The sequence below is a fragment of the Verrucomicrobiia bacterium genome, assembly GCA_035629175.1.
Lineage (GTDB): Bacteria > Verrucomicrobiota > Verrucomicrobiia > Limisphaerales > DASXHY01 > DASXHY01.
Genome location: DASPIL010000107.1, coordinates 230686 through 288356 on the forward strand (window position 1 = coordinate 230686; position 57671 = coordinate 288356).

General features: G+C 58.2%; 44 protein-coding genes (1 of these 44 running past the window's edge). 14 read left to right on the forward strand and 30 right to left on the reverse strand.

The features are described from left to right. Positions 1-696 carry the 3' portion of an indole-3-glycerol phosphate synthase TrpC gene (trpC, locus tag VEH04_20690; GenBank protein HYG25194.1) on the forward strand. It extends 108 nt beyond the left edge of the window, so the window shows 696 of its 804 coding nt (coding positions 109-804); the start codon falls outside the window, past its left edge; it ends in the stop codon at positions 694-696. Positions 697-720: 24 nt separating this feature from the next. On the opposite strand, the gene VEH04_20695 is transcribed toward trpC, so the two are convergent. Beyond that, the gene (locus VEH04_20695) at positions 721-2622 is read right to left on the reverse strand and encodes a GreA/GreB family elongation factor (protein ID HYG25195.1); all 1902 of its coding nucleotides are present in this window, start codon (positions 2620-2622) and stop codon (positions 721-723) included. A 53-nt stretch (positions 2623-2675) separates the two neighbouring features. On the opposite strand from VEH04_20695, the gene rsmB reads away from it, so the two are divergent. Further along, a complete protein-coding gene (gene rsmB, locus VEH04_20700; protein ID HYG25196.1) occupies positions 2676-4052 on the forward strand; it encodes a 16S rRNA (cytosine(967)-C(5))-methyltransferase RsmB in 1377 nt (458 codons plus the stop codon). Positions 4053-4100: 48 nt separating this feature from the next. Here rsmB and VEH04_20705 read toward each other — a convergent pair whose 3' ends face one another. The 4 genes from VEH04_20705 to VEH04_20720 all read right to left on the reverse strand — a co-directional run bounded on the left by VEH04_20705 (position 4101) and on the right by VEH04_20720 (position 6921). After that, positions 4101-4949, reverse strand: coding sequence for a prepilin-type N-terminal cleavage/methylation domain-containing protein (locus tag VEH04_20705; protein HYG25197.1), 849 nt, complete (start codon positions 4947-4949; stop codon positions 4101-4103). A gap of 129 nt (positions 4950-5078) precedes the next feature. After that, positions 5079-5279: a hypothetical protein gene (locus VEH04_20710; protein HYG25198.1), complete on the reverse strand. Its 201-nt coding sequence runs from the start codon at positions 5277-5279 to the stop codon at positions 5079-5081. A gap of 104 nt (positions 5280-5383) precedes the next feature. After that, entirely contained in the window at positions 5384-5965 is a 582-nt protein-coding gene (locus VEH04_20715; GenBank protein ID HYG25199.1) for a hypothetical protein, read from the reverse strand. A gap of 2 nt (positions 5966-5967) precedes the next feature. Next, a complete protein-coding gene (locus VEH04_20720; GenBank protein ID HYG25200.1) occupies positions 5968-6921 on the reverse strand; it encodes an SDR family NAD(P)-dependent oxidoreductase in 954 nt (317 codons plus the stop codon). 175 nt (positions 6922-7096) lie between these two features. Between VEH04_20720 and VEH04_20725 the strand changes: the two genes are divergently transcribed. Together VEH04_20725 and VEH04_20730 are read left to right on the forward strand one after the other, a co-directional pair. Further along, positions 7097-7987, forward strand: coding sequence for a phosphoribosylaminoimidazolesuccinocarboxamide synthase (locus VEH04_20725; GenBank protein ID HYG25201.1), 891 nt, complete (start codon positions 7097-7099; stop codon positions 7985-7987). Positions 7988-8081: 94 nt separating this feature from the next. Beyond that, complete coding sequence (locus VEH04_20730; protein HYG25202.1) at positions 8082-9002, forward strand: tyrosine recombinase; 921 nt, start codon at positions 8082-8084, stop codon at positions 9000-9002. Positions 9003-9024: 22 nt separating this feature from the next. Here VEH04_20730 and VEH04_20735 read toward each other — a convergent pair whose 3' ends face one another. The 3 genes from VEH04_20735 to VEH04_20745 form a co-directional block, all read right to left on the reverse strand. Further along, positions 9025-10914 carry an Ig-like domain-containing protein gene (locus tag VEH04_20735; GenBank protein ID HYG25203.1) on the reverse strand — a complete coding sequence of 630 codons (1890 nt, stop codon included), beginning with the start codon at positions 10912-10914 and terminating at the stop codon, positions 9025-9027. Positions 10915-10950: 36 nt separating this feature from the next. Beyond that, the gene (locus VEH04_20740; GenBank protein HYG25204.1) at positions 10951-12975 is read right to left on the reverse strand and encodes a TonB-dependent receptor; all 2025 of its coding nucleotides are present in this window, start codon (positions 12973-12975) and stop codon (positions 10951-10953) included. Between the two features lie 394 nt (positions 12976-13369). Next, the gene (locus VEH04_20745) at positions 13370-13669 is read right to left on the reverse strand and encodes a Dabb family protein (GenBank protein HYG25205.1); all 300 of its coding nucleotides are present in this window, start codon (positions 13667-13669) and stop codon (positions 13370-13372) included. A 125-nt stretch (positions 13670-13794) separates the two neighbouring features. Here VEH04_20745 and fabD point away from each other — a divergent pair, with 125 nt between their 5' ends. The 4 genes from fabD (at position 13795) to fabF (ending at position 17222) form a co-directional block, all read left to right on the forward strand. Beyond that, complete coding sequence (gene fabD / locus VEH04_20750; protein HYG25206.1) at positions 13795-14724, forward strand: ACP S-malonyltransferase; 930 nt, start codon at positions 13795-13797, stop codon at positions 14722-14724. 33 nt (positions 14725-14757) lie between these two features. Next, complete coding sequence (gene fabG / locus VEH04_20755; GenBank protein HYG25207.1) at positions 14758-15501, forward strand: 3-oxoacyl-[acyl-carrier-protein] reductase; 744 nt, start codon at positions 14758-14760, stop codon at positions 15499-15501. Between the two features lie 145 nt (positions 15502-15646). After that, a complete protein-coding gene (gene acpP, locus VEH04_20760) occupies positions 15647-15892 on the forward strand; it encodes an acyl carrier protein (GenBank protein HYG25208.1) in 246 nt (81 codons plus the stop codon). A gap of 70 nt (positions 15893-15962) precedes the next feature. Continuing rightward, entirely contained in the window at positions 15963-17222 is a 1260-nt protein-coding gene (gene fabF, locus VEH04_20765) for a beta-ketoacyl-ACP synthase II (protein ID HYG25209.1), read from the forward strand. Positions 17223-17377: 155 nt separating this feature from the next. Here fabF and VEH04_20770 read toward each other — a convergent pair whose 3' ends face one another. The 11 genes from VEH04_20770 to VEH04_20820 form a co-directional block, all read right to left on the reverse strand. After that, the gene (locus VEH04_20770; GenBank protein ID HYG25210.1) at positions 17378-20503 is read right to left on the reverse strand and encodes an efflux RND transporter permease subunit; all 3126 of its coding nucleotides are present in this window, start codon (positions 20501-20503) and stop codon (positions 17378-17380) included. 28 nt (positions 20504-20531) lie between these two features. Next, entirely contained in the window at positions 20532-21656 is a 1125-nt protein-coding gene (locus tag VEH04_20775; GenBank protein ID HYG25211.1) for an efflux RND transporter periplasmic adaptor subunit, read from the reverse strand. Between the two features lie 27 nt (positions 21657-21683). Then, positions 21684-22298, reverse strand: a complete 615-nt coding sequence (locus VEH04_20780; protein ID HYG25212.1) for a TetR/AcrR family transcriptional regulator — start codon at positions 22296-22298, stop codon at positions 21684-21686. A gap of 99 nt (positions 22299-22397) precedes the next feature. Beyond that, positions 22398-22697 (reverse strand): hypothetical protein, encoded by a 300-nt coding sequence (locus tag VEH04_20785; protein ID HYG25213.1) that lies wholly within the window; start codon positions 22695-22697, stop codon positions 22398-22400. Next, positions 22687-23202 carry an NUDIX domain-containing protein gene (locus VEH04_20790; protein HYG25214.1) on the reverse strand — a complete coding sequence of 172 codons (516 nt, stop codon included), beginning with the start codon at positions 23200-23202 and terminating at the stop codon, positions 22687-22689. Before VEH04_20790 ends, VEH04_20785 begins: the two co-directional genes overlap by 11 nt. 52 nt (positions 23203-23254) lie before the next feature. After that, on the reverse strand, positions 23255-24139 hold the full coding sequence (rsmA, locus tag VEH04_20795; protein HYG25215.1) for a 16S rRNA (adenine(1518)-N(6)/adenine(1519)-N(6))-dimethyltransferase RsmA: 885 nt from the start codon (positions 24137-24139) through the stop codon (positions 23255-23257). Next, positions 24136-25434, reverse strand: coding sequence for an aspartate aminotransferase family protein (locus tag VEH04_20800; GenBank protein ID HYG25216.1), 1299 nt, complete (start codon positions 25432-25434; stop codon positions 24136-24138). The genes rsmA and VEH04_20800 overlap by 4 nt, the downstream gene beginning before the upstream one ends. Before the next feature lie 3 nt (positions 25435-25437). Then, on the reverse strand, positions 25438-26181 hold the full coding sequence (locus tag VEH04_20805) for a 7-carboxy-7-deazaguanine synthase (GenBank protein ID HYG25217.1): 744 nt from the start codon (positions 26179-26181) through the stop codon (positions 25438-25440). 54 nt (positions 26182-26235) lie between these two features. Further along, on the reverse strand, positions 26236-27309 hold the full coding sequence (locus VEH04_20810) for a 3-deoxy-7-phosphoheptulonate synthase (GenBank protein ID HYG25218.1): 1074 nt from the start codon (positions 27307-27309) through the stop codon (positions 26236-26238). Positions 27310-27355: 46 nt separating this feature from the next. Next, entirely contained in the window at positions 27356-27529 is a 174-nt protein-coding gene (locus VEH04_20815) for a hypothetical protein (GenBank protein HYG25219.1), read from the reverse strand. Positions 27530-27537: 8 nt separating this feature from the next. Then, positions 27538-33429: an MG2 domain-containing protein gene (locus VEH04_20820; protein HYG25220.1), complete on the reverse strand. Its 5892-nt coding sequence runs from the start codon at positions 33427-33429 to the stop codon at positions 27538-27540. A 178-nt stretch (positions 33430-33607) separates the two neighbouring features. Between VEH04_20820 and mutS the strand changes: the two genes are divergently transcribed. Together mutS and VEH04_20830 are read left to right on the forward strand one after the other, a co-directional pair. After that, positions 33608-36235, forward strand: coding sequence for a DNA mismatch repair protein MutS (mutS, locus tag VEH04_20825; protein ID HYG25221.1), 2628 nt, complete (start codon positions 33608-33610; stop codon positions 36233-36235). Between the two features lie 43 nt (positions 36236-36278). Then, positions 36279-37763, forward strand: coding sequence for an MFS transporter (locus VEH04_20830; GenBank protein HYG25222.1), 1485 nt, complete (start codon positions 36279-36281; stop codon positions 37761-37763). A 17-nt stretch (positions 37764-37780) separates the two neighbouring features. Here VEH04_20830 and VEH04_20835 read toward each other — a convergent pair whose 3' ends face one another. The 9 genes from VEH04_20835 to VEH04_20875 all read right to left on the reverse strand — a co-directional run bounded on the left by VEH04_20835 (position 37781) and on the right by VEH04_20875 (position 50185). Next, a complete protein-coding gene (locus VEH04_20835) occupies positions 37781-39193 on the reverse strand; it encodes an NCS2 family permease (GenBank protein ID HYG25223.1) in 1413 nt (470 codons plus the stop codon). A 151-nt stretch (positions 39194-39344) separates the two neighbouring features. Next, positions 39345-40355: a hypothetical protein gene (locus VEH04_20840; protein HYG25224.1), complete on the reverse strand. Its 1011-nt coding sequence runs from the start codon at positions 40353-40355 to the stop codon at positions 39345-39347. Further along, positions 40352-43252 carry an SNF2-related protein gene (locus VEH04_20845; GenBank protein ID HYG25225.1) on the reverse strand — a complete coding sequence of 967 codons (2901 nt, stop codon included), beginning with the start codon at positions 43250-43252 and terminating at the stop codon, positions 40352-40354. The genes VEH04_20840 and VEH04_20845 overlap by 4 nt, the downstream gene beginning before the upstream one ends. A gap of 84 nt (positions 43253-43336) precedes the next feature. Beyond that, complete coding sequence (locus VEH04_20850) at positions 43337-44911, reverse strand: S8 family peptidase (protein ID HYG25226.1); 1575 nt, start codon at positions 44909-44911, stop codon at positions 43337-43339. 74 nt (positions 44912-44985) lie between these two features. Then, positions 44986-45465, reverse strand: a complete 480-nt coding sequence (ribH, locus tag VEH04_20855; GenBank protein HYG25227.1) for a 6,7-dimethyl-8-ribityllumazine synthase — start codon at positions 45463-45465, stop codon at positions 44986-44988. A 195-nt stretch (positions 45466-45660) separates the two neighbouring features. Next, complete coding sequence (locus VEH04_20860) at positions 45661-46860, reverse strand: bifunctional 3,4-dihydroxy-2-butanone-4-phosphate synthase/GTP cyclohydrolase II (protein ID HYG25228.1); 1200 nt, start codon at positions 46858-46860, stop codon at positions 45661-45663. A gap of 77 nt (positions 46861-46937) precedes the next feature. After that, entirely contained in the window at positions 46938-48314 is a 1377-nt protein-coding gene (gene larC, locus VEH04_20865) for a nickel pincer cofactor biosynthesis protein LarC (protein ID HYG25229.1), read from the reverse strand. Next, positions 48311-49069 (reverse strand): nickel pincer cofactor biosynthesis protein LarB, encoded by a 759-nt coding sequence (gene larB / locus VEH04_20870; GenBank protein ID HYG25230.1) that lies wholly within the window; start codon positions 49067-49069, stop codon positions 48311-48313. The genes larC and larB overlap by 4 nt, the downstream gene beginning before the upstream one ends. A gap of 219 nt (positions 49070-49288) precedes the next feature. Then, the gene (locus VEH04_20875; GenBank protein HYG25231.1) at positions 49289-50185 is read right to left on the reverse strand and encodes a sugar phosphate nucleotidyltransferase; all 897 of its coding nucleotides are present in this window, start codon (positions 50183-50185) and stop codon (positions 49289-49291) included. 252 nt (positions 50186-50437) lie between these two features. On the opposite strand from VEH04_20875, the gene dnaK reads away from it, so the two are divergent. The 4 genes from dnaK to VEH04_20895 all read left to right on the forward strand — a co-directional run bounded on the left by dnaK (position 50438) and on the right by VEH04_20895 (position 55332). Next, entirely contained in the window at positions 50438-52378 is a 1941-nt protein-coding gene (gene dnaK / locus VEH04_20880; GenBank protein ID HYG25232.1) for a molecular chaperone DnaK, read from the forward strand. Between the two features lie 121 nt (positions 52379-52499). Beyond that, a complete protein-coding gene (gene groES / locus VEH04_20885) occupies positions 52500-52793 on the forward strand; it encodes a co-chaperone GroES (GenBank protein ID HYG25233.1) in 294 nt (97 codons plus the stop codon). A 35-nt stretch (positions 52794-52828) separates the two neighbouring features. Beyond that, positions 52829-54466, forward strand: a complete 1638-nt coding sequence (groL, locus tag VEH04_20890) for a chaperonin GroEL (GenBank protein HYG25234.1) — start codon at positions 52829-52831, stop codon at positions 54464-54466. A 110-nt stretch (positions 54467-54576) separates the two neighbouring features. Beyond that, positions 54577-55332, forward strand: coding sequence for a class I SAM-dependent methyltransferase (locus tag VEH04_20895; protein ID HYG25235.1), 756 nt, complete (start codon positions 54577-54579; stop codon positions 55330-55332). 24 nt (positions 55333-55356) lie between these two features. Here the strand turns inward: VEH04_20895 and VEH04_20900 are convergent, their stop codons facing one another. After that, positions 55357-56349, reverse strand: coding sequence for a GDP-mannose 4,6-dehydratase (locus tag VEH04_20900; protein HYG25236.1), 993 nt, complete (start codon positions 56347-56349; stop codon positions 55357-55359). Further along, positions 56346-57344, reverse strand: a complete 999-nt coding sequence (gene gmd, locus VEH04_20905) for a GDP-mannose 4,6-dehydratase (GenBank protein HYG25237.1) — start codon at positions 57342-57344, stop codon at positions 56346-56348. Before gmd ends, VEH04_20900 begins: the two co-directional genes overlap by 4 nt. Positions 57345-57671: the final 327 nt, after the last annotated feature.

The following is a 57671-nucleotide window of genomic DNA, read 5'->3' on the forward strand; positions in this document are numbered from 1 at the left end:
CGCGGCGAGGGAAGGGATTTTCTTTCGGCCTTGCGCCGGAGAAAGGGCAGGGGAGTCGCTCTCATTGCCGAGGTGAAAAAAGCGTCCCCCTCGGCGGGCGTGATCTGCCAGGACTTTGATCCCATACGAATTGCAAAAGCCTACGAAGCTGCTGGCGCGGATTGCTTGTCGGTGCTGACCGATGAGAAATTTTTCCAAGGCTCCCTGGAGTATTTGCGACAGATTCGGGCGGCAGTGAAACTGCCGTTGTTGCGCAAGGATTTCATCATCGACGAGCGTCAGATTCTGGAAGCCATTGAATGGGGCGCGGACGCGATCCTGCTGATTGCCGCTATTCTGGATGACGGGCAACTGAAAAGGTTTCACAGCATGGCCGTCGACAGCGGGCTTGCAGCGCTTGTGGAGGTGCATGACGAGGCGGAAATGGATCGGGCGATTGCGCTGGGGGCGCCGCTGATTGGCGTAAACAATAGAAATCTTAAGACCTTCAAGGTGGATCTCGCCACCACTGAACAACTCGGCGCCAGGCTGAAAGCTGGAGAAGAGGGTTCACCATTGCTGGTTGCCGAGAGCGGCATTCACTCCAGGGAAGACGTGAAGCGACTCACCAAGTCTGGTGCAGGCGCAATCCTCGTTGGCGAATCCCTGGTCAGGCACGGCGACATTCCAGCCAAAGTCAAGGAACTGATCGGCTGAGGAGAGCAGTGGGGCTGCTACCCTTCAGACCTGCGGACTCGGTTCTGTCGCGGTTTCGGGCTGAGCAGATGCTGGCGCCGGCAAGCCGGAATTGGAGGGCGCAGGAACCGGTGCCTTGTAAGGTTCGATGGATTCAATGCGGTGTTTGTGGCGCGCACCGTAAATCTCAAATTCAACGTCGTCGCCGACCTTGTGATTCATCAATCCTTGAGCAACCGGCGACAGATAGCTAATCACTCCCTTGTCGGGATCTGAATCCCAGGCTCCCAGAACAACGAATCGCTCGCGCTGGTTTGTTGATAAATCGGTTGAATGCACAATGGTGCCAATGCCAACGACGTCCGTGCGCGCATTCTGGAAATCGGTTCCGCGGGCTCTGACCATTTGATTTTCCAGTTCATCCTTCTGCCGCATCAAAACTTTTTGCATCTCCTTCGCAGCCTTGTATTCGTGGTTTTCACGAAGGTCGCCATAACTCCGGGCGATCGCGATCTCCTTTGAGTTCGCTGGAATTTTCTTATGCACCAGTTCGGCGTATTCAGTCTTTTTGCGCTCAAGGCTTTCCCACGACACCACCAGGGATGTGTCCTGGCGGGTTTCCGCGCCGCTGATGAGCGATTGCACCGCAGGATGACTCTTTACAATGCGAGCCAGCAGCGAGCGCTTGTCCATGTCGTCAAAGACCGGGGACAGTTGCAGGGCGCGGGTCAGGTCCTTAATCACATCCAATTCCGCTGCTGCCGTCAGTTCGGGCAGCAGGTCCTGGTCGGACAAGATGTAATCACGGAGCCGGTTCGAACGTTTTTCGTTGAACTGATCGCGCTCCATCGCGGTAAGCATGGCGCGAAACACTTCCGGTCCCAGGATGTCAGCAAACGCGTCACTCCGTTCCTTGGCGAGCCATAAGAGCAACTCGCTGTTTGCAGTGTGCTGGCTTACCAGTCGAGCGAGCGTTTCCTTCAACTCGCTGATCTTCCCCGCTTCGACCAAGACGTTCGCGAATTCCTTGCAAAGTTTCGCAGACACGCCGTTCATTGAAAGGCGCAGGACCTCGTGCCAATTCTCAGGATTCGTTGTCTTGAATGACTCTGCTGCCCGGCGATGTTTGATCGCCGGCAGTTGTTCGATCAAAGGACCAATGCGATTCTCCTGCCCCCAGATCGACACTGCTTTCAACTCACCGTCAACTTCGGGAAGTCCGCCCATTTCGCGGATATCGTCGCGAAGGAAAATGGCCTCAAGGGCGACAGCAGGCTGGGTGCGCTGATAGCTCGGGATTTCAGCGTTGAAAGCGGTTACGATCTCGTTCGCAGCCGCAGCCTTATCCGTGAGATCGGCAGCATTCTTGAGCAACTCGGTGGCAACCACGATGCGCGCCTTGAGACCCTTTGCGGACCGGAATTCCGCAAGCAAACGATCCTGCAAAGTCACCTCACGCGCCTGGTAAACGACGGGCTCGGTCTTCTTCAACGGAACCTGGAAATGCCCATCCTTTTTCAGCTCGCGCTTCGCCGCTTCCCACCATTTTTTCCAGTCGTCGCGGATGACCTCCGGAACCAGGGTTTGCTGGATCTGGTCCACCGTCGCCTTGCCGCCGTTGCTGGCCAAGACGATTTTCACCAGTTCGAGATGGTTCGTGGCTGCGAGTTGCCGAAGGGTTTCCAGGTCAGACGCCTTGCGAGCCAGGATATGATCCTTTGCAATGGGCTTGAGCGATTCGGCAGCAAACGCGAGGTCCATCGTGTGCCCGGGTTTGTTTGTGAAATCGATCGTGAAACGCGCGAAGACGGTGTCGACCGTTGTGATGCGGCCGAATCCCCAACTGCGGTGCATGCAAAATCCGCTGGTGGTTAGGACCACCAGGGGTTCCACGTGGCGCGCCTCAATTTTCCCGGCAGCCGCCAGTTTTTCAAATTCCTCTCGCATAAAAGATCAGGTAGCTCTCGCTTCCCGGAAGCGAACTGGTGATATTAAAAGTGGTGAACGAACAAAAACCAAGAGAAATTGCGGGGCAGGTCCTTCTGCGATGGTCGGCAGGCACGGAATATGTAGAAAATCTGTTGGAGCAGTCACTGTCATCCTCCCGCCTGTCAGGTCCTGATCGCGGACTCTGCCAGGAATTGGTTTATGGGGTGGCGCGATGGCATACAACTCTCGATTGGCTGATCGACCTAAAAGCGCCGGATCGCCAGCAAAAACCCATGCTGCAGGTCCTCCTGCGAATGGGCCTGTATCAGATCTTCTGGCTCGATCGAATTCCAAATCATGCCGCCGTCAACGAGACGGTGGAACACGCGAAGCGAGCCGGTTTTGGGCCTCAAGCGGGATTCATCAACGCGGTCCTGCGCAATTTTCTTAGGGAGTTTGATGAAACCAAGGCGTCACTTGAGGAGTTGAAAACATCCCAACCGCACCTGGGCCATGCCCATCCGGAATGGCTGGTCAAGCGATGGACGGAGCGGTATGGCGCGGCCAACGCAGCGCGCCTGATGGAATGGAACAACACGCCGGCCAGAGTATTTGCGCGAATCAACACGTTGATGTTCGCAGGCCGCAGCGGGGCAACCCTTCCGCCTGGCAGCATGGGACACGGTGTGCGGCGCCCATTTGTTGATCGGACGTTCAAGGATGCCGGAGACGTCCTGCTGCAATGGCGGGACGAGGGAGTGGAGTATGACTTCGTGCGACGTGATTGGATTGAAGACAACCTTGTTTTTGAATTCAAGTCGCACCCGCCGATCAGCAAGCTGGCGAGTTTTCAACTGGGCCTCTTTTACATTCAGGATCCCAGCACGCTTGCAGCGGTGGCGGAGCTTGATCCGCAGCCGGGCGAAACGGTCCTCGACCTGTGCGCCGCGCCTGGTGGCAAGACCACATTTATCGCGCAGTTGATGGAGAACCGAGGCCGTGTTCTTGCGCACGATCCGTCGCCTGAACGATTGAAGCTGGTTCAGGAGAATTGTGCTCGATTGGGAGTCACCTGCGTGGAAATTGTTCGCAGCATGCAGTCGCTTGATCCCGCTCTCAAATTTGATCGGATCCTGCTGGACGCGCCTTGCTCGAATACAGGGGTGATGCGACGACGCGTGGATTTACGATGGAGAATTCAACCCGCGGAACTCACACGATTGAGGACAACTCAAATGGATCTGCTGCAGAAAGCGGGGCGCTCGTTAAAACCGGGCGGAACCCTGATTTACAGCACGTGCAGCCTCGAACCTGAAGAGAACGGCACTTTGATTGAAGAGTTTCTGGCCAGGGAACCCCGTTTTACATGTGACTATCAAAGGGAATTACAGCCGTTTCGCGATGGATGTGACGGCGCGTATGTTGCCAGCCTTGCACTCCAAGGGTGACCTTGGCGTTGTAAATTGAACGGCAACAGGGGAGTCGCCTTCGCCAGGCTACGGCCACCACCAAAGGATGTTTTCGCCGCGGCCGGCGGTCGGCACCGCGAAACCCTTGCGCGATCCCGCATTGCCGCCGTTGTCGCCTCGCGTGGCCGCCGTGCCTGCGTGGGCCCAGAACTCGCGGAGAGGCATGCGATGCGCGCTCCCGCCGAGCAGACCTACGACCGCGCCTTTGCCGTGGCGCGCGGATAATCCTTCGTCAGGAAAATTTGCGAGGTCGTTCCACTGGCCATTCCGGCCGTTCAACGAAGTCTTGGTTTCATCGTTTTCCCACTGGAGAATGAAGGTGATCTTCAGGTTGGGATCCGAGAGTTTCACCGTCCGCACCCGCGTTCCCGATGTGGTGTACTTAACTACCGCGCCATTCCACGTGTAGCTCGTCAGGTATTGTTGACGCGCATAGTACTGGTTGTTCCGAACTGTGTCCTGGGGACACAGGAGCACCTTGTGGGTTCTGAGAAACGGATACAGCAATCCTCGTTGGAAGAAACGCAATTGTCCGTTCCCGGGATTTTCCATGATGTTCCGAACAGAGGTTTCGCCGCCTGCGCCTGCGGCGGTGTAAGGCATTCCCCCGGCTGCGGCCCAGGAGTCGAATTGAGTTTGCCATCCTGGATCCGGCAGATGATCTGAAGCTTCCGAGGCGTACATGTGCGTCGCGATCATGACCTGCTTGTGGTTGCTGAGGTCGTTTGCCATTTGCGCGCGGTTCTTGGCATTGCTCAATGCTGGCAACAGCATGGCTGCGAGAATTGCAATAATGGCGATCACCACGAGCAATTCTATCAATGTGAAAGCTGAGGAACTCCGGCACCGAGGAACCTTGGGCGTATAGCTCATCATGGCTCTGGAACATACCAGCAGTTCCGGAATGTGTATGCCCCCAATACGGGTGAATTTTTCACGACAAAAAGGCTTGGCGGTCGAGGGGAAGAGCGACTGCCCGCCTGCCAGTCCCGGCGCAGAGACATTTCAGTCGCCCAGCAATTTCTTCAGCGCGTTTCTTGCCTGGCTCTCGCGCGCTGTGCCGAAGGCATCCACCTTGCGAACGTATTCACGGCGTGCCATTTCGAAGTATTCGCAGAAGTTTGCCGCGCCCTTTTCCTCGACGGGTTCGGCCCTGCGGTCCCTGCACTGGTAAGCCGCCCGGGCGTCGTAATGGACGCAATTCATGCAAGTCTTCAGATCTGCACCACAGTTATCGCAGGTTTCCGAGCGGCCAGGCGAACCCGACAAGGTGTATTCCGTTCCGCATTTCCAGCAGTGGCGGGTCAGGTTCATGGCGCTCGCTGCCCGGGAAGCTTGCTCCAGCTATGAAGCAGCCGAAGCGCGTAATGCTCGTACGAGGTAAGCACACGGCCGTGCGCCAGGATTTCGTGAACAGCCCGCAAGGTCATGGAAAAATCGAGATCATGAAGCGGTCTGTCCCGCACCAAGCGCTTCTTCCAACGGGCTTCATCGGCCGTTTCCTCCAACTCCACGGGCTGCCCCGGATAAAAGGACATCAGCCAGTCATCCCTTCGCTGAAACCCATCGCGCTCCTCTTTTCCTTCGAACCATGAATCACAGAGCATCATGCAGACGGATTGATTTCGGCAGGAGCCAACGCGGTAAAATACAATCCGGGCTTCGAAATCCGAAAAATAGTTGAACGCGATTCGCTCGGCCCCGGGCGGAAGCGGAGTCAGCGCACGCTGAAAAGCGATTTGCGTGTCCCCGGTTTCAGCGCGCTCAAAAATCAGATTCTCGTCAAATATCCAGATGACGTCCGCAGGCAGGTTGCGCCCGGTGAGAATGCGCTCCCATTCAGTCAGAGCGGCTTCAAAGGTCGGACGGGTGAAAGGCGGCAGAGTTGGCATAATTAAACTGCTGTTTTTCGAAACCATTCCACAAACATAGGGATACCCTCTTCGACCTTCACCTTCGGATGATAGCCAAGTCGATCCCGAGCTTTGGCGATGTCTGCAAAGGTAATCGGCACGTCGCCCGGCTGCAATGGCTGACGCTCGATGATGGCTTTTTTGCCTACGGCCGACTCGATGACCTCAATTAAGCGTCGAAGGGTGATGGTTTGAGATTCGCCGAGGTTGAAAATCTCAAACCCGAATTCCCGGGTTGTGCATGCCATCACGCCATCGACGATATCGGCAATGTATGTATGATCCCGCGCGCTTGAACCATCGCCAAATACCGGGATGGGTTTGCCCTGGGAGATGAGGGCGGTGAACTTGCGGATTGCGAGATCGGGGCGTTGCCGCGGCCCATAAACCGTGAAAAATCTCAGCATGGCAATGTCCATCCCGTATGTGTGGTGATAGACGTGGCCGAGTGCTTCACACGCGAGCTTGCTGGCGGCATACGGGGAAATCGCGCTAAATATGGCGTCGCCTTCAGAGAAGGGGACCTTTGAGTTCACGCCGTAAACGGAAGACGAAGACGCGAGGATCAGTTTTTTGACGCCAGCACGACGGGCCGATTCGAGGATATTGACGGTTCCCTCTACGTTGACACGCTGATAAAGCGCCGGTTTCTCCAGGCTGGGCCGTACTCCGGCGCGGGCCGCGAGATGGATCACCTGGTCAAAACGCGTTTCGGAAAACACTCGATCCACCGCGCACCGGTCTGTCACATCGGCTTGGATCAGCGCGAAAGGTTTCGCCAGGCGTTCCAGATCCCGAACGTTTCCTTTCTTCAGCTCTGGACTATAGAAGTCGTTGAGATCGTCCAACGCCGATACAGCATGTCCGGACAGCAGCAGGCGCTCGCAAACGTGCGAGCCAATGAATCCAGCGCCACCCGTAACAAGAAAATTCACGGGTCGAAAGCTACGGGGAAAAGCACAAGGCGGAAAGGGGGAATTGCTGGCGGACAAAATCGTGGACAAGGATTGCGTCCCCGCCAGCCGTTGGCGTCGGACAGGTCACGCGGCACGTCAGCAGTCCATAACAAAAACCCTTGGCACTGGGTCTTCCGTGCCTATATTTCGGCCCATGCCAAACCCAACAGTTCTACAGCTCGATTTGCCGGGATTCAAAAAGGTGAAAAGCGGCAAGGTTCGCGAGATTTTCGACCTCGGCGATCGCCTCCTGCTCGTTGCAACGGACAGGATCTCCGCTTTCGATGTCGTGATGCCCAATGGAATCCCTCGCAAGGGCGAAGTCCTCACCCAGATTTCCCATTTCTGGTTTGATCGTTTTTCGTCGCTCGTCCCGAATCATCTGCTCGCGCGTGCTGACGATCCGCTGCCGGCAAACCTGCAGCCGTTTGCTGACACTGTCACACGGCGCAGCATGATCGTGAAGAAAGCGACGCCGCTGGCCATCGAATGCATTGTTCGAGGATACCTTTCCGGTTCAGGTCTCAAGGAATATCGGAAGTCGCAAACTGTTTGCGGTATCCAGTTGCCGGCTGGCCTCACCGAATCCGCCGAGTTACCCGAACCCATTTTCACGCCTTCCACCAAGGCTGAGGCAGGCCACGACGAAAACATTTCATTTCAACAGGCAGAACAGATTGTGGGCCAGGACATCGCGGCGCGGGCGAGGGATCTCAGCCTGAAGATCTACAAGGCGGGACGCGATTACGCCCGCGAACGGGGAATTATCATTGCCGACACCAAATTCGAATTCGGAATGTTTAATGGCGAATTGATACTCATCGACGAGGTTCTGACGCCTGACTCGTCGCGGTTCTGGCCAGCCGACCAATACACGCCAGGCAAGGGCCAGCCGAGCTTCGATAAACAATTCGTCCGTGATTACCTGGAAACGCTGGCGTGGGACAAGACGCCGCCGGGTCCGCGATTGCCGGACGACGTCGTAGCCAAGACAAGCGCAAAGTACGTGGATGCGTATCAGCGGTTGACTGGGCGGGCGTTGTAGCCTCACATCGGGATCAGCGGGAAAGCGGCTCGGTTGGGCAGCGAAGTTACAGCAGGTGTTGTCGTCATTGCCGCTGCGGCGGCCAATCCAACGTGTGAACGAGCTTGTTGAAGATTTTCTGCAGTACCTGCGTCACGAACGCGGGCAGTCGGCGAACACCGCGAAGACGTACGCAGCCCTGCTGGGAAACTTCGTGAGGTGGGCGCAACGGCAGCAAATTGCATCCTGGGAAGGCGTGACCCTGAACCATTTGATGGCCTTTCTCCAAAACGAGCGGGAACGGCCGGTGGAGACCGAGGAAAAAGGATCCGCCCGGCGGCTCAGCAGTGAAAGCGTTTATCTTGCGATCGCAGCGTTGCGGGCCTTCTATCGATTTGCCGAAAACGAAAAAATGCTGCCCTCAAATGTCGCAGAAAACCTTTCGTTGCCGCGCCGGTGGAAAAGATTGCCCAAAGGGCTGACCCCCGCCGAAATTGAGAAGGTTCTCGCGAAGGAAGAGCCAGCAACACCGCAATCACTTTGCGATCATGCTGTCCTTGAGCTCGCCTACGCTTCAGGCCTGCGCCTGAGCGAACTTAAAAATCTGAGACTGGAACAGTTGCACCTGGATGCAGGTTTTATCAACGTCATCGGGAAGGGCAACAAGGAGCGGGTCGTCCCGGTGGGCAAGAAAGCGGCAGAGGCATTGAACCGTTATCTGCAATCCGGCCGACCCAGGCTCGTGACGCCAAGATCCCCTGCGACAGTTTTCCTGACGAACCGCGGGAGTGGTTTTGCAGCGGTGACATTGTGGAAGCGAATCAAGCGTCGCGTTGCTCGCAGCGGCGTTTCCCGCAACATCACCCCTCACATGCTGAGGCACAGCTTTGCAACCGATCTGCTGGAACACGGGGCGGACTTGCGAGTGATTCAGGAATTACTCGGCCATGCGAACATCAGCACCACCGAGATTTACACGCACGTGAGTGGGAACCGGCTGAGGGATATTCATCGACGCTTCCACCCGCGTGCGTGACCCGCGCGATGCAGGAGCCGCACTATTGCGTGACGGTCTGGTAGAACCGACGGACCCTATTTGTGGTGGATTGGTCCAGGATTTCAGCGACGCCCGTTAGGGACGTGTTTGTCGCGATCGGCTCCCAATGACTGAGGTTTGTGGAAGCAAGGATCACATAGCTCCTGCCGATCGGAACCGACATCTGAAGCTTGAACCCCTCTGGGGTCAGTCCGCTCCCAGTGAATTTCGGCACTGGATCGTTGACGATGAGCGAAACCGTTGCGATGGAGCCCGGCGCAATTCCGTCAGAGCCGCGGTACGAGAATGAATCGATTCCATGAAAGTTTCCTGCCGGCGTGTAGGTGAAGCTTCCATCAGCGCTGAGGACCAACGTTCCATCTGTCACGTCGGTAACAAGGACTGCCCGCAAATCCGCTGGTTCATTATCAACGTCGGTGTCGTTTGCGAGAAGCCCGTTCGCCGGGATGCTCAATGGCACATTAATCGTCGTGCTGTACGAATCGTCCTGGGCAACAGGCGCGTCATTCACTGGAACGACAGTCACCGTCGCAGATCCGGCAACCTGGTTGGTTCCATCGGAAACTGTGTACGTTACCAGGGCGCTGCCATGAAAATTCGCCGCCGGGGTGAATAAGATGGCTCCTTCATCCACAACAGCGCTGCCGTTTTCTGCGGATATGGCGAGCAAGGTCAGCGGGGTGCCATCAGGATCGAAATCGTTATCAAGGACACCGATCACCACGCTCGTATCTTCCAACGTGTTGGTTTCCTCATTGGTGACCACGGGCGGATCGTTAATCGCGGCCACCTGTATGGTGACAGTTGCAGGGCTGGAAATCGTGCTGCCAAATACCTGAAACCAGATGTCCACGCCCTGGTTTGTCGAGTGTTTGTAGTAACTGCCGCGGCTGTAATTGTTGGCACCCTTTTCCAGGAAGAATTCTTTTCCATTCGACGCGCCGCATTCGAGATTCAGGTAGTATGTCGTGCCTGAAACAAACGGACCAACAGGTTCATCGAAAGCGATTTCGTAGGTTTGAAAGGAGCTTCCAGCGGTGGTGTTCGTCACGCTGGAGGAGTCGATTGCCACCGTGCTTCCACCGATGGCGCCGCCGTTGATTGATGTGCCGATACTGAAAATCAGGTCAGAATTGGGGGCGCTGGACTCTCGGGAGAGACGCAGCACGACTTTTGAAATCATGTAATTCGGTTGGCCGGTGTCGCCATGACGAAACGATTGCGATCCCTCCTGGCCCTGCTTGATGCCTTCCTTGCTGCCCCCGATCGCTGATTGCTCGAGCGCCAGCAGCGCCGAACTCGCTGCGCGGTATTTGAATGACGCAGTGCCGCTGAAACCTGCTGGTGGGGTGTATTCGAATGAACCATTCGAATTCAGAACCACAGATCCGTTGCTGACGTCGCTCAGTATGGCTGCCAGCAATGGCTCGTTGCGCGGCTCGAGATCATTCGCAAGGACGCCCGCGACAGGGACTTGGAGGATTTGATTTTCCACTGTGGTGAAGCCATCCGGATTGGCGACTGGTGAATCGATGCCGACGACGGCGAGACTGGCTGGCTGACTGTCCACGGTTCCACTTCCGTTCTTTACCTCGACCCAGTAGTTCGCTGCGTCATTTGCGCTCACGTCGTTCAGAATGAGGATGCTTGAATTTGCACCCCCAATCCGCTGGGCACCCTTGTACCATTTGTATTGAAGGGACGTGGCGCTCAAGGCTACGACCGAAAACACCGCGGTGCCTCCAATTTGGACACGGATGGCTAAAGGTTGGACAACGACGATTGGGGGCGGACCGAACTGCGCGAGCCCTTTTGGCACCATTGCGGCGAAGAAAACCAACAGCAGAACCCCTCTTGAGGCAAGGTTTCGAAGGTGTGTCATGTTCTTCATAGGGTGCGCCGTTTCAGGAGCGAATATTGTGCCGCATCAGAACCGATACGTGAGCTTTAACCTGAAACTCCTGCCATCCTGTTCGATCAAATCCTGCCGATGAAACCGGCTGGCCGGGTCGTTGTACTTCCGGTCCAAGAGGTTATAAATGCTGGCTGATGCTTCGAGGTTCTCGATCAGGTTTTGACTGAACAACGTGAAGTTAACGATTCCATAACCGGCAGCGTCCCGGCCAACGGTTGATTCACCCGGGGCTGTCCCGGTGAAGATGGAGTGGCGTGCCGATTGATAGTGAAATTCCAAGGCAGCAAAGAGCTTCTCCCGCACGAGGGGAATGCTCAGGGCGCATTTGACCAAGTGATTCGGTGAATCCGGCAGGTGGCTGCCATTTGCCCGATCCTCGGCATTCTGCAATGTGTAGCTCAACCGCGTGCGGATTCCGTTGGTCCAGGCGCCATCCATTGCGAGTTCAACTCCCTGCGCGCGCGCGTCGAAATTGCGAAACTCCCCGGCCTGAAACGAAATCAGGTCATCCATTTCGTTCCAGAACCCGGAAATCGAAGAACGCAGGGTTCGGGTGATTTCCTGTTCAAAGATGAGCTCATATGCGCTGATTGTTTCTGGCTGGAGGTCACGGAAATTGGGATCGCTCAGCTCGCGAAAGTTCGGCGCGCGAAATGCCGTGCCGTATACCGCCTTGAAGGAGGAACCTTCCCATGCGTTGTAAATAGCCGCCAGCCGCGGGTTTACCGCCCCGTCCGTGTCACCGTACTTGTCGTAGCGCACCCCGCCGCTCAGATGCAGGTTCTTCTGTATTTCAAAATCGGTCTGCGCGTAAAATCCGTAGCTGCGGCGGTCGAGCGAAATCTGCGTGCCGCCCGGAACCAGCACCGCCTTTTCCTGCCTGAAATCATCCCGGTACTCAGCGCCGAGGCTGACCATGTGGCGATCCCACAACTTCTTGCTTACCTGGATCTCAGTCCCCCACCACTCGCCTGCCTGCCGTTCACGGGTCACGTTTGTGGACGTGGCGGCTACGAGAGGGTACCCAATTGAAAAATCATTTCGGTCGTAATACAGCCGCGCGGTCAGCGCCAGGCCGTCATCGAACTGATGGCTATAACGCAGGGCCGTGTAGGCGCGTTCGTCGACCGTTCGCAGCCCTGCCTGGTTAAACGCCGAGAGGAACTGTGCCGTGGGATTCTCCTTCTCCCGTCGGATATAGCTCCCTTCCAAGGTGAAGTCCCCGAAAGCAATGGATCCAAATAAGCTTCCGAATTGATCGCTGTCGAGGTCTTCAGCAATGCCGCGGTTCTGGCCGGGTGTGTTGAATTGCGGATAAAAAAGCCGATCGTCTCCGCTGCTTTCGTAAAATGTTCCAGAGAGGAGCATCCGGAATCCGTTCGAGAATTCCTTCCCAAAGCTCACACGCGCCTTCCACGTTTCGAAACCGCCGTAATCGGCGGAGACCTCGGTTCCGTTCAGCTGGGCAGGTTGCCGGGTGATGACATTCACCACGCCGAAAAATGCGTTGTTGCCGTACAGAACGGAACCCGGTCCCCGAATGATTTCCACCCGCTCGATCAGGTCAACGTCGAGGATAAACGCAGTGTCGATGAACGCGCCATCCGTCAGGTTGTTGTTCACCCGATGGCCGTTGATCAGCAGGAGGATGCGGCTGTTGAAGTCGCCGAGGCTGACGCCGCGGACTCCGACGATTGCATAGTTTCGATCATACGAAACATGAAATCCCTGGACGCTTTCGAGCACATCTCCGAGGGTGCGATGACCGTAGCGCCGAATCTCGTCGGCGGTAATCACGGAAATGGACGAGGGCGCGGCCGTGACTTTCTGTTCAAACTTGGAAGCACCGAACACCGTTGGCACCTCAATCTCCATCAACACTTCCAAGGGCAAATCACTCAGGTCCTGGCTTTCCACAGCCGGAGCCGTCCCGCTGGTCGCTCCCATCAGAAGAATGCAAACGGAGCGGAATCCAGGGAATGCGCGCAAGCGGGTGAACGCCCGCCTGAACATCATTGGCACGATGGATTGGTTCATCTCATCCGCCTAAAGATGTCCGCGCCCGGCATTTGCCGGGCCAGCGAGGTTCGCTCTCGGCCATCACTCGGTGCAGAGTTGGGCTCCGATCTGTCATTTTTGATTGATGGGCACTCGATCGCGATCATGTTGCGTGTCGAAGTTCCCCAGTTCGTATCGAGCCGGTCCGCTGTTCCTAGCGTCTTTTGCTGTGCTGGACTAAGCCATTCTTGGCCGGCTCAAGGTCCATCGGCAGATCGCGTGCATTCCTGAGGTGAAACCGGAGAAAGAGTGTGTTTTGTCCGCAAAATGCGTGGAACTTGAGTCCACCCTGGAGGAGGACACACCGCAGCGGCGGTAAAGATTTATGCCGCGGGTTTGGCTGGGGAACGTATGCCGCTGGAATGGCGGCGGGTTAGGCGAAGTCGTAAACCACCACGCGTTTGACCACGCGCTTTACCACTTTTTCGACAAACTCGATGTGCAGCGGATGCACCTGGTAGTCGTCCTGCGTTTTTTTATCGGGAAAAACGATGTTCAAACCGACCTGATACGTTTGGTCGACGACCGGTCGATGGCTTCCTGCCATTTTGCCGACATGAAAATGGAGCGCGCCCGGCACAGGCCGCAAATACTTTTCTGCGCCCGCAATCACTTCATCCGCTGCCGAGGCCTGCTCAGGATCCGTCCAAAAGATGACAACGTGTGAAAACATGGGCGCGAGCGTATGTAAACAGCAGCCCCTTGTCAGTTGTTTGTTCCTTGAAGCATTAACCACGGCATTGATTTCGAGGTTTCCGCTTTTCGCTGTGCGCCTTTTGTGCTTATGTCCCGGCCTTTATGAGCAAGACAGCTTTATTGTTCGCCGGCCAGGGGGCGCAGACCGTTGGCATGGGAAAGGACTTCTTCGCGCAATCAGCCGCGGGACAATGGTGGTTTGAGCGAGCCAACACCGCGGTCGGATTTGACCTGGCTTCCGTCTGCTTCGAAGGGCCGGAGGCGGAACTCACGAAAACGGAGAATGCGCAGCCTGGAATTTTCCTGGTGAGCTGGGTTGCGTTTCAGCTGCTGAAGGAGCGGGTGCCAGGGCTTCGCTTCCAAGCTACAGCAGGCTTGTCATTGGGCGAGTTCACAGCCCTGACAGCAGCGGAATCGATGACCTTTGAAGATGCGCTTCGGATCGTGAGGCAACGCGGACGTTTTATGCAGGAGGCCTGCGAGGCCACGCGCGGCGGAATGGCCGCAATTATCGGGCTGGATGAAACCCCGACGCGCGAAGTTTGCAGGGACGCCGGGGTCGAACTTGCCAACTTGAACTGCCCCGGCCAACTAGTGATTTCAGGTGAGGCCGATCGCATTCAGAATGCATGCGAACTGGCAAAGGCAAAAGGCGCACGACGCGCCCTCCCTCTGGCGGTCGCAGGCGCGTATCACTCGCCCTTGATGGCCAGTGCCCAGCCAAAGCTGCGGGCGGAACTCGCGTCCGCGCGGATATCCCCGCCATTGGTGCCCGTCATTTCAAATGTGACAGCCCAGCCGCATTCGGAGCCCATTTCCATCAGCAGTCGGCTGGTCGAACAGGTCACCGCCTCTGTGCGATGGGAAGAATCCATGCGATACCTGCTGGGCCAGGGATTCACACGTTTCATCGAACTCGGCCCTGGCACCGCGCTCAGCGGGTTTATGAAACGCATCGACAAATCCGCGCAAATGCTGAACGTGGCGGATGTTGCGAGTCTCGACGCAACGGCGGCGGCTTTGGGAACTTGATCCCATTCCATGCATCACGTATCACGTAGCGCCATGAGTCAACTTGCCAATCAGATCGCGGTGGTGACGGGTGCGGGCCGTGGGATCGGCCGCGCGGTCGCACTTAAGTTCGCCGCCGAAGGGGCGGATGTCGTTTGCGTCTCGCGAACGCAGGAGAACTCAGACAAGGTTGCGGCCGAAATCCGGGCTCTGGGCCGGTCGTCGTGGGCTCATTCCGTCGATGTTTCAGACGGGGCGGCGGTCGCCAGTGCTGCCGAAAAGATCCTGGCCGAATGCGGGAAGGTCGACATCCTTGTGAACAACGCCGGGGTCACGCGCGATGGGTTGCTGATGCGGATGAGTGAGGCGGATTGGGATACGGTTTTGAACACGAACCTCAAGGGCGCCTTCCTGTTCACAAAAGCCTTTGCACGCCAATTTGCCAAACAGCGTTCTGGCCGTATTATCAATGTCGCTTCGGTGATCGGTTTGATCGGGAATGCGGGACAGGCCAACTACGCTGCGAGCAAGGCCGGTTTGATCGGCTTCACGCAATCGGTCGCGCGCGAACTTGCCGGCCGTTCCGTGACTTGCAATGCACTCGCACCCGGATTCATTGAGACGGACATGACTTCAGCTCTGAATGCCGAACTGAAAGCGGAACTGCTGAAGCGGATCCCGCTCGGGAGCTTTGGCCGGGCGGATGACATTGCAAGCGCCGCGTTGTATCTGGCGAGTCCCGGGGCTCGTTACGTCACCGGGCAAGTGCTCACCGTTGATGGTGGAATGGTAATGTAACTGCGGCTTGAACAGCAGATTTGGACAGCAAAATTGCGTCAGAAAAACACGATAATTTGCGCGGGAAGAAAATGTGAATCGGGGCTTGACGCCCCCTTCACCGTGGCATAGACACACTGCAAATAACGAAGAACCGGAGAAAACCATGGCTGAAAAAACTATTGAACAGCGAGTAAAGGATATCATTGTCGAGCAGTTGGGGGTGAATGCAGACCAGGTCACGCCCGAAGCGAAGTTCATTGAGGACCTCGGCGCTGACTCGCTCGATACCGTCGAATTGGTCATGGCTCTCGAAGAAGAGTTTGGCAGCGAGATCCCTGATGAACAGGCCGAGAAACTGCAGAGCGTCGGGGACGTGATCAAGTACGTCGAAGAGACCCAGCAAAAGTAATTGTCACCGCGGATTTTCCGGGGCAGCTTGAGCTGCGTGCCAGCCTAAGCTGCCCCTTTCGTTTTACTCTATGGCCACGAATTGGATCGATCGCCGGGTTGTTGTGACCGGGATTGGACTTGTTACTCCGCTCGGAAACGAGGTTGAAGGGTTTTGGAACAATCTCACCAGTGGCCAGTGCGGAATCGATAAGATCACTGCTTTTGATGCCGCTCCGTTTGCAACCCAGATCGCCGGGCAGGTCAAAGAGTTCGATCCTATTCCGGCGTTTCCATCTCCCAAGGAAGCACGCCGCACGGACCGTTACTCGCAGTTTGGAATTTTCGCAGGCTGGAAGGCCCTGAAGGATTCAGGTCTCGATCTCAGCAAGACAAACCCCGATGAAATCGGCGTCTTCATTGGCTCGGGAATTGGCGGCCTGGAAACCACGGGCGACCAGATGAAGGTGTTGTTGGAGCGGGGTCCGGGACGGCTTTCGCCCTTCATGATTCCGATGCTGATCTCGAACATGGCATCCGGGCTGGTCTCGATGTATTACAATTTGCGGGGTCCAAACTTCGCGACCTGTTCCGCATGCGCCACCGCCAACCACGCGCTGGGCGAAGCCTGGCGAACCATCAAAATGGGCGATGCCAAGGCCATTCTGGCTGGGGGTGCGGAAGCGGCGATCGTGCCCATCGGCATCGGCGGTTTTTGCGCCATGAAAGCGATGAGCACGCGCAACAACGACCCCAAACGCGCATCGCGGCCTTTCGACAAGGATCGCGACGGCTTTGTGATGGGAGAAGGCGCGGGTGTTGTGATGCTCGAGGAGCTGGAGCACGCCAAAGCGCGCGGCGCCCGGATCTACGCCGAACTCGCCGGCTACGGCAACACCGCCGATGCGCATCACCTTACGGCGCCCTCCCCGGGCGGCGAAGGCGCGGGTCGCTGCATGAAGATGGCCTTGCGCAGCGCCGGGCTGAACACGACCGACGTGTCCTATATCAATGCGCATGGCACATCGACTCCGCAGGGGGACATTGCAGAAACCCAGGCGATCAAGACCGTGTTCGGAGAACACGCCCGCAAACTCGTGGTGAGTTCAACGAAAGGAGCCACGGGCCATATGCTGGGCGCGGCGGGCGCGGTCGAGATGATCGCATGCGTAAAGGCGATCCAAACCAACATCGTTCCACCAACGATCAATCTGCAAAATCCCGATCCGGAGTGCGATTTGGATTACGTGCCGAACACCGCGCGCCAGATGCCGGTGAACGCCATCGTCAACAACTCCTTCGGTTTCGGCGGGCACAACGCCAGCATCATCGCGAAGAAATTCGTCGGTTGATCGAGTGCCTGCGGCAGTGATATGGGGGACTGAGGTGCGACCGCGGACGCGTTAAGCGTGGGAATGGGTCCAGGCCTCACACCGGTGATGTCCGGGGTTGTTTGCGGATCAAAGTCCGGGTGTGGCGTAACCGAAAGCCGGTTCGCAGGAATGCTTTATTTCACCGGCACTGGCGCGGGATGATGCGCGGTGTGACTCTGGCCCAGTGCGCCTGCTTCCTCGCCCTGATGCTGTTTTGCGATGAGCACGTAGATGGCAGGAATCACGAGCAGCGTGAAGATGGTGCCCAGCGCCATTCCCGCGACAACGATCAGTCCTATCGAATTGCGCGCTGCTGCTCCCGCGCCCGTGACGAGCACGAGCGGGAAATGCCCGGCCACAGTCGCAACGCTCGTCATCAGGACGGGACGCAATCGCGTGAGCGCCGCCTCGCGCACCGCCGAGATCTTGTCCATGCCGCTGCGTTGCAGTTCATTCGCGAATTCCACGATCAGAATGCCATTCTTTGACACCAGTCCCACCAGGGTCACCAGCCCAACCTGCGCATAGATGTTTAGAGTTGTCGTCCATCCGTCGGTCCAGAACGCCATGTTTGGATTCGGGAATTTCAGGAAGGTAAAAATCAGCGCGCCGAACATCGCCAGCGGCACCGACCCCAGAATGATGATGAATGGATCGCGGAAGCTGTTGAACTGCACAGCGAGGACCAGGATGATCAGGATGATCGAGAGTCCCAGCGCGGGTAAGAATTTGTTCCCTTCCGTGCGGAGCTGCCGCGATTCGCCAGTGTAATCGAGCTTGTACCCCGCAGGCAGAATGGCATTGGACTCCTTCTCGAGAAATGCAAGTGCTTCGTCGAGCGGGCGAACAGCCACGCCGCTGAGCTTGACGGAATTCAACTGCTGGAAGCGATTGAGCGCGCGCGGCGTCGTGCGCTTGTTCAACTTGGCGAATGTGTCCAGCGGAATTAACTGGTCGCCGGGGCCTTTGACGTAGGTGTTCTTCAATTGATCGGCAGTAAGGCGGTCGGCTCGTTTCATTTGCGGAATGACCTTGTAGCTGCGGCCGCCGAAGTTGAAGCGGTTGACGTAGTTGCCGCCGATTAACGCTGACAGGTCCGCGCCAATCGTCTGCATGTCGAGTCCCAGCGAAGCGACCTTGTCGCGATCGAGTTCCAGTTCAACTTCGGGTTGGTCAACCTTCGTGTCGATTTCCGGAGGGAACGCAAACAAACCACTCGCCGCAGCCTTCTCTTGAATCTGCTGCGCGAAGCCCAGAATTTCGGCGGGTTCCGCCGTGGCGGAAATTATAAATTCCACAGGGAAATCGCCGCCACCAGGCAACGCAGCCGGCGTGACGAAGAAAGTGCGAATGCCGGGAATTTCACTGACCGACTGCTGCACCTGCGGAACGATCTCAAACACGCTGCGCTCACGTTCGCCCCAGGGTTTCAGGACCAGGCCGGAAATGCCGTTGTCCGGAAACGTCAGTTGGAACGTTCGATCCGCCTCGGGAATGCTCATTAGCCTTCGATTCACTTCCTCGGTGTAGAACGTCGTTTGATCAATCGTCGCATCGGCAGGAGCTGTCACAATCCCAAGAGCAAATCCCTGGTCCTCTGCCGGCGCGAGTTCCGCCGACGAAAACATGAAGAGGGGAACCGACAGCAAGCTCAGCCCGATCCACAGCACGTACACCGCAGGTCGGGCGTTGAGCGTCACATCCAGGAGGCGGGCATATCCCCGGCGCAAACGATCGAATCCATGATTGATGCGGCCCGCCAATCCGGCTTCCTCGCTGCCAGGTTTCAGCAATTTGGCGCACATGAGCGGCGACAGCGTGAGAGCAACAACTCCCGAAATGAACACCGCGCCAGCCAATGTGAGCGCAAATTCCTGGAACAGCGATCCCGTGAGCCCTCCCTGAAACGCAATCGGCGCATACACGGCGGCCAATGTAATGGTCATGGCGATGATTGGCCCGACCAGCTCGCGAGCACCGAGTACGGCCGCTTTCAACGGCGTTTGTCCTTCTCGGATATGACGCTCCACGTTCTCGACCACGACAATCGCATCATCCACGACCAGTCCGACGGACAAGACGATGGCGAGCAGCGTCAGGAGATTCAGCGAGAAACCAAAAATCTGCATCAGGAAGACCGCGCCAATCAGCGATACGGGAATGGCAACGAGCGGAATCAGCACCGATCGCAGCGAGCCGAGGAAGAGGAAAATGACGACGGCCACGATCAACAGCGTTTCAGACAAAGTCTTGATTACTTCATGGATCGCGTCATCGATGTATTTGGTCGCGTCGTAGGCGATCTTCGCCTCCAGACCCGAGGGCAACTCGTTCTGAATCGCTGCAATCTCTTCCCGCACCCGGCTCATGACGTCGAGGGAGTTTGCATTGGGAAGCGGCCAGACGCCCATGAACACAGCGCGCTCGCCATTGAACCGCACTTCGGAATCATAATCCTCGGCGCCCATTTCGATATCTGCGACATCGCGCAAACGGACCAGGGAATCCCCCGCGTCGCGAATGACCAGATTCCGGAACTCCTCCACTGAGCGAAGATCGGTATTCGCCGTGAGATTCACCTGAACGAGGGCGCCTTTCGTGCGGCCTACGGCCGATAGATAGTTATTGGCCGCGAGCGACTCGCGCACTTCATCCGGGCTGATCCCGTACGCCGCGAGCCTGTCCGTCTTAAGCCAGATCCGCATCGCGAACGTGCGTCCGCCGAGAATGTCAGCCCGCTGCACACCTTCCAGCGCGGACAAACGCGGTTGCACGACCCGCACGAGGTAATCCGTGATCTGGTTTGCTTCGAGAATTTCCGATGTGAAACTCAAGTACGCGGAGGCAAATCGCGAATCGGCGGTTTCGATGTTGATGATGGGAACTTCCGCCTCAGGCGGCAGGTCGTTACGCACCTGGTTCACCTTGGAATTGATCTCCGAGAGGGCCTTGTTCGCATCGTAGTTGAGGCGCAGGCGCGCGGTAATGGTCGACAATCCCAGAGCGCTGCTCGATTGCAGATATTCAATGCCGTCCGCGGCGGCAATGGCGCGCTCCAGCGGTTGCGTGATGAAACCGCGCACCAGTTCTGCGCTTGCGCCAACATAGACCGTGGTGACCGTGACCGTCGCGTTTTCGCTTTTCGGATACTGCCGGACGTTCAACGTTTTGATGGCCGTGAAACCGGCCAGCAGGATGATCAAGTTGACGACGAGCGCCAGAACCGGCCGCCGTATGAAGATATCGGTAATCGACTTCATCGTATGTCTTTCGTGTCGATGGCGGTGATCAGCGGTCAGGCGGACGGGGGGCTTCGTTGGCGGGCGGTGCAATATCGTTGTTCTCGGCAACCGCCATGCCGTTGCGCAATTTGAAAACTCCCGAGGCGGCGACCTTGGTGCCGGGCTGCAGGCCGGTCTCAACCGAAACGAAATCGCCCAGAGCGCGGCCGGTTCGCACAAATTGTTGACGCACAACAAGCCCTGGGCTGGCAGAGTTGGTTCCCTTTTCGATGACGTAGACTGAGTCGCCGTAAGGCGCGCTCAGGATCGACGTTGCGGGGATGATCAGGACCTTCTGTTCCACTGGAAGCAACACTTCAACACGAGCAAACATTCCCGGCCGCAGCAGTTGCTCCGCGTTTTCCAGTGTTGCCTGCAGGCGGATGCTTCGCGTGCTGGCCTGGAGGTCGGGATTGATGGCCGTGAGAACCCCGTCAAACTGCCGCTTCGAGTAAGTGTCCGTGGTGACGCGCACCTTCATTCCCGGTTTCAAACGCGACAACTCCTGCTGGGGCAGTGAAAAATCGGCGTAGACGGGAGCGAGGGATTGAAGCGACACAATGGGTTTGCCGGTTTCAACGTACTCCCCGAGGTTCACCTGCCGGATTCCCAATTGCCCCCCAAACGGAGCGCGGAGGGTCTTCTTCTGAATTGCCGCGCGGACGGCATCCGCATTCGCCTGCGCCTGCTTGAGCGTGGCTTCCGAAGTGTCTACTTCCGATTGCGACACCGTGTTGTCGGACCGCAACTGCCGCATGCGTTCGGCATTGATGCGGGCGAGGTTTGCCTGCGCTTCGATCGCGCGCAGTTGAGCCTCTTCGGTGGAGGTGTCCAGGCGAATCAGCAGGTCCCCTTTCTTCACCATGGCACCGGACTCGAACGCGATTTCGCTCACCGTCCCCGCGACCTCGGGTGTGATCGTGACGCCTTGCACGGCGGAAATGGAACCGATGGCCGCGAGCGTTTCCTGCCAGGTCTGCTCGCGCGCGATGGCGGACGAAACCGTTTCGGGAGGTGCGGTGAAGGATTCACCCGCTGCCATCAGCGTTTGGATCTGCAACAACTTGATCCCCGCCAGACTCGCCAACATGATCACGACAATAAATGTCGAGAGCGCAATTTTCCGTTTCATGTAAAAGTTCCTTCGATTGAGAGCTGGTTAAGCTGCGCGCTTTTTTGCGGCAGCGCCAGCCAAAAACATTTCGGCGACCCGCCCAGCTGTCTTGCGATCCAGCGTGCGGTCGGGGCTCATCAACAACGCCACGAGATGCGCGTTGAGTTGCCCGTAAAAGACAAATGCCAGCTCGCGGCTGTCAAAGCGCTTGTCCAACAACCCGGCTGAATGGGCCTTCCGCATCAGCCCATGAATAAACTCAAAGTTTCGCTCGCATTTTTCGGAACACTTCAGCCCGGCTGGGACCTCCCCCGGCGCGGCAAAGGCTGTGGCGAAGGCGATGCGCATCAGCTCCCGGTTTTTTTGCACGTAATCGGAAAGGGACGCCATGATCTCGACGAGCTGCGCCTTGAAATCCGGCGAGCGGCGGCAGGCGGCCTGCATCAATCGATATCGCTCATCGTGAGCCTCGTCGACGAGCGATTGGAAGAGGCCGGCCTTGTCCTTGAAATAATAGTAGAGCGCGGGTTTCGAAACAGCGGCGTCATTTACGATCTGCTGCACTGAAGTCGCGGAGTAGCCGCTGTGCGCGAAGTGCTTCAGCGCCGCTTGCAGGATCTGCTCGCGGGTAACCGAAACATTGCTGCTGGGATTGGACATAGCCTACCGAACGGTAAGTAGACATGACGCGCCGCGTCAATGCTTTTCCACGGTTTAAGTTTGAGAATGCCGTGTTGACGGCCGCGCGGCCGATGCCAATCAGGGTTTCGCGCTGTCGCGGCCGTCGCCTGGTAAGTGCGACCGCGCTTTTGTTTTTGTCAGGTAACGCAACAGCGAACCTAGGCCGGAGTAGCGGAATGATGGATCGACATACCGCTCGAGGACATAGAAGGCAAAGTAGTAGGCGCGGCAACTGGCCCAGATCGTCAAGGCGAGAATTACTGCCGTCCCGGCCTCGGGGTTTTGAATCAGGATCACAGCCGATCCGATCAAGGCGATGGCGATGAAGAGGATTGCCTTCAACCACATCAGGCGCGTGCTTTTCAGGTCAGCGGCCATCGTACGTCAGGCTCCTGAATCGCCGCCACAGGAAGGCGAACGCGGGTGCGAAGTCTTGTGGATGCTGGAGAACCGAAAGGTCCACGGCGCCAGCATCCCGCCACTCGCCCTTCTCAACCTCTTCCACATTCAACTCGAAGGGTCCCTCTGCCGCGCAACGATACACCCAGACAAACTCCTGATCGGTTTCGTCGCACGCGTCGATTTTGAACACACGTTGCGGCGGCGGGGTGACGATCAGCCCGATTTCCTCCTGAAGTTCGCGAACTGATGTCGTGTCATAATCCTCGCCGGCGTCGACATGTCCCGATGCCGAGGAGTCCCACACGCCCGGATGGCGGTCCTTTTTCATCGACCGCTTCTGCAGGAAAATTTGCCCGCGGGCATTGAATACCAGCACATGCACAGCGCGATGCAACAGGCCGAGGCGATGAACCTCGCTTCGAGGCTTTTGGCCGATGACTTCGTCGCGCTCATTCACCACATCAAAAATGTCTTCAGGCATAACGTTCGCGATGGAATTTGGTGACGTTGCGGTGGCTGGATTAAATGGGGCTTCAATGCAGGAGTTCCGTGAGCGCGACGAATTGGTCGAGGCTCAGTTTTTCAGCGCGTTCCTGCGGTGAAATCTTGAGCGTGGCAAAAGCATCGTTGAGCTTGTCCAGCGGCCAGTTCTGCTTCAATAACTTCAGCATCATCTTTCGCCGCTGGGAGAACGCGGTTTTGACAAGGCGCACAAATGTTCGCCGCTGGTCACCTTGCAGCAGGAGCGTCGGACGCCGCACCAATGTAACGCATCCCGAATCGACGCCGGGTTCGGGAAAGAAGCAGCTCGAGGGAATCTTGAAGACAGCGCGTGGCTCAAAATCCAGCTGAACCAGCAGCGTCAGCACTCCGTAATCGTCATCGTCGGCCTGGGCCATCAAACGTTTGGCAACCTCAAACTGCAGGGTTGCCACCAGCCGCTGTGGAGAACGCTCGCCCTGCGCCAGCTCAACCAGGATCGGGGAGGCCACGGAATAAGGCAGGTTCGCCACCAACTTCCATTCACTCCAATCGCGCGGCGCATGCTGCAGGTAATCCAGGGCGTCGTCATGACGAACACGCAGGATCGCCTGCTCCGGCCCCCCGGGACGTTCCGTCTGCGCCTCGGCAGACCGCTGCGTGGAGTCAACGATGGCCGCGGGAAAGCGTTGTTGCAGAACGTCAAAGAGCCGCTGGTCTTTTTCAATCGCAAAGACCTCTCCCGCCTTCTCGACGAGACGTTCGGTCAACGGCCCCAGGCCCGGCCCGATTTCCAGAACTTTGTCGGTCGAACACAGCTCGCTCGCGGCGACGATCCGATCCAGTTGATGTTCATCGTGAAGGAAGTTTTGCCCCAGGGACTTGGTTAACTGGATATCCTCTCGCGCCAGCCATTCGCGAATTTCGTTCAGTTTCATTGCTGGTTCAAAACTTCGGCGAGCGCTGCCGATGTTTCAGAGAGTTGTTGCCTGCTGATCGTGAGAGGCGGAGTGAAGCTGATGATGTTGCCGCGCTCTCCTTCCGGCAGGAGAATATAACCCCGCTGAAGCATCGCCTTGATCGCTTTCAGGGCCGCAGCTGTGGCCGGTTTTCCGTCGGCCGCTCGCAATTCGAGGCCCACCATCAGGCCAATACCACGTGCCAGCATGTGCAATCCTGTCATTGGCAGTTGCGCCTGCAACTCTTGAAGCAGGAATTCGCCGAGACTGCTGCTTTGCTCCGCCAGTGCATGGGTTTCGATTTCGTCGATGTGCGCGAGTGCCATCGCGCACCCGACAGGATGCCCCAGAAAGGTGCTGGTATGGATCGCCTCGCCTGTTGACTCCGGCCAGGCGGCATCCATGACATCCGCTTTGCCGACGCATGCCGACAACGGGAAACCGCCCGTCAGGGCTTTGCCCAGGCAGATCACGTCCGGCACCACGGCATCGTGTTCGCACGCGAACATCCTGCCCGTGCGGCCGAAGCCAGTGTAAATTTCGTCGAGAATCAACAGCGCCTTGTGTTCGTCACAAAGCCGGCGGAGCAGTCGCAGGAATTCCGGCGGGGGAACATTGATTCCGCCTCGCGCCTGAATCGGTTCAACGAGAATCGCGCCCACCCAGCCGCGTTGAAAAATACGGCGGATTAGCAGTTCGATAATGGGCAGATCGGCGGCGCGTGACGGGAATTGGACGAAATGCCCGAACTCCTTCAGCTGCATTTTGAAAGGACCGCGGAAATGTTCCCGATGCGTCGTGTTCAATGAACCGTAGCCGAGGCCGTGGTACCCCCCGTGAAACGCGATCACACCGTGCCGGCCAGTTGCAAGCATCGCGGTTTTCAAGGCTGCCTCAACGGCCTCGAATCCAGAATTGCAGAAAATGGTTTTTCCGTGCAGCCATCGCCCGGGAGCTTGCCAGCGCTCGAACGTGACGCGACTGAGTGTGCGGGCCAGCTCGGCCTTCCGCGCGTGCGGGTGCACATCGCCCATTGCATGGACGAGCGTTCCCAACTGCTGCCGCGCTGCTTCGACGACACGCGGATTCGCGTGGCCCGCGGCAGCCACCCCGAAAGCAGCCGTGAGGTCGAGGTACTTGCGACCCTCCGCATCCCACACATGCACGCCCTTCGCCTTGGCCCACACGATCGGCCACGAACCGTCAGGCTCGACATGCAGCACGTTGCGCGATTCGTAGGTTCGGAGCAGGTCAATGGTTTCGCGCGTATTCATCGCCTAAACCCCACGCTGTTCTGGCGCCCAAATCACCTTGTGCATCTGGATCTGAAAGCGCACAGGCAATGCGTCTGCAATGATCCGTTCGACGAGTTCCTGGCGCGAGATCGGCGTCTGTCCTGACGGCACCGGTTTCAACGACGGGTGCTGCTGCTCCCTCCTGAGCGGATGCACCCACGAGAAGAGCAACGGACAAATGCCGGCGAGCGAATGTTTCTCAATCGTCTCTTTGGCCCAGGCATAATCCTCCTGCGTTCCGAGAACGAATTTGATCTCGTCCTTGTTCTTCAAGCACCCCAAATTTTCCCATCGATTCCGTTCCACCTCGCCACTGCTTGGGCATTTCAAATCCACGATGCGATGCACGCGGGGATCGACAGGACCGATGTCGTGCGCACCGCTAGTCTCGAGCAAAACCGTAAATCCGCCGTCGCAGAGTTGCTGCATCAACTGAATGGAATTCCCTTGCAGCAACGGCTCGCCTCCCGTCAGTTCAACGAGCGGAAGGTTTCGATTTGGAGATGTGGAAGGAGACAGGCGGAAGGGAGCCGCGAGCCGTTCGACTGTGCTGCGAATTTCCGCGAGGCTTTGCCGTTTGCCTTCCGTGAACGCATACGCAGTGTCGCAGTAGGAACAGCGGAGATTGCATGCTGTCAGTCGTATGAAGACGCATGGCAACCCGGCCCAGGTGCTTTCGCCCTGAAGGCTGAGATAGATTTCGTTGATGACGAGCGTGTCGGACATGGCACGGTTTTCCAGCAGCCGGCGGACGGCGGGCGTCCCGTGAATAGCTGCGGATCAGGCGGCCGCGATGGCTTCGCGCGAAGCGGTGGCAAGCTTCTCGAAGCCCCAGCGCAGCAGGCGCTCCGTGGTTTCCCAGGAGATGCATGGATCGGTGATCGAAACGCCGTATCGCAGGTCCGCAGCGTTGGTGGGAATGGGTTGCGCGCCTTCCTGCAAATAGCTCTCGATCATCGCGCCAATCAGCGATCGCGTCCCGCCAATGCGCTGCTCGATGATGCTGCGCCATACATCCTCCTGGCGTGCCGGCTGTTTGCCGGAATTCGCATGGCTGCAATCAACCATCAGGACGGGCCGCAGTTTGGATTGACTCAGCTTTGCTTCCGCATCGGCGATGCTTTTTGCGTCGTAATTCGTCTGCAAACGGCCGCCGCGCAGGACAACATGCCCATCCGGATTTCCCGTTGTGCGGACAATGCTGGTGAAGCCCTCCTGGTCGATGCCCAGGAAACTGTGGCTTGTGCGGGCAGAGTACATGGCGTCGACAGCAGTTTGCAGGCTGCCATCAGTCGCGTTCTTGAAACCCACTGGCATGGAGAGCCCGCTTGCGAGTTCACGGTGGGTCTGGCTTTCCGTTGTGCGCGCGCCAATCGCGGCCCACGCGATCAGGTCAGCGATATACTGAGGAATAATCGGGTCGAGAAATTCTGTCGCCGCGGGCAATCCCAGATCGGCGACGTCGAGCAGCAGGCGCCGCGCGATTTTAAGTCCCGAGATGATGTCCTGGGAATTGTCCAGGCGAGGATCGTTGATCAATCCCTTCCAGCCGATTGTCGTGCGTGGCTTCTCGAAATAGACGCGCATCACAATTTCCATCTGGGTGGAAAACTCGTTGCGCAGGGCCGCCAGTTTGCGCGCGTATTCGAGCGCTCCCGTGGTGTCGTGAATGGAGCATGGGCCAACGACGACCAGCAGTCGCGCATCTTGCTGTTCAAGAATGCGGGTAACGGCTTCGCGGCCGCGGGCGACCGTGGCACTCGCCATTGCGGTGATCGGAAACTCCGCCTTCAGCTCGCGAGGCGCCGACAATCGAACGATTTCTTTAACGTGTAAATCCTGAGTCCGGAACATCGTGCTTCAGTATAATGGCGGAGGCCGTCCGCGAAAGACTAAACGTTCAGCAAGGCCGATGACCCCAATCGGTTTCCTTGAGGTAAGCCTCGTAGCGCTCCATCTGTTCCTCCGTGGAAAGGGATGGATCCGCCGGAGCCGCCGGCAACTCATTCCCGTCAGGGGCAGCCGTTTGTTCTGGGACACCGGCCTTTGGGTCGGGTTTGTTGGAAGGATTCATAAAACGCCTTAATTGTCTTGAACGGTCACCCGCAGTTCTGCGCCGTTCGCCCGGATTTCAGGAACGTACATTGCCTGGCCCAACAGCGGCAGCGCGTGGAACTTTCCCGGAACTTCAGCACGGCCGTCGTAACGGATCTCCCACAAACCTTGCGGCAGTTTATCAACGAAGAGAGCGACCTTGCGATCCCGGAGTTCCTGATGCACCCAGCGCGTCCGCCCAGTGAAGTCGCTTCCCTCACGATTCTCAGGCGCGGCCGCCTGAACTGCGGACCGTTTGAGTTCCTTCGCGTAAAGTGATTCGCCGCTGCGAATCGCCACGGCTTCAAACCCGGCCGGCTTGAGGTCTTCGAACACCAGGTAATCGTAATCATTCTTCCCCTCGATTGTCACAACAGTTTGGAAGCGCTCGCCAGTTCGGATCTCCTCGCCATCGCGCAGTGGTTGCTGGTCATACACATATCCCTTCAGCAGAGTGGGCCGCCCGACCAGTTTGAAGTACTCACGTTTCACGAAAATCTCGCTGCCCGCCGGCGCCACGGGTTCTTCGGTGCTGAAGAATTTCGCCTGCGCTGAGAAATACAGGGATGACCCGGATCCAGTCTGCCGAATCCGAATTTCGTTGGCATCACGGATCAGCTCAGGCGCGACGGCAAACTGGCTCGGCGCGTTGAAGATTTCCGCGCCGGAAATCCGCCTGCCCCCGATCGCGCGGCCATTCACCGAAACCTCGAACCCGGCTTCCCCCTTCAATTCGCCGCTCGTGCGCAGGTAGTCATTCATCGCCAGGATCACGATCGCGGTATCCCGCGTGTTGCTCCATTGGGCGCCCCGTCGGTTCTTGATCAGCCAATTGCACGCAGGCTCGACAAGCGAGTTCGTGGGATCAATCGCCAGCATCGCGCGCAGTGCAAATGCCGTGGCCTCGACGCCGCTTTCCGACCATCGCCAGTAATCGCGTTGCGATCCCCAAAACGCGGTTCCCTGCACAGCGCTGTTGGACCCTTGGTTTGCTGCGGGCGGAAGCAGGACCGAAGTGTCTGGCCGATCGTCGCGCTGCACTCCGTTTGCAAGGTTCTCAACAAGCGTGCGCGCCTTCGACGCATCGTTGAAATAATGCGTGCTCAACGCGAACAGCGCCCGGGTATAGGCATTCAGACGATCGCGTTTTGACCAGAGATTCTGAATCGCCGCAGTTTCGAACCGCGAGGGTTGGACGGCTGGGATTCCTGCGCGGCGCACTGCGAGCGCGTGCAGCATGAACGCTTGCAAATCCACATTCTCCTCCTCTTCAACGATTTCTTTTTCGAGAAAGGCAGCCCCGCTTTCAATGACATTTTCCCGCACTTCCACATCCGCCTGGCGCGCTAGCGTGAGACCCCACACGACATAAGCCGTCATCCAATGATCGCTTTCGCCCTCCTTCCACCAACCCCAGCCGCCATCGCTGTGCTGGAAATCGTACAGGCGTTCCAGCCCCGCGAGCGTGATCTCCTCCAACTGGTTCAATGAGCGCTTCCCGCCAGGCTGTGTCTTCGCGATTGCATTGGTTTCAATGCCGCCGAACACGCGGTCCATTGCGTCTTCAGGCTTGAGCCCAAGGTCACGCAGCGTTCTGGCAGTGATTACGGCAGGCAGGAAGCGGCTCATCGTCTGCTCGGTGCAGCCGTAGGGAAAGTTGATCAAATAGGGAAGCGCATCGAGCATCGTCACGGCCATGCTGGGCGTGACGAACACGTCCAGCGACGTTGAGCCTGGTTTGCGTTCTCTGGGCAGGTCGAGTTTAATAGTGATCTCGTTCGCGCGCGCTTTTCCGGACTTGGCGATGAATTTTTCAATGCCGTGCTCAAACACGGGATAGGAACGTTCCATGGCATCAGTGTGGCTCCCGGAGTTGGCGATGACCTTCAATTGACCTTCGCCTGGCTGGGCCGCTTTAAGGTTCCAATCGGCCCGTCCTTCGCCCTGAGGCGGGATTCGAATGGCAGCTGCAGGTTCGAACCGTGTTCCAGAAAACACGCCGGCTGACTGCAGCTCGGGGCGAACGCTCATTTCCTGATCCGTGTTGTTATTGATCACAGCGGAAATGGTGACGCTGTCGCCCACGACAAAAAACCGGGGTGCCTGCAGGCGCACGATCAATGGCTGCCGCGTCCGTGTGTTGGTTTCACTGATGCCAAACTGGTTCTCACGCGTGACGGCGCGCGCTGTCGCTTTCCAACTGGTTGTTGAATCAGGGTACCTCACCGCGACGGTCGCTTTTCCAAAGGCGTCAGTTGTGACATCCGGTTGCCACACCGCGGTTGCCCGGAAGTCGGATCGCACCACCACGTTCGGCTCCGCTTGAGCTTGCGCTGGCGTTTCGACCGGGACCATTTCTGCGGCCGCTGAGAGCGTTGAAACTTCCGCACCAGCACGACGCGACAGGTTTTCGACGCCGTTGACGACACCTAGGGCGTCGAAAAAGTCGTCGCGGCTCGACCGACGGTTCTTCGCTCTCGCGAATCTGAAGTCCTCCCCCGGATAACCCCCAGCGGCCATTCCTTCCTCCTCAAGGCTCGCATCCGTCTCGGTCAGCCGCGCATAACTTTTCTGCTGAAGCGTGCTTTGGGACTCCACCTGGTGACTCCGCTTCGATCCGTAAAAGAACTGCCGCGGATCGCCTGCATAATCCGATTGGATGTAATAAACCGATTCGTCGACCAGCCCCACAGCAACCTCCGCCGGGACGGGCCGGCCCTGTTCGTCGCGCGTGGTGATCGTGAGCGTCCCTTCGTCGCGCGGCCGATAGGTGGTCCGATCCGATTTCACTTCGACATCCAGGAAGTTTTTGGTGGGCGGCACGACAATTTCCTCCGTGTCTGCGAACATCTGCTGGTCGCTCACGAGCGTTGCATTCAGAAAAATGTTGGGCACGTGCTTCTCCTCGATCGGCAGCTGCACCAGCTTCACGGTTCCGCTCAGATGCACCAGCTGGTAACTGTAGAGATCCGTGCCTTCCACGCTGAACACGACATAGCGGTCAGCCGTGTTCGCAATCAGCATCACTGGCGCGGTTTGTCCGACGCGAAACGTGTCCTTGTCCGCAATAATTTCGATGCCGTCGCGTCGATATCCAAGTTCTGTTGTTGAGTTGTTCGCCACCCAGACTGTCGTGTCGGCGGTGATCGTGTTTGTGAAGCTAGCGTACTGCGTTACACGGACGACGTCGGCGCTGCTCCACGCAACGCGGTAGTAGCCTTCCCGTTCCGGCGTGAAGCTGAACGTTGCCATTCCGTTCGTGTCCGTTTTCACGGCGCGCGCGACGATGTCATCGTGCTCGTAGCCGCGGAATTTCAACTGCCAGCCCTTTTGATCGGGGCGCTCTGGGGGCGGAGGCCAGATGCGCGATTGGGCCTGGCGTCGTTTCAACTCCTCGCCTCGGAACTCGGTTCCGTCGGGCGCGACCCAGATCTCATACCAGTAATCGCGGGTGACCTTCACTGAACCTTCCGCCTGCACGGGTTGATCGTTCGCATCCAGCGCCTTGAACGTCACGCTCACCGAATCCTGCGGCCGGTATATGTTGTGGCCGGCCCGCGCCTGCACGTAATAGCTCTGCCTGGTCACCCGCACCGTTCCGCTCCCGATGATTTCACGCCGGGAAGCATCCGTGACGCGGGCTTCGATTCGATACTCCAGATCCTGGCCGTGGTTCGCTGGGGTTTCGAATTTCACCGTGGCGCGACCTAGCGCATCGGTGCGCACAGTCTCACGCTTTACGATCTGATCGCCGCCAAAGCCGCGATGCCAGCGGATTGAAACCGCGCTGCTCGTGTCTTCGTAAAACCAGGGGAAGGGCCGTGGTTCAGGCCACACGCGCCAGTAAGGGCTTTGATGGATGACAACCTCGACTGACGCGTTCGCAACAGGTCCGCCGAAATAATACTCGGCTTCAATCGAAGCTTCGACTTCATCGCCAAGGCGGAACGTTTTTCGAATCGCGGCGCCGCTGGAGTTCGTCGACTCGGGCGTCTTCACCGACACCTTGAATTCGGGAAGTTTGTATTCCTCGAGGCGAAACAGCGTCGCTCCGCCGATCCCGCGCGCCGTCTGCATTTCGAAGAATTGCACGCGATATTCGCCCAGCGGCATCACGGACGTCGCGGGAAGAGTTCCGAAAGCGCTGCCGAATGCGTTTAGAGTGACTGTTTCATCCTGAAGTTTTGAACCCTGCGGATCAGTAATTTCCATGCGGATTTGTTGGCTGGCGGGCGTGGAATAATTGGCGCCGTCGAATTGTCGCGCGATCAACTTCCAGTGAACGGTTTCATTCGGACGATAGGCCGGGCGATCCGTGAAGGCGAAGATTTTCCACTCATCGAAATTCTGACGGTGCCAATAACTGTTTCCAATGCTGAACGCCTGGCGATCGGATGCACGGGCGAGCGCGATGACCTCGCGGCTGTTCACGGACGCGTTCGTCTCAAGCGCCACCACTGCCAGCCCGTTCGTATCTGTTTGCAATGTGTAATCCCGCACATGCCAGCGGCGGTCCTCATGCCATCGCTCCCAGATTCTGACGGTCGCATTCGAAATCGGAGAGCTGTCCAGCGCATTGCAGACATACGCGAGCGCCTGCCTGCCGGATGTTTTGAGCACGACCGCGGCATCCGTCACCAGGACCAGGTCGCGCGCATGCCTGCCATTCGCGTCAGCTGTGAGGACGTAAGCGCCGGGGCTGAGTTTTTCGTCGAGTCGGAGCGTGGCATTCCCCGGCATGAAGTTGGCCGAGTTCGATGTGGAGTGTGACCAGGAACGGATCCTTTCAATTGAGGAAAGATTGATCGATTCCAACCAGCCCGTGGGTTTCTCCCCGCCCGTCAATCGCGCGTTTTGTGGCAGGTCCACGGGATACAGCGCGAGTGCGACCGTATCCACATTGCGCCAGCTCAGCATGTATTGGATTTCGGATCCGGGAAGAAACACGTTGGGAACCGACACATCCACCTGCGGATCCGTGATGCTTTTGATCTGCGCTTCGGCCTGGTCGAAATAGCGTGTCTCACCCTTGCCGTATTCGCTCACGAGCCGCCGGAAAAGCTCCAGCGCCTTCCGATAATTCGGCTGGGTTGTCCATTGCCCGTTGCCCAGCGGGATTACTTCGCCCTGGCCCATCATCCATTCGGCGTAATTGTAAAGGGCGTCATCGTGCCAGTCCGTGGCTTTACCAGCGGCCAAGGCGGCCTCGAAGGCTTCGGGCACGCGGGCAGGTTGGTCTGGTGAGCCTTGGCTTCGAAGCGTGATCGCCAGCAGGTAACTGGCGCGTGCGCGGTCGTTCACGTTGGTGGCAATGCGTAAGGCGTTTTCGAGCACGGGCAACGGAACGGTTGGATGCCAATAAGCGAAGTAATCGCCACGGCCCGTGCCGCGCGGGCGGGCCATTTTCCACACGATCTCCAGGTAGCGGGTCCGTGCCAGGCCCACATCGCGCGCGCCCGCCCACCAGTCGAGCGCCTGCTGATAACGGTCCAATCCTTGGTTGTGCTCGGTAACGGCCAGATCTCCCAGCGATTCCTGGACTTCAGCCCAAACACGATCCCGATCCTCTTCGCGCTGGATGTCGCGCACGAGCGCCTCGAGCTGCCGTCGAGCTTCGTCCGTTCGCGAAGAGTCAGCTCCCGGTGCTGCGGCTCGCGAGCGCCATGCAGTGTCGGCGAGGCGGAATTGCACCCAGCGCTGTTCTGCGCGGGGAAGGCTGGTCACGACGACCGACGAATAGAGCTGATGCGCACGCTCGTAGGATCCATCGCGCACCAGCTGTTCGGCCGCGGTCACAACGTTGCCATATTCAGCTGCAACGGTGGCGTTCTGCGACATTGCAAGAACAACCCACGCTGCAAGCAAAGAGATGAATTTCATGAGTCCTTTTGGGCTGAGAGCCGGGTTCAACATGCTCCGCGAGCCGCATGGAGGCGAGAAATTTCCGGCGGCCTTAGCTTAACCCGGACATTGCAGGGCAAGGCCCATGCCTTTCGCGGGCGCTTGGGACGAAATTTCCTTCACGCGTTTATTATTTCCGCCTACCGTTTGCCGCATCATGGCCGAAGCGCAACTCACTCCGATGATGGCGCAGTATCGGCGCATCAAGGGCGAGCTGCCCAAAGACGCGCTCCTGCTGTTCCGACTTGGCGATTTTTTTGAGCTGTTCTTCGAGGATGCGCAGGCCGGCGCGCAGATCCTCAACGTCGCCCTGACAAAACGCGGCGTGGTCCCCATGTGCGGTATTCCGTTCCACGCCGCCAACGGATACATCGGAAAATTGCTCAAGGCCGGCCGAAAGGTTGCCATTTGCGAGCAACTCGAGGATGCGAAGCCAGGCCAGCTGGTCAAACGGGAAGTCACCCAGATTCTTTCGCCGGGCACGCACTTTGACGAACGCATGCTGGCGGCCGAACGGAATAATTTCCTGACCGCGATCTATCCTTCAGGCGGAACTTTCGGCCTGGCATTCACGGATCTCACCACGGGCGACTTCCTGACGACGGAGGTGGAGAGCGAGGGAGCGTTGCTCACGGAGCTTCAGCGCCTTCGCCCGGCTGAGATTATTTTTCCAGGCGAGCAAAGTCGCGTGCGGGAATTGCTCGGCGCGTCGTTTCCAATCCTGAATGGACACGATGATTGGGTCTTCGCGCCGGAGACTGCAATCCATTCCCTCCGCGAGCACTTCAAGGTGGCATCGCTGGATGGTTTTGGATTGCGCGACCGCATGGCTGCGAGCTGCGCTGCGGGCGCGATCCTGCATTACCTGGCGCAGCATCTTCGACGCGACTGCGCACACCTGACCCGAATCTCGTTTTACCAGCGAAACGATTTCCTGACGCTCGATCACACCACGCTGCGGCACCTGGAAATCCTTGAACCGCTGCACCACGACGCACCGCGCGCTGCCTGTCTTTATGGTGCAATGAACCGCACCGTGACGCCGATGGGCGCGCGCCGGCTTCGCGACTGGCTATCGCAACCGCTCGCAGCCGTGGATCTCATCCAAAGAAGGCAATCGGCTGTGGCATCCCTGATTTCGGATGTTGCCCTTCTGAACGCGCTGCGCGTGCGATTGGCGGAAATTCGTGATCTCGAGCGCACGATCGGCAGGCTCAGTTCCGGCAGTGGAAATGCGCGCGACCTGACGATGCTGCGGCAGGGTTTGGAGCAGATTCCGGCGCTTCGAACGGCGATCACCAGTCATTCGGCGGCCGCGCATGACTGGCCTGGCGGCTTTGCAACCGAACCCGAAATATTTCACGATCCGGCGCCCGAAATCGCAGCGACTGGCGCCACGCTGCTGGACGAGCTTGCGGCGCAGGTCATGGAAATGCCTGACCTTGTCGAATTGATCGGCCGAGCCATTGCTGACGAACCACCATTGACCATTCGGGACGGAGGCATGATTCGCGACGGGTTTGATCCCGGTCTGGATGAACTGCGGCAGGCGACTCGCGGCGGGAAGGATTGGATTGCAAAACTGCAGGCGGACGAAATCGAACGCACAGGGATCCCGTCGTTGAAGGTGCGTTTCAATTCCGTGTTCGGATATTACATCGAGGTCACGAAATCCCATCTCGACAAAGTTCCTTCGCACTACATCCGGAAGCAGACGATCGCAAATGGAGAGCGCTTCATAACGCCCGAGTTGAAGGAGATGGAAGGCAAAATCCTCGGGGCGGAGGAACGCAGCGTGAAGCTCGAATACGAGTTGTTTCAGCGCATTCGAGAAGCTGTCCTGGCGCAGCTCCCCGGCATCCAGCAAACCGCGGCCGCTCTCGGCCAGTTCGACGTGCTCGGATCCTTCGCCGAAACTGCGCGGCTCTACGGTTACACACGTCCGGATGTCGCCGATGCTGGTGTGCTGGCGATCACGGATGGACGGCATCCCGTGCTGGAGCAGAACCTGGTCGATGAGCGGTTTGTGCCGAATGACACGCATTTGGAAACGTCATTTCGGAGTGGCGCGCCCGCGGAATCGGCATTGCCCGAATGCCGGGGTCCGCAGATTGCGCTGATCACGGGCCCGAACATGGCGGGCAAGAGCACTTACATTCGACAGGTTGCGCTGCTCACGTTGCTGTCGCACACCGGGTCGTTCATCCCCGCGAAATCTGCCCGTGTCGATCTTGTCGACCGCATTTTTACCCGTATTGGTGCGAGCGACGATCTCGCGCGCGGGCAGAGCACCTTCATGGTGGAGATGAGCGAGACGGCGAATATTTTGAACAACGCAACGGCGCGCAGCCTGATTGTGCTGGATGAAATTGGCCGCGGCACGAGCACGTTCGACGGATTGAGCCTCGCATGGAGCATTGTTGAACACCTGCATCATCAGGTCGGGGCAAAGACATTGTTTGCAACGCACTACCACGAACTCACCGAACTTGCGGCGAGGTTGCCGCGCATCAAGAACTTCAACGTCGCCGTGCGCGAGTGGCATGACAGCATTGTGTTCCTGCGCAAGATCGTTGAAGGCGGCACGGATAAAAGTTACGGCATCCAGGTGGCGCGACTTGCGGGAGTTCCGAAACCCGTCCTCGAACGCGCCAAGGAAATCCTGCGCAACCTGGAGGAATCCGAATTGACGCCCGAAGGCAACGTGCGCCACGCCCGCCGCCAGCAGGATCGCGAGAAGCTCAAGAAACTCGCGCCCGCGCCGCAGCTGGATTTATTCGGATGAATTTAAATGCGCGTCGTGTCGTTTTTCTGCAGCCCTTGACGGCATGAGCCAGCCCCTCTCATCCGAGCCGCGCGGATTTTTCTCCCGCTTCGCTGACCTTCGTTCCGCACCGCGCGAATTGTGGATCATACTCGCGGCATACGTTCTCGAGAACATTGCCTACGGGTTGGGGGCTTCGTCCGTGGTCAGCTTGTGGCTGTCGTCGGATCTCGGATTCAGCGATCGCAGCGCGGGCACAATGATCGCCGCGTATTCCACTGTCGTCACGCTCGCCACGGTTCTCGTCGGTTCGCTCACGGACGCCGCTGGCATTCGCCGCACCTTTCTCCTCGGGTTCTGGGTTTGCCTCGTCAGCCGAATCGTCATGACCTTTTCGACCACGCCCGGCGTGACGCTTCCGTTTGGTTTGTTCCTCCAGGCCGTGGGCCTGGCGTTGATGGGACCCGTCATGACGGCGGCGATGCGGCGCTATTCGACGACCCGGCAGCGCACGCTGGCTTTCTCCCTTTACTACGCTTTGATGAACGTCGGATATGCCGTCGCGGGCTACATCTTTGATGCAACGCGCAATGTGCTGGGCGAGCACGGTTCGTGGACCATTCCGCTGCTGGGCGAGGCGCTCAGCACCTATCGAGTGCTCATCCTGGAAAGTGCCCTGTTCACGATTCCCGGCCTGATCATTGCATGGATGTTCCTGCGCGAAGGGGTTGAAGCCACTGAGGAAGGCGTGGTGATCACGGAACGGGCTCGCATCAGCGACCGCCACGCGAATCCGTTCATCGCGCTGTGGCGAACCGTCCGCGAAACTGCAGTGGCTACGTTGAAAATCTTTATTGGTCTTTGGCGTGAACCCGCGTTGTATCGGTTCCTGATCTTCATGCTGCTCGTGGTCGGGGTGAAACTGATCGGCTATCACATGGCATTCACCTTCCCGAAATTTGGCCTCCGCGAATTGGGTGAAGGCGCGCCGATCGGGAGACTCTACAGCGTGCTCAATTCTGTGATGATCGTCATTCTTGTGCCGATCTGCGGCGCGCTGACGGGCCGCTTCACTGCGTATCGCATGGTCATGGTCGGAACCCTGGTTGCCGCAAGCTCGGTGTTCTTCCTCGCCATGCCCTTGCATTGGTTTCAGCCGCTTGCAGACGGATGGTTTGGGCACCTCATTGCCCACGAATGGCTGAACATCCCCGGCGATGTAAATCCGTGGTTCGTTTCCATTTCGTTGTTCGTGATGCTGTTATCCATCGGTGAGGCACTGTGGTCGCCAAGACTCTACGAATACGCCGCCGCCATCGCGCCCCGCGGCCAGGAGGCCTCGTACATGGCGCTGTCGGTGCTGCCTTATTTCGGCGCGAAATTTGTCGTGGGCATGCTTTCAGGCGCAATGCTGCAGCGCTATTGCCCGCCTGAAGGCCCCAAGGATTCTGCCACGATGTGGCTGATCATCGGCTGCATGGCGTTGATCACGCCTGTCGGGATTTTCCTCCTGAGACCCTACATCCAGGTGCGGGAAGCCGGACGTTGATCCCGCTTCCGAAGCTTTCAGCGGTAAAGAATGTGCGCGAGGAACAAGAGCGCGAGCACGTAACCAATCCATGTCACTTCGCGCGCACGGCCGATTCCAATCATCAGTGCGACGTAGGCGAGGAATCCGATCGAAAGGCCTTCGCTGATGCTGAAGCTCAGTGGCATCAAGATGATCGTCAGCACGGCAGGGACCGCTTTCGCGAAGTCGCCCAAATCGAGTTTGGCCATGCTTTGCATCATGAAAATTCCCACGATCACGAGGGCGGGTGCGGTCGCGATCGCAGGGATTGCCAGGAAGAGCGGGTGAAAAAAGAGCGCCAGCAGGAAACAGCCTGCAACCACAAGCGCGGTCAATCCTGTCCGCCCGCCTTCTTCCACGCCCGCCGCCGATTCGATGTAGCTCGTGACCGTCGATGTGCCGAGGCACGCTCCGACCATCGCGGCGCTCGCATCGGCCGCCAATACCCGACCCACGCGGGGCAAGTTGCCTTTGGAGTCCAACAGGCCCGCACGCGACGTGACGCCGATCAGCGTTCCCATGTTGTCGAAGACGTCCACGAAGAGGATGGCCAGAATCAGCGGAAGACATTTTGCGAAGTTTGCAAACACGTATTGAAAGTCGAATTTGAGGAAGGTCGGCGCCAGCGAAGCGGGCATTGCCATCCAGGATTCAGGACGGCTGACGAGTGGCTGGCCGGCCTCGTTCGCTGGAACAAACAATCCGATTACGGTCAGGGTGAGCACCGTCAGGATGATTGCGCCATGAACCTTCCTCCATACGAGAACCGCCGCGAGGATGATTCCCCCCAGCACCATCAGGCATGGAAATGAAGCGAGGTTTCCGATGCGCACAAAGGTTACGGGGTCGCTGACGATCACACCGCCGTTCTTGAGTCCGATGAATGCAATGAACAAACCGATTCCCGCCGAGATCGCCAGCTTCAATTCAAGCGGAAGGGCATCCATGATGCGTCGCCGGATTCCGCTCAGCGAAAGCACGAGGAACAGCGAGCCGCTGATGAACGTCATTGCCAGGGCGGGTTGCCATGGAATTCCCATGTTGATGCAGATCGTGTATGCGAAGAACGCATTCATTCCCATGCCGGGTGCGAGCGCGATGGGATAATTCGTGGCGAGCGCCATGGCGGCAGTCATGAGGGCCGATGCCAGGGCCGTTGCGGTAATCACCGCGCCCTTGTCCATGCCCGCTGCGGAGAGAACGACTGGGTTGACGGCGAGGATGTAAGCCATCGCCGCGAAGGTCGTTATCCCTGCGGTGATTTCCTGTTTTACGGAACTCCTGTTTTCGGCGAGCCGAAAAAATCGCGCGAGCGTCGACATCGTGCGAAGTGTTGCGGAATCCGCGTTCCGTGTCAGTCCGCGAATTGGCAGGCTGACGGATGCGGACCAACGGAGCGCGGCGTTCACGCCGCTGGAGCGCCGGGACTGCCGGAGGTGTGGACAAGTTCCACGACATGCGCAGGTTTACGCTGAAGGACGCTGAAGCATAGGACGCCGATCACCAGCGTTTCAACAGGCCGCAGGAAACATCCGGGTTGCGCCCGATTCATGGGACGGTTCATTGTCCGAAAGGGCCCCACCGCCGCGCGCGAGGAATGAAGAGTGCGGGGCCGGATTGTGCTTCAGCGTGACGCGTTAGGGCGATCGCTGCGCGCCATGCAGGTTCCGCGACCAGGAGCAATGCATCGAAGTGCGGCAGCACGCGGATTTCATGACGCTGCACCTGGTCGGCGCGGCGGCGTTGATGTTCGGCGCGAGCGGCAGCCAGACGTTCATCCGCTTTCAGTTTCGTGTTTTCATTACGGGAACGCGTGGCGCGTTCGCTTAGTTCGCGTTCGTAGTTTACAAAGTAGTCATCAACGCGCGTCAGCTCGCGCCGCAGGTGATTCTCCTGGCGAACCCGGATCGTGTTGAGATCCTCCGCCACCTCCTCGGCAAGCGCCGCGCTGAGCAGCGTGCGGAGTCCCGCGTTGTCCATCGCCGGCCACTGGATTGCGCCTTCAGCACGGGCCGGCCGGAAAAAGGGGAACGATTGTGCGAGGGCGTCATCGCGGATGCCATCGGACAGCGATGCCGCCACGCGGTGGAGCGACCAATGCTGATCGATGGCCTGGATCTCGCACCGCACCAACGCGAGCAGCGAAAAATGATGCGCGGGAACGAACGGCGATTCGAGGCGCCATCGCGTCACGCCGGCGTGTTGCGCGCGGAAGAGCTTTTCCGCAACGCCGACATCCGGCGGCCGTGGCGCGGAATCGCCCGCAAGGACGATCCGCTCCAGCGGGAGCGGCTGGGGGCGCAAGGATTCGGTGAGTTGAAAGGTGAGCGGGCAGCCTGGAAAGACGTCGCGGGACGCATCGCGTGGCGCGACCGAATCCGGCGCAGGAAAATGAAGTTCTTCTTCATGCAGCGAACCGTCAGCGTGCCACAGCCGCGCCGCCCGGCCTTCGGCAACGACCTCCAACCTGTCGAACCAGGTGCGTTCGCAAAGCGCCCCGATGTGCTCGAGCGTTTCCTGGTAGAAATCGACAAGGGCGGCGGGTTCGTGCGGGAGACGCGCCAGTTTCATAAAGATTCGTAGTCCTTCGCAAAAAGGGTTTCATCGAGCTGTTTAACCTCCTGGTAACCATCGCGCGCGGCGGCCAGCTCATTGCCCAACGATTCCAGCGCCTCACCGACGTGGCCTTCGGAGTCGCGCCACCGTTTGAGCACTTCATCGGCGAACTCGTCCCCTGCGAAACGTTCGCCGAGGATCAATCCCGTTTCGCCAACGACGAGTTCGAAGAGGTTGAGCTTTTCCTGGAGAATCTGCAGCAGGTGTTCCTGCAGCGTGCCGCGTTGGACGAGGTTATAAATGCGAACGGGATGTTGTTGCCCGAGCCGATGCAGGCGGCCGATTCGCTGTTCAATCTCCATGGGATTCCACGGCAGGTCGAAGTTCACCAGGCGATGACAGAATTGCAGATTGCGTCCTTCCGTGCCGCTGTGCGTGAGGAGCAGAGCGCCGCCGCGTTTTTGAAATTCCGCGGTGATCGGCTGGCGTTCGGGCGCGGGCGTGGCGCCGTTGATAACGAAGGTCTCAACACCGGCAGCGCGCAGGGATTCAGCCAGGGCGGCCTGGGTTTGCAGGAACTGCGTGAACACCACGAGCCCGCCCTCGCCGCGCGCGAGGGGCGGGAGCAGGTCGCATTTGCGTTTCCAGCTGTGTTCAAGCGGGGCGGATCCGCTCCATGCTTTGGCGCGTTCCTGATTTGGGAATTTCTCCAACGCCTGGCGCCAGGCCGCGGGACTGCTTCCGGCCGCCTGCAACAGAAGCCGGCCCCATAATGTTTGCTGGCTTGGCGACAGCTGTGCCAGCTCCGTCCGCAATTCCATTTCCCATCGCTGCCAAAATGCGAGTTCGTCGGCGTCAGGTTCGAACAGCGCGGTTTCGGCACGTCGCGGCGGAAGGTTAAGGCCCGCGTTCGCCCGCGTGTTGCGAATCATCACCTGGCCCAACAACCTGCGCAGTTCCTCCGGCTCCCGGGGCTGCCGCGGACGTTTGGAATCGAAGAAACGCGCGCGAAATTCCTTGGGCGACGGCAGCTGTCCTGGTTGCAGGAGCGTCACCAGATTGTACAGCTCCTCGAGAGAATTTTGCACCGGCGTCGCCGTGAGCAGCAGCAGGAATTGCCGCGGCAGCGCGTTGACGGCCTGCCATGCCTGCGAGTTGCGGTTCCGAAGATAATGCGCCTCATCCACGATGATGAGATCCCAGCTGACCGCGCGGGCGACATCCAGATGCGCCTGTTGTTTGACTGTGTGCAGGCTGGCAACGATGCCTGGGTTCTCGCGCCAGAAAGCCGGGGCTTCGGCACGGAACGCAGCGTGGTTCGTCGTCGCAGTCGTGAGATTGAACTTGTCGCTCAGTTCCTCCTCCCACTGATCCACGAGCGAAGGCACCGTGAGCACGAGAAAGCGTCTGACCATCCCGCGTGTGAGCCACTCCTTCAAGACCAATCCCGCTTCGATGGTTTTGCCAAGACCCACTTCGTCCGAGAGCAGCGCGCGTCCACGCAGCGGGCCGAGCACGCGCAGCGCAGTGCGCACCTGATAATCCAGCCGTTGAATCCGGCAATACGGCAGGGCAATTAAATCGTCGGACTGGTTTGAAACCCACCATTGTGCCGCGCGTTCGCGAAGAAAATACCCGCGGAGGTCGTCGAGAGGCAACGCAGTTTCCTGAAGCGCAAGTTGTGGCAGTTCAATCCGCAAGGGCACCGGCGGCAGAGGCGCGTGTTCGTCGGGCGATCGCGTTGGGTGGGCTGCCCTGTGAGGGGCTGCCTTGACGCGCTGAAGTTCCATCGCCCTGCGTTGCGCCGCCTTGGCCTCTTCCTTCTGCCGGCGTTCCTCAGCAAGGCGGACCATTGTTTCGCGCCGGCGTTGTTCCTCTTCCCGGCGCTGGCGTTCCTTGCGCAGAAAACGGTCCTCATACCTCAGGAAATCCGGGTCAGCGTGCGAGACATCGCCAGTCATCGGGCTGAATGCGGCGAACTGATTGCTCAAAGCAGAGGCCATTGCATGAATGGTGTCTTCAAGCCATCTGAACGGCGATTCGTGAGGTCCGAAAGGTGGATCCTCAGACATTTGTTTCCCGCGGCGCCTGGACGCAGAAATGGTGCAGGAGGAAACGTCCTGGTCGGCCACCGGCAATCGCTCAAACCAACGAAGCATTTGCGCCCGTATTGAATCCAATGGATGCCGAGAATGCTCCGTTTCACGGACATCGTTCACCGTAAGGTCCCAAGTCAATTCGTCGATCCCCGTGCACGTTACGCGCCCGCTAGCGCACGCAGCGCCGTCGCGGATGCGCGTCCACTCCAACTGTATGAAACCGCCAACGAGGTCACTCGTGATGCGCAGACGGAGCTGCCGATTTGTGGGAGGCGGGGCAGCGGCGTGGCCTGATGCCAGGTTTGCCCGGATGTATCTCCGCATTGCGATCCTTCCGCGCTCGTGATTGTTTCCCGTCGCGGGAATCGATTCAAGGTACAGCGCGAATTCCCGAACAGGAACTCGAAGCCAGACAGCCCAATTCTGATTCTCGGGCAGCCTGACCTTGTAGAAGACATCGGCGTTGAACGTGTGGAGGGTTTCATCAAGGCGAAATCCGACCGAAACAGCCTGGTCGTCCAAAGGGAGCCTTGCGGCGATGCGCTTGAGGAGTGCCCGCACGGAGGATGCCGCTTTGTTGCATTGGTCCTTTTCTGTGTTTCCATCCTTTTCAAACCGCCATGCAAGCGCGAACAAGCCCATGAAGGGGGTAGGATACGGAACCAGCTCCCCGAATGCCACCAGCGCATCCGAACCCGGAAGTCTCCACTCGAAACGAAAACCGCCCAGCGGAACATCCAGAGTGACGGAAAGCACATGTGCCAGCGCGGGTGTTTCCAGTTCGAAGCGTTGCGTCTCGGGCGATTTGGACACCGAAGAAGCGTAAACAGATGCTTCGGAGAATCAAGGGCAAGCAGGATTGAGCAGCAACAGACGCAACGAATTTCCATCCTCAGGTCATGGCGCGGTCTTGACCGCCCGGTACAGCTTTGCGCCGTTGCTCATGAAGTCATCGAAATCGAGGTGGCCCGACGGCGGCATTTGAAACGTCGTGCCAGGTGTCCATGACTTTCCGTCAAGACTGGTTTGCAAGTGAAACGAACCGTTCGGCACCCCCTCAACCCGATAGCGAAATTTGCCCGATTCCATGCCAAGTACAATGACCCGCGGCGCGCTGTGAGGAGCCGGATCTGGCTGGCTCAATACTTTGTGGAGGTTGAGGCGCCCCCCGGTTTTGCATTTGCCCGCCAGCGCGGGAATGGGATCGGTTCCCGCTAGGACGCGTGCAATGATCTGTTGATACGTGCTGCCGGGATATTTCGCCCATGCCAAGGCGCACGCGGCGGCCACCTGCGGCGCGGCCATGGAAGTTCCGTCATCGAGCGCATAGGAACTGTCATGGCCCGCCCACGTGGAAAGCACGATGTATCCCGGCGCGCCAAGATCCACCGTGTTCAAGCCGTAATCTGAAAAGTGCGCGATGTCATCGTCGCGCGTGGTCGCCGCGACCGAAACGATGTTATCCAGATCGAAGCTTGCAGGGTAAAAACGTGGAATAGCATCGTTGTTCAGGGAAAAATTTCCGGCGGCCGCTACAAAGATGATCCCATGCTGGCGCAGGCTGTTGATCGCGTCATAAAGCGCCTGCGCACCGAATACGTTGGTGGTCGTTCCGCCCCAGCTGGCATTGATGATCCTCGCGCCGTTCACGCGCGAGTATTCAATGCATTCCAACGCATCGGACAGCGAGCCCTGCAATTGGTTGTCGAGGAACTTGCAAGTCATGATCCGTGCGTTCCACGCCGTTCCCACGACACCAATGCCATTATTCCCGACGGCGCCGAGAATCCCCGCGACATGCGTGCCATGGCCAAATGTGTCGGTCAGGTCGCCTGAATCATTCATCGCGTTGATGCCGTGGACGTCGTCGATGTAGCCGTTGTTGTCGTCATCGAGCCCGTTGCCCGCGATTTCACCCGGGTTTCGCCACAGGTTGGCGGTGAGATCCTCGTGCGTGACACGCGTGCCCGTGTCGAGAACCGAAACGATGACGGAAGTGGCATCGAAGGCGAGATCCCAGCCTTCAGCCGCATCGATGTCGCAATCAACGGTGCCTCCGAGCTGGCCCCAATTGAACAGATGATACAGCGAGCCGTCGGCATAGCGCGGCTCGTTTGGCACGCGCGCCGCCTGCAACACATAATCCGGCTCCGCATATTCAACTCCGGGCAGCCTGCGGATTAATCGCAATCCCGCTTCAGCTGAAACCCCTGACGGAAGTTCAATGACGTGAAGGTTTCCGAGGGAAGGATACGCAGCGCGGGACTTGCAGCCAGAGCTGTTGAGAGCCGACTCAAGGAGGGAAGCATTTGCCGATGGGGACAGTTTGACGATGATTCGATCGGTCCGGAAACCGTTCGTGGCAGCGGGCGGACGAATAATCGCCGAAGCGATCGACTCGAACAGGAGCAGGACCAGGACACTCGCAAGAATAAAGGCGCGCCTGGCCCCTGAAAGACGGCACATCAACATGCCGGCCAAGAAACCAAAGCGGCGTGCGGCGTGCCAGTGGGCAAATTTGGTAGGGTGCGAACCCCAACTTCCCGCTACGTGTTCGTGCGGGAACGCTTTAATCCCGTCATGATCGCGGCCATTTGGATCGCGGTGTGGGCGGCTTCCATCCCGCGATTATGTCCCGGATCAAGGCAGCGTACCCGCGCCTGTTCGCGGCTCTCCAGGAGCAGCACTTCGTGAATGACAGGCACTTCGGTTTCCACCTGGATTTGCATCAGCGCCGCGCTGACTGCGTCGCCGATGTGTTGCGCATGAACTGTTTCGCCCCGAAGGATCACGCCGAGGCAGATGATTGACACAAACTTCTTCGTGCGTGCGAGCCTGGCTGCAACAACGGGAACCTCAAATGCGCCTGGAACCCTTGCGACGGTAACGGCTGCGCCTGCCTGTTTCAGCTCAGCCTCTGCGGCGTGAAGCATCGAATCGACAAATTCTGCGTTGTACTCGGAAGCGACAATCGCGAATCGCCCGTTCCGCGCGCGAAGCGCAGTCTTTTTGGTTTTCGTCAGCATAGCTCAGCAACTCTTGAAACGGCGACGACTGCAGCGGAGGTTTCCCATCCTGCTGTTTCGCAGACGTCCCCTCTGCAAGCCGACAATGCTTGCGTCCGCTCTAACACGTGTGCAGGTGTGGAAACCTGCGATACAGCGGACTCCGACGTATGGCCAGCGCAGCGCAGACGCGCAGGTCCGCGGAGGTCGGGATGCTCAAAGCAGGTGCCCCATCTTCTTCCGTTTGGTCTCGAGGTAATTCGCGTTGTGCGGGTTGGGATTCGAGCGAATCGGCACCTGCTGGACAATTTTCAATCCGTGACCTTCCAGACCGACGATCTTTTTGGGATTGTTCGTGAGCAGCTTGATTGTCTTCAACCCAAGGTCCGCCAGGATTTGCGCGCCCAGGCCGTATTCCCGCAAATCCATTCCGTAACCGAGTTTCTGGTTTGCTTCGACGGTGTCGTATCCCTGTTCCTGAAGTTTGTAGGCCTGGATCTTCGGCGCCAATCCAATCCCGCGGCCCTCCTGCCGCATGTAAACCAGGACGCCAACCCCTGCATCTGCAATCTGCCGCATGGCCTGGTGCAGTTGCGGGCCGCAATCGCAGCGGCGCGAGCCAAAAACATCGCCCGTTAGGCATTCACTGTGAACGCGCACCAATACGTTCTTCTTTCCTGTGAGGTCCCCGTGAACGAGTGCCAGGTGGTGTTTGCCATCCAGCTTGGAACGATACAGGTGCAGCGCAAAGTCGCCGTAGTCCGTCGGCATTTTCACGACTTCCACGCGCTCGATCAATTTCTCCCGCGTCCGCCGGTATTCGATCAGGTCCGCAATCGTGCAGAGTTTCAGCTTGTGCTTTTTCGCGAATTTCTTGAGTTCCGGCAGGCGGGCCATCGTGCCGTCGTCGCTCATGATTTCACAAATCACGGCAATCGGACGGCAACCCGCCAGTTTGACGAGGTCCACGGCGGCCTCCGTGTGGCCAGCGCGTTGGAGCACTCCGCCCACGGCCGCGCGCAGTGGAAACACATGGCCGGGCTGGACGAGGTCCTCAGGGACCGCCGTCGGCTCTGCCATGATGCGAATCGTCTCGGCACGATCCGCAGCGCTGATGCCGCTGCCGATGGCGCGGGCGGCATCGACGCTGATCTGGAAATCGGTTTTGAAGCTTTCGCGGTTTTGTTTGACCATGCGCTCGATGCCAAGCTGCTGGAGCCGCTCGGATGTGGTGGGAACGCAAATCAAGCCGCGGCCGTATTTGGCCATGAAATTGATGGCGCTCGGAGTGACGAACTCCGCCGCCAGAATCAAATCGCCCTCATTTTCCCGATCGGCATCGTCGACCACGATTACCATCCTGCCTTTGCGCAAGTCGGCCACAACAGATTCGATCGAATCAAACCGCTCTTTCATCAGGTCAGAAGCTAGTGGCACCGAACAAAAACAAAAAGAGAAACCGCGCATGTGCGGTGTCTCCCCTCGATGCCCCATTACAAGGGCGCCCGCGGATGGGCTTCGCGAATCGCGGCCTCGAAAACGTGTTTGACCGGGACGCCGCCCTGCTCCGCAGCTCTTCGGCAGGATTCGAATTCTGGCGAGACTTGAATGATTTCGCCGTCCAGTTTGCCAAGCTTCACGTCAACGCGGCCATAGGGTGTATCGACGGTTTGAAATTCACGCTGAAGTTTCCGTCTTTCCGAAGTCTGGCGGCGCACTCCAAATGCGGAGGTCTCCCGCAGAATCAACTCGCTGAAACGATCAGCCTGGCCTTCCATGCAGATCACCCTCAGCAGCACAGCCGGCCTGTTCTTCTTCATCTGGATCGCCGTGTAAAAAACGTCGAGCGCTCCCGCATTCATTGCGTTCTCCACAAAGTGGCCGAGGATTTCCGCGCTGATGTCGTCAAGGTTGGTTTCGAGCACAGCCACGGTGTCGGTTTCCCAATCATGCGTCCCAGCACCTGCTGCAGTGGAGTGTGCTGCAATGGATCCCAGGACCGCGCGCACTACGTTCGGGCGCGATCTGTTGTCGCGGGTGCCGAGTCCGAATCCGATTCTCTCCGCTACAAGGTTCTGCATCGGCCCGAATGACTCAACCAACTCCGCCAGCAATGCGGCGCCGGTTGGCGTGATCAGCTCCTGCGGTTCGTCACACTGTGTGATGGGAATGCCTCGCGCGCCCAGTATCGCCAGCGTGGCGGGAGCGGGAATCGGAAACCGTCCATGCGCGCACATTACAAATCCCGTTCCTTCAATCACGGGTCCCGCCAACACCCGCGGTTTCCCCAGGAGTTCAAGCCCAATGGCCGCCCCAACAATATCCACAATGGAATCGACCGCTCCCACTTCGTGAAAATGAACCTGCTCCGGCGGCATCCCATGAATCTTCCCTTCGGCAACCGCGATCCGACGAAACACGCCGATCGATTTCTCCTTCACCCACGGCGAAAGACCGCTGCCATCGATGAGTTGCCGGATCGCGGTGAAATCGCGGCTATGCTCGTGCGTGTGCGGCTGATGGGACTCAGGCTGGCTGGCATTCCCGGGGCGGAAATTCGCGGTGAGAATACTGCGTGCGTCAGGCTGGCCATGCACGTGCGAATGGGGGTGTTCATGAGAAGGGCCATGCTCATGATGATGTCCGTCGTCGGAATGCTCGTGATCGTGCGCGTCAGTCAGATGCACGTCAAACTTCACCCCTTCAATCCCGGACTTTTGTTTTCGTCCGACGTGCAGGTGATAGCCGCCCAATGACAGTTTCTTCAACTCCGTTTCAAGAACGGCAGCATCGACGCCAACGTCAATCAACGCCGCAATAAACATGTCGCCACTGATGCCGCTAAAGATGTCGAGATAAAGGGTTTTCATGCTGCGTTGCACAGAGCGTTGATCTGGCTTGCGGCGTATCCGGCGCCAAACCCGTTGTCGATGTTCACGACCGTTACACCGCTGCCGCAGCTGTTCAGCATTCCCAGCAACGCGGCCAGGCCTCCGAAGTTCGCTCCATAGCCAATGCTCGTGGGCACAGCGATGACTGGCTTTGCGACCAGGCCCGCAACCACGCTCGGCAGCGCGCCCTCCATGCCGGCAACCACGATCACGACATTTGCTCGCTGAATCAGATCAAGGCGGCTGAACAGTCGATGAACTCCCGCGACGCCGACATCATTCACACGTTCGACACGATTGCCCATGATCTCTGCCGTGACGGCCGCCTCCTCCGCGACAGGCAGGTCGCTGGTTCCGGCACAGACGACAGCAATCATCCCGTTCCGTTTGAGGAACGGTTTTTTTTCAATGGTCACGCAGCGCGCAGATTCGTGGTGCACTGCAGATTTGAACTTCCTCTTCAGCATCCTTGCGTGTTCCGGGGAAACCCGAGTCGCCAGGACGTTCTGGCCGTGCTCCAGAAGTTTTGCGGCAATTTTAACGACCTGTTCAGGCGTCTTGCCGGCGCCAAATATCACTTCGGGAAAACCTTTTCGCAACGCGCGATGCGTGTCGATGGTGGCGAAGCCAAGGTCGGCTGACGGCGCTGCCTGGAACGCGTGCAGGACTTCGTCGCGCGTAACACCCCCCGCGCGGAACTTCTCCAGCAGTTGAGTTGCTTCGATTGTGGTCACGGAATGAGAATAGTGCGAAGGGGGTGAGTTGTCAGTTGTTCGTTGTTCCTGGCAGTTGCTGTTTCCCTCACGCTTGCGCGAAGCTGTCTCTCTGTGACAGATTGCTATCCGCCAAACCTCTCGAATTTGTCGCTTCTATCGGGCTTTTGCCCGTGAGGCTGGCGAGCTGGGTCTCCGTTCTGGCCTTCTCCGACATTGGGTGCGGCCAACCATCCATGTTCACCCCCGATCTCTGAACTCCTGGATGCTGCGGACAAAATCGTCGGGGAGTCCAAAATCGAACCGCTTCGCGTCGGGCATTTCCAGCGCGAGGTAACCAAACCGCTGTCGTTGCAGCTCCTGTGCGCGTGTGAGTTGGAATTCGCCGTTGTCGCGCACATCATCGCGAATCATCTCTGCGAGAATGTCGTAAATCGATGGAGCCAGCAGATGCATTCCAAACCAGCCAAGCCATGTGTCGTCTGGCAGCCCGTCGACATGCAGTTTTTCGCGTGCCACGGATTCCGATGGTTTTTCGATGATCAACGAAACATCAATCAGCCGCGGATTGGCCGCTGTGCGCCTCCCTGAAATTGTTCCATAGCCTTTCAACTGTCCGGCAGTGATTCGATTGACGGCTGAGACGCTTTGCCCGTTGGAGTGACTCGCCAGCCCCGCCAGTTCACGATAGGGCGAAACCGATTTGCCTCGAAACAGGTGATCTCCCAGCCCGAGCAACACTGTTTCCCCGCCTGCAAATTCCCGAGATTGGAACACGGCGTGGCCGTATCCGTCCTGCTGATGCTGGACCGCGAAGCTGACCCGTTTGGCAAAGCCACGCATCTGTTCGGCTTCGCGCAGGAGGGCGGGATATTTTTGCAGCCTTTTCAAATAGTCGTCGCCAGGGCCGTTGAGGTAATCGCGAACCATGTCGTCCTCACCCGGCTGGACAATGATGCACACCTGCTCAATGCCGGCAGATTGCAGTTCGAGTAGATGATAGTGGAAGAGTGCGCGCGCGATGCCGTCTGGGCCCACAACCGGAAAGAGCTCTTTCTTCACCGCGTGAGATGCTGGAAAATGCCGGGTGCCCAAGCCTGCGATGGGTATGATGGCTTTGCGAACGCTGGATTTCATGCGGCGGAACGATGGCGAATCGATGCGGTGGGTTCAATGCTGCGGAACTGGAAATACCGGAAGAAAACGTTAAAGCCCTGAGACACCCCATGCGCCAAGCCGCCCGCGGGTGTGTCACACTGTCTCTGATGTCCCGCGCGCCCGTCTTTCTATTCCTGTTGTAAGTCCTTGATATCCAACGATGTTACATCAATGGCTAAACTTGGCACTCGCTCTGCACGGGAAGCATCCAGACAACAACACGAATTTCTTATGGCAAAAGTTTTAGGCATCGATCTGGGAACGACCAACTCGTGCATGTCCGTCATGGAAGGCGGCGAGCCACTCGTTCTCGAAAATTCGGAAGGCAAGCGGACGACTCCGTCCGTTGTGGCCTTCACGAAGAATGGTGAACGGGTGGTGGGCGACGCCGCCAAGCGGCAGGCCGTCACGAATCCGCGAAACACTGTTTACTCCATCAAGCGCTTCATGGGCCGAAAATTTGACGAGGTCCAGGAAGAGATCAAGCGTGTCCCCTATAAGGTGGTTCGCGCAGCAAATGGCGACGCAGCGGTCGAAGTCGAGGCTGAAGGCAAGGTGCAGCAGTTCTCGCCGCCTGAAATCTCGGCAATGATTCTTGCCAAGCTGAAGGCTGATGCTGAAACACGGCTCGGTGAGAAAATCACCCAGGCCGTCATCACGGTTCCGGCTTATTTCAACGATTCTCAGAGGCAGGCAACCAAGGACGCCGGCCGCATTGCCGGACTCGAAGTCCTCCGCATCATCAATGAACCCACGGCTGCTTCACTGGCATACGGGCTCGACAAGAAGAAGGATGAGAAGATCGCGGTGTACGATCTCGGCGGCGGAACCTTCGATATTTCGGTTCTTGAAATTGGTGACGGCGTTTTTGAGGTCAAAGCCACCAACGGCGATACTCACCTCGGGGGTGACGATTGGGACAACACGTTGATGGATTGGATTCTGGATGAGTTCAAGAAGGATTCAGGGATGGATTTGCGCAAGCAGCCCGACGCCCTGCAACGCATCAAGGAAGAAGCCGAGAAGGCCAAGATCGCGCTCTCCAGCTCGCAGCAATACGACATCAATCTGCCTTTCATCACCGCCGATGCGAGCGGTCCCAAGCACATTCAAAAGACCCTCACACGGGCGAAGATGGAGCAGCTGACTGACAGTTTGTTCGAGCGGACGATCGGGCCGACAAAGAATTGCTTGAAGGACGCGGGGCTCGACACGACGAAAATTGATGAGCTCGTGCTTGTCGGTGGAATGACCCGCATGCCCAAGGTTGTGGAAACTGCACGGACGCTGGTCAACAAGCAGCCGCATCAGGGCGTCAATCCTGACGAAGTCGTCGCCGTTGGCGCCGCGATCCAGGGTGGCGTGCTGAAGGGTGACGTCAAGGACGTGCTCCTTCTCGATGTGACGCCGCTGTCGCTCGGTATTGAAACGCTTGGCGGAGTGTTCACGAAGTTGATCGAACGCAATACAACGATTCCGACCCGCAAGTCCGAGATATTCTCGACGGCCAGCGACAACCAGCCTGGTGTGGAAATTCACGTGCTGCAGGGCGAACGCCAGTTCTCGCGTGACAACAAGACGATCGGCAAGTTCCACCTGACCGACATTCCGCCCGCACCGCGCGGCATGCCGCAAATCGAAGTCACCTTTGACATCGACGCGAATGGCATCCTGCACGTGGGCGCGAAGGATCTTGGGACCGGCAAGGAACAGAAGATTACGATCACGGCCAGCAGCGGACTTTCGAAGGACGAAATCGAGAAGATGCGCAAAGACGCGGAGGCTCACGCGGAAGACGACAAGAAGCGCCGCGAAGAAGTGGAAACACGCAACGAGGCGGATAATGCCGTTTATCGCTCCGAGAAGATGCTCAAGGAGAGCGCGGACAAGATCTCGGGCGACGCCAGGTCCAAACTGGAAAAGGCGGTTTCCGACGTCAAAGACGCGCTGAAAGGCAGCGATGCCGCAGCCATCAAATCTGCGAGCGAAAAGCTCAACGAAGCGTGGCAGGCTGTCTCAGCAGATCTTTACAAGGCCGCTGGGGAAAAGGGCCAGGGCGGACAGGCTGGTCCCCAGCCGGACGCACAGCCCGGGCCTGATGCAGGCGCACAGGGCGGAAAGAAGGACGAAGGTCCGATCATCGACGCCGAAGTCGTCGACGAGAAAAAATAAGCAGCTTTCGGGTGTTCACGACTGAAGAAATGCAGGCGCGGGCACCCGATTTATTTACCTGCCGCTTGGGCGGCAGGATTTCAATTAAACTGGAAAAAACCAATAAACAAACACACATACTATGGCACTGAACATCAGACCGCTCGGAGACAGAATTCTCGTCGAGCCGGCCGAAGAGAAGGAACAGAAAAAGGGCGGAATCATCATTCCCGATACGGCTAAGGAAAAGCCGATGGAAAGCGTCGTCGTGGCGCTTGGAACCGGGAAAACTGACGACAACGGCAAGAAGGTTCCGTTCGAAGTCAAGAAGGGCGACCGCGTTCTGGTGAGCAAATACGGCGGCACGGAAATCAAACTCGACGGCAAGGAATACAAGATCCTGAGCGCCGACGACATTCTCGCTGTGATCGACTGACGATTTAAACCATCAACTTTCAACAACACTAAAATATGGCAGCAAAACAATTACTCTTCGAAGAGGCAGCCCGTCAGGCGCTGCTCCGCGGTGTCACCAAGCTTTCAAAGGCTGTGACCGCAACCCTCGGGCCTAAAGGCCGCAACGTCGTTCTCGACAAAAAATTCGGTTCTCCGACGGTGACCAAGGACGGCGTCTCTGTCGCCAAGGAAATCGAACTGGAAGATCCATACGAGAACATGGGCGCACAGATGGTCCGTGAAGTCGCGAGCAAGACCAGCGACAACGCGGGCGACGGCACCACGACCGCGACAGTCCTCGCTGAAGCCATCTTCCGCGAAGGCCTGAAGCACGTCACATCGGGCGCCAACCCCATCGGGATTCAGCGCGGCATCAACAAGGCCGTCGAAGCCGCTGTCGCCAACCTCGATCGCATCGCCAAGAAGGTTAAGGACAAAGAGGAAATCAAGCAGGTCGCCACGGTATCCGCCAACTGGGACAACACCATCGGCGAAATCATCGCCGACGCGATGGACAAGGTCGGCAAGGACGGCACGATCACGGTCGAAGAGGCCAAGTCGATCGAGACCACTCTTGATGTTGTCGAAGGCATGCAGTTCGACAAGGGTTACCTCTCTCCGTACTTCGTCACCAGCGCTGAGACGATGGAAGCGAAGCTGGAAGACGCCTACATCCTTAATTACGAAAAGAAGATCAGCAACCTGAAGGATCTTCTCCCGGTCCTCGAGAGGGTTGCCAAGCTTGGCAAGCCGCTCCTGATCATTGCGGAAGATGTCGAAGGCGAAGCTCTCGCAACCCTCGTTGTCAACAAGCTCCGCGGCACCTTGAACATCTGCGCCGTGAAGGCTCCTGGATTCGGCGATCGCCGCAAAGCGATGCTTGAAGACATTGCGATCCTGACCGGCGGCAAGTGCATCACCGAGGACCTCGGCATCAAGCTCGAAAACGTGCAGCTCGAAGACCTTGGCCGCGCCAAGAGCATCGTTGTCGACAAGGAAAACACAACGATCGTTGAAGGCTACGGAAAGAACTCCGACATTCAGGGCCGCGTGAACCAGATTCGCCGTCAGATCGAGGAAACCACCTCGGATTACGACCGCGAAAAGCTGCAGGAACGGCTGGCCAAGCTCGCTGGCGGTGTGGCTGTCATCAATGTGGGCGCCGCAACCGAAAGCGAAATGAAGGAGAAGAAGGCCCGCGTCGAAGACGCGCTGCACGCGACCCGCGCAGCCGTTGAAGAAGGCATCGTTCCTGGCGGTGGTGTGGCCCTTATCCGCTGCTTCGCAGCCATCGAAGCTGTCAAAGGCGCGAACGAGGACGAACAGATCGGCGTTGAAATCATCAAGCGCGCAATCGAATACCCCGCCAAGTATCTGGCCGCAAACGGCGGATACGAAGGTTCGGTCGTGGTGCAGGAAATCCGCCGCCGCAAAGGCAACGAAGGTTTCAATGCCGCCACGGGCAATTACGAAGACCTCGTCAAGGCAGGCGTCGTTGATCCCAAGAAGGTCACACGCAGCGCGCTGCAGAATGCAGCCTCCATCGCTGGGCTGCTGCTCACGACGGAATGCCTGATCACCGAAGTTCCTGAAAAGGAAAAGCCGGCTCCCGCACCGGGCGGCCATGGTGGCATGGGCGGAATGGACTACTAAGCCGCGTAATTACGCAGCAATCTCACGAGGCCGGGAGCAATCCCGGCCTCTTCCATTTACATTTGGTGCTTGCCGTCACAGGGACTCTCGTTTTCCCTCACGCAACTTTCATGGCCAACGTCCTGATCCGAAAAATCCAAAATTCTGTAGCGAAGTCGCGCCACGCAGGGATTAATCGAAGCGACGACTGGGGCGGCCGGCGCGTCGCAGGTCTCAATCCAAAGTCCGTATTGGATGTTGGCTGCGGTGACGGGAGCCGCCTGATTCCTTATTTCAAGAATCTGCCGTCCGATTTTTGCGGGATCGAGGGGGCCCCTGAATTGATGCAGCGCGCAAAGGAGCGTGGTCTGACGGTCAAGGATTGCGATTTGAACGGACGATGGCCGTGGGAGTCTGGAAGATTCGACGTGGTGTTCAGCAATCAGGTGATCGAGCACGTTCACAACTGTCGAATGTTTGCGGCTGAGGCCTACCGCGTTTTGAAACCAGGCGGAACGGCAATCATCACGTCTGAAAATCTCTGCAGCCTTTTGAATTGCGCTGCCTTAATCATGGGCTACACGCCCTTTTCGCTCATGCAAACCTGCGGGCGTTATCTCGGAAACCCCCTGGGGCTTCATTACAACGAAACCTTGAGCGAACCGCTGCCGTTGGATCACCCCGCTTTCTCAGGCGTCTCAGGCCACATTCGCATTCTCACTGTGCGGCAGGCAAGGGAACTGTTTGAACTGGTCGGATTCCGCTCCGTGAAGACGGGGTCAATCAGCATTCTTCCGCTGCCTGATCAACTCAGCCAATGGCTTGAAAAGTTCGTGGCCAACCGCGGCCACTATCTGCAAATCGAAGCCGTCAAGCCGAGAGAGTAGGGCATCCGATTGGCGGAGAACCTTTCACGAGGAATGCCGCCCCGTCTGAAGTCGTTTCATCTCGCAGTGCACCATGTCGGCAATCATGTCCCTGAAACCGCTGGTCGGAGACCATTTCAGGAGCTGGTGCGCCTTGGCGGAACTTCCAACGAGATGCCGCGGGTCAGCGGGCCGAAACAGCTTGGGATCCTGACGCGTGCACGCGCGCCAGTCGAGGTCCAGAACAGCGAACGCGATTTCCACAACATCCTGCACGCTGTGCAGTTTTCCCGTGGAAAACACATAGTCCTGGGGTGTCTCATGTTGAAGCGAGAGCCACATCCCCCGCACGTAATCCCGCGCATCGCCCCAATCGCGTTGTGCGCTCGTATCACCGAGCACCAGCTCGCTCTGCTGCCCCGTCTTGATTGCAGCGGCTGCGCGGCAGATTTTTTGAGTCACAAACCCTGGCCCTCGACGGGGAGACTCGTGGTTGAACAGAATTCCGTTTACCGCAAAAAGACCAAACGTCTGGCGATAGACGCGTGTAATTTGCGTCCCAAATGCCTTGGCGCAGCCGTATGGGGTCGCGGGCGCAATCGGTGTGGCTTCGTCCTGCGGAACCTGTTCCGGATTTCCAAAGATTTCGCTGGAGCTCGCATGAAAGAACCTCGGCGGTTTTGGAAGCTGCCGCACCAAATCCAAAATGCGAAGGGTTCCGAAACCGGTAACGTGGCAGGTGGCTTCAACGTTCTCAAAACTTTGACCCACGTGGCTTTGGCCTGCCAGGTGATACACCTCGTCTGCATTCGCGGCTCCAAGCGCCGACTTCAACGCCTCGCGATCCTCAATGTCCGCCTCGAGAAGAAACAATCGGCGATTGATGAGCTCGGAATCCGCGATGATATGTTCGATGTTGCGCCCTGGGCCGGATCCGGGGCGGACGATGCCATGCACCTCGTAGCCGTTTTCGATCAGCAGTTCGGCCAGGTAGGACCCGTCCTGTCCCGCAATGCCTGTGATCAGCGCCCGTTTCACGATGTTGCGGCGCCACCTTTGAGAAATGCAACATCAGCGTCTACCATCAGCCGCACCAGGTCGGCGAACTTCGTTGCCGGGCTCCAATTGAGCTTTCGCCGCGCCTTGTCGGCATTGCCAATCAGTTGATCCACCTCGGCAGGACGATAAAATTGCGGGTCGATGACCACGTGCTTCTGCCAGTCCAGTCCGACACGTTCAAATGCAAGCTGGAGAAATTCCTTCACGCTGTGAGTCTCGCCCGTGGCGATCACGTAATCGTCGGGCTCCGGCTGTTGCAGCATCAACCACATGGCCTCCACGTATTCCTTCGCGTAACCCCAGTCGCGGCGGGCATCCAGGTTTCCCATGTGCAGCTTGTCCTGCATCCCGGCGTGAATGCGCGCGACAGCGCGGGTGATCTTGCGCGTCACGAAGTTTTCGCCGCGCCTCGGAGACTCGTGATTGAAGAGGATTCCGTTGCTGGCGTGGAGGCGATAAGACTCCCGATAATTCACGCTGATCCAATACGCGTAAACCTTGGCGCATGCGTAGGGGCTCCGCGGGTGAAACGGGGTCAATTCTGTCTGAGGCGTCTCACGCACCTTTCCATACATTTCACTCGATGACGCCTGGTAAAAGCGCGCTGGCAATCCCAGCTGATGAATCGCTTCCAACAAACGCGCCACGCCGGTGGCTGTCACGTCCGCTGTGTAGCCTGGAATGTCAAAGCTGATCCGCACATCGCTCTGGGCCGCGAGATTATACACTTCATCAGGCTTGATGCGTTCCAGGAGCCGGATCAGGGACCCTGCATCGCTGAGATCGCCATGATGCAAGCTGACGCGATCGGCAGCAAAACCGGGCGTGGCGAACACGCGCTCCAGCTGGCCGCGATACGGTGCGGCGGTGCGGCGGACGATTCCATGCACTTCATAGCCTTTTGCCACGAGGAGTTCAGTGAGGTAGGAACCGTCCTGGCCGGTGATGCCTGTAATGAGAGCCTTTTTTGCCATAGCAGTGAGGGCGAAGTCTTTCGGAATTAAGGTCCCGCAGCAAGCCCTGGGTCAGGCGCGGTCGCGATTGGGTTTGCGGCGGCCCGTGTGATTGCTCTCCCCGAGGTACATTCCCAGCAATTCGCCGCGTCCCGTTTTTCGGTTCCTCGACGAGAACAGACTCTTCAAAAGATTCAACAGCCAACGCATAACAGCGTGTGATAGTTGCAGCTCGTGGCTTCAGGCTCAATACCGAAGAGCGAGGACCGCCGCCTTCAGGGTGCTTCAGTGTTAAGATTGCGATAATTGGGCCTTTGCCGCCCCGTCATTCCCTCCCCAAGGTGAGGC

Excerpts from the sequence above, each read along its gene's own strand:
- VEH04_20695 (HYG25195.1), bottom strand. The coding sequence starts at position 2,622 with ATGCGAGAGGAATTTGAAAAACTGGCGGCTGCCGGGAAAATTGAGGCG.
- VEH04_20705 (HYG25197.1), bottom strand. The coding sequence starts at position 4,949 with ATGATGAGCTATACGCCCAAGGTTCCTCGGTGCCGGAGTTCCTCAGCT.
- VEH04_20710 (HYG25198.1), bottom strand. The coding sequence starts at position 5,279 with ATGAATTGCGTCCATTACGACGCCCGGGCGGCTTACCAGTGCAGGGAC.
- VEH04_20715 (HYG25199.1), bottom strand. The coding sequence starts at position 5,965 with ATGCCAACTCTGCCGCCTTTCACCCGTCCGACCTTTGAAGCCGCTCTG.
- VEH04_20725 (HYG25201.1), top strand. The coding sequence starts at position 7,097 with ATGCCAAACCCAACAGTTCTACAGCTCGATTTGCCGGGATTCAAAAAG.
- VEH04_20735 (HYG25203.1), bottom strand. The coding sequence starts at position 10,914 with ATGAAGAACATGACACACCTTCGAAACCTTGCCTCAAGAGGGGTTCTG.
- VEH04_20740 (HYG25204.1), bottom strand. The coding sequence starts at position 12,975 with ATGAACCAATCCATCGTGCCAATGATGTTCAGGCGGGCGTTCACCCGC.
- VEH04_20745 (HYG25205.1), bottom strand. The coding sequence starts at position 13,669 with ATGTTTTCACACGTTGTCATCTTTTGGACGGATCCTGAGCAGGCCTCG.
- fabD (HYG25206.1), top strand. The coding sequence starts at position 13,795 with ATGAGCAAGACAGCTTTATTGTTCGCCGGCCAGGGGGCGCAGACCGTT.
- fabG (HYG25207.1), top strand. The coding sequence starts at position 14,758 with ATGAGTCAACTTGCCAATCAGATCGCGGTGGTGACGGGTGCGGGCCGT.
- acpP (HYG25208.1), top strand. The coding sequence starts at position 15,647 with ATGGCTGAAAAAACTATTGAACAGCGAGTAAAGGATATCATTGTCGAG.
- fabF (HYG25209.1), top strand. The coding sequence starts at position 15,963 with ATGGCCACGAATTGGATCGATCGCCGGGTTGTTGTGACCGGGATTGGA.
- VEH04_20770 (HYG25210.1), bottom strand. The coding sequence starts at position 20,503 with ATGAAGTCGATTACCGATATCTTCATACGGCGGCCGGTTCTGGCGCTC.
- VEH04_20775 (HYG25211.1), bottom strand. The coding sequence starts at position 21,656 with ATGAAACGGAAAATTGCGCTCTCGACATTTATTGTCGTGATCATGTTG.
- VEH04_20780 (HYG25212.1), bottom strand. The coding sequence starts at position 22,298 with ATGTCCAATCCCAGCAGCAATGTTTCGGTTACCCGCGAGCAGATCCTG.
- VEH04_20785 (HYG25213.1), bottom strand. The coding sequence starts at position 22,697 with ATGGCCGCTGACCTGAAAAGCACGCGCCTGATGTGGTTGAAGGCAATC.
- VEH04_20790 (HYG25214.1), bottom strand. The coding sequence starts at position 23,202 with ATGCCTGAAGACATTTTTGATGTGGTGAATGAGCGCGACGAAGTCATC.
- rsmA (HYG25215.1), bottom strand. The coding sequence starts at position 24,139 with ATGAAACTGAACGAAATTCGCGAATGGCTGGCGCGAGAGGATATCCAG.
- VEH04_20800 (HYG25216.1), bottom strand. The coding sequence starts at position 25,434 with ATGAATACGCGCGAAACCATTGACCTGCTCCGAACCTACGAATCGCGC.
- VEH04_20805 (HYG25217.1), bottom strand. The coding sequence starts at position 26,181 with ATGTCCGACACGCTCGTCATCAACGAAATCTATCTCAGCCTTCAGGGC.
- VEH04_20810 (HYG25218.1), bottom strand. The coding sequence starts at position 27,309 with ATGTTCCGGACTCAGGATTTACACGTTAAAGAAATCGTTCGATTGTCG.
- VEH04_20815 (HYG25219.1), bottom strand. The coding sequence starts at position 27,529 with ATGAATCCTTCCAACAAACCCGACCCAAAGGCCGGTGTCCCAGAACAA.
- VEH04_20820 (HYG25220.1), bottom strand. The coding sequence starts at position 33,429 with ATGAAATTCATCTCTTTGCTTGCAGCGTGGGTTGTTCTTGCAATGTCG.
- mutS (HYG25221.1), top strand. The coding sequence starts at position 33,608 with ATGGCCGAAGCGCAACTCACTCCGATGATGGCGCAGTATCGGCGCATC.
- VEH04_20830 (HYG25222.1), top strand. The coding sequence starts at position 36,279 with ATGAGCCAGCCCCTCTCATCCGAGCCGCGCGGATTTTTCTCCCGCTTC.
- VEH04_20840 (HYG25224.1), bottom strand. The coding sequence starts at position 40,355 with ATGAAACTGGCGCGTCTCCCGCACGAACCCGCCGCCCTTGTCGATTTC.
- VEH04_20850 (HYG25226.1), bottom strand. The coding sequence starts at position 44,911 with ATGTTGATGTGCCGTCTTTCAGGGGCCAGGCGCGCCTTTATTCTTGCG.
- ribH (HYG25227.1), bottom strand. The coding sequence starts at position 45,465 with ATGCTGACGAAAACCAAAAAGACTGCGCTTCGCGCGCGGAACGGGCGA.
- VEH04_20860 (HYG25228.1), bottom strand. The coding sequence starts at position 46,860 with ATGAAAGAGCGGTTTGATTCGATCGAATCTGTTGTGGCCGACTTGCGC.
- larC (HYG25229.1), bottom strand. The coding sequence starts at position 48,314 with ATGAAAACCCTTTATCTCGACATCTTTAGCGGCATCAGTGGCGACATG.
- VEH04_20875 (HYG25231.1), bottom strand. The coding sequence starts at position 50,185 with ATGAAATCCAGCGTTCGCAAAGCCATCATACCCATCGCAGGCTTGGGC.
- dnaK (HYG25232.1), top strand. The coding sequence starts at position 50,438 with ATGGCAAAAGTTTTAGGCATCGATCTGGGAACGACCAACTCGTGCATG.
- groES (HYG25233.1), top strand. The coding sequence starts at position 52,500 with ATGGCACTGAACATCAGACCGCTCGGAGACAGAATTCTCGTCGAGCCG.
- groL (HYG25234.1), top strand. The coding sequence starts at position 52,829 with ATGGCAGCAAAACAATTACTCTTCGAAGAGGCAGCCCGTCAGGCGCTG.
- VEH04_20895 (HYG25235.1), top strand. The coding sequence starts at position 54,577 with ATGGCCAACGTCCTGATCCGAAAAATCCAAAATTCTGTAGCGAAGTCG.
- gmd (HYG25237.1), bottom strand. The coding sequence starts at position 57,344 with ATGGCAAAAAAGGCTCTCATTACAGGCATCACCGGCCAGGACGGTTCC.